The organism is Ruegeria halocynthiae, from assembly GCF_900106805.1.
Lineage (GTDB): Bacteria > Pseudomonadota > Alphaproteobacteria > Rhodobacterales > Rhodobacteraceae > Ruegeria > Ruegeria halocynthiae.
The window spans coordinates 1,076,102-1,131,484 of the sequence record NZ_FNNP01000001.1 but is presented as its reverse complement, the minus strand read 5'-3'; the positions used below and the strand labels follow the sequence as shown (position 1 = coordinate 1,131,484).

Sequence of the window (55,383 nt, the reverse complement as noted above, 5' to 3'; positions counted from 1 at the left end):
GGCCACATATAAGGTTCAGGCCATGGGACCACGAAGAGGGCGAAGGGCATGGCCATCAGACAATAACAGGCGTCGATGGCCCCGCGTGACATCCACGGGTCGTGGCGGCCCTTTTGCAGCGCGCCGAAGACCGCGTGCAGGAAGGCCGCCATCAGCGCAAGGCCGAGGGCGAGGTGATGGCCTGCTTCGGTGCCTTCGAGGGAGATTAGCCAGGCGCTCAAATCGGAACTCTTTATTGGGGCGAGAGGCCGGGGGTTTTCCACCCCCGGACCCCCGGAAGGTATTTATAGCCAGACGAAGTTTCGGATCAGGTTTCGAGACCTGTGAGGGCGGCGGCGAATTCTTCCGGATCGAAGGGGGCGAGGTCGTCGATCTGTTCTCCGACGCCGATGGCGTGGATGGGCAGCCCGAACTTGTCGGCGAGCGCGACCAGCACGCCGCCTTTGGCGGTGCCGTCCAGTTTCGTCATCACGAGGCCCGAAACGTCAGCAAGATTGCGGAAGGTTTCGACCTGGCTGAGGGCGTTCTGACCGGTGGTGGCGTCCAGCACCAGCAGCGTGTTGTGCGGCGCGGTATCGTCGACCTTGCGGATCACGCGGACGATTTTGGCCAGTTCCTCCATCAGGTCGGTGCGGTTTTGAAGGCGGCCTGCGGTGTCGATCATCAGCAGGTCGGCACCATCGTTCTGCGCTTTGGTCAAGGCGTCGAAGGCGAGGCTGGCAGGGTCGGATCCTTCTGGCGCGGTGAGAACGGGTACGCCTGCGCGGTCGCCCCAGACTTGCAGTTGTTCGACGGCTGCGGCGCGGAAGGTATCTCCGGCGGCGATGACGACCTTTTTGCCTGCGGCTTTGAACTGACTGGCGAGCTTGCCGATGGTAGTGGTTTTGCCCGAGCCATTCACGCCCACGACCAGCACCACTTGCGGGCGTTTGGGATAGATAGGCATCGGATTGGTCACGGGTTCCATCACGCGCGCGATTTCCTGCGCCAGCAATTGCTTGATTTCCTGGGTCGAAAGTTTGCGGCCATAGCGCCCCTCGGCCATGTTGGCGGTGACGCGCAGTGCGGTGTCGACGCCCATGTCGGAGGCGATCAGAAGCTCTTCGAGCTGTTCCAGCATGTCGTCGTCCAGCGTGCGACGAACAACGGTTTTGGACTCGTTGCGGCTGAACAAGCGGCCCAGCACACCCTTGGATTCGGGGATTTCCGGGGGCGGAGGGGTCGGAGTGGGATCAGCCGGGATCGGCGCGGGGGGCTCGACCGGTTGTGGCTCGGGCGTGGGCTCTGGCACTTCGGGAACCGGTTGCGGTTCGGGCTCTGGTTCGGGGATCACCGGGTCAGGGTTTTGGGTTTCCTCGCCGCCATCCTCGACAATCGCATCCAGCCCCTCTTCGAGGCGCGATGAGGATTTGAACAACTTGTCCTTGAGCTTAGAGAAAAACGCCATTTTTGGTCTCCGCAGGTGTTCCCCTCACCTAATGCGGATTGACGGCAGTTGCAAAGGGTCAGGTGAAGGCGATCAGGAACCCGGCTTGTGCCCCCCAGTAGAGCGGCCAAACCATGAAAGGTGTGAGTTTCCGGGCCGGGTGATTGGCGGGGAGCAGGAACTTTTCCGTCGCCAGGATCAGGTCCGAGGCGATGAAGGCCATCGCAGCGGGTAGGGCCCAGCGTAGTGCGCCAATGTCAGGGAGGGCAAGAACGGCAATACCCATACCGAGGATGATCGGGATATAAGCAAGAACAGGACCTTTGAGGTCTCCGGCGCGGGGGGTGAGCAGGGTGGTCATGATGATGCCCAGCACGATGAGGGACCAGAAGATCGCGGGTTGGTTGAAGATCAGGCCGGGGTCACTGCCGGGGTTAGTCAGGAACAGCGCGATATAGGCCAGGTGCCCTGCGGCGAATGCACCAATGCCGGCCATGAATGTGGCATCGGTCTCGCGCGACAGAAGGGCGTCGCCGATTGCGCAGAGGGTGAGGGCAAGGATCAGCAGCCATGGGGCGGCTCCCAATACCGCGATAACGGCAAGCAAGGCGACCGAAGCTGTTTTCAGCACGCTGCGTAAGGTGCTGGCCGGGCGCGCGGTAAGCGGGAGGTACGCCAGCGCGCAAGCCGCTGCTGTCCAGAAAAGGAGTGTCGTCATGCTTTGTCCCTGAAGTTCCCGCGGTGTTTATTCGCAATGTCGACATGATCGCGGCCATGCATCAAGCCGTGACGTTGAGTTACTTTGCGGATGCTTGCGATGCAGAAAGGTTGAATGGCGCATGGGGGCTGCATCTGACAGGATATGGACATGTTCCGGACTTTCATGATTCTACTGATGCTCGTCGTACGGCCCGTTGCCGCGCAATCGCCTCTGACCGGTGTTGAATTCGATGATTATACGCGCGGCAAAACCTTGTTTTACGGGATCGGCGGGCAAGCCTATGGAGTCGAACGGTATCTTTCCAACCGGCGTGTAATCTGGTCGTTTCTGGATGGGAACTGCATGGAGGGGATCTGGTACGAGCGTGAGGGCCAGATTTGTTTCCTGTACGAGGACCGGCTGGACCCGCAATGCTGGGTGTTCACGCAGTCAGGTGGCGGGCTGATCGCTCAGTTCGAGGGTGATCCGACGGAAACCGAGTTGTACGAGGCCGAGGATATCGGGGAAGAAATGCTCTGCTATGGGCCGGATGTCGGGGTTTGATCAGGTCGTAGCTCGTCATAGCCGATCATGACATGGCATTGATACGCGGGTCGTTCGGTCAGCGCGTCGTAGTAACGGCGGAGATGGGGCAACGTGGCACGTTCGATGTCGATATCGTAATAGCGGTACAGGATGTGGCCCAACTGAATGTCAGCCAACGTAAGTGCATTGCCCGAGAGATATTTGGTTTGGGCAAGCTGCGCGTCTGCGATGGCCAGACTGATCTCAAGCTCGGCGACAGCCTGCCGGATCAAAGTTTCGTCCCGTTGGGCGGCGGGCGTTCGAACCATGCGCCAGAACACCGGAACGGTAAATGCCATGGCGATGTTGAGTTTCGCCCACTCGGCCCATTTGTCGATCTCGGCGCGTTGAACAGGGTCCGAAGGCCAGAAGGCATCATCACCATAGCGCGCACCCAGATAGCGCAGGATTGCGCCGGTTTCCCAAAGTGGGGCGTTGTTGCCATCCTGCAGGACGGGGATGGTTCGGTTTGGGTTCAGAGCCTGAAAATCTGCGCTGTCCAGACCGCCGAACCGGTGACCCAGATCGTGGCGTTGGTATTCAAGCTCAAGCTCACCCACGCACCACATAAGGGCTTGCACATTGGATGATGTTTTGCGGCCCCAAATCGTCAGCATCGGTCAGAACAACGATCCTTGATCAGGTGGTGCTTGTTTGGTTTTTTTGGATGGTGCTTTGCCCTGCGCTCCGGTTAGTAGTCGGCCATCGGCAAACTCAATCTCAAGAGCCGTATGACCGGAGGCTTGGGATTTGGTTGTGATGACTTCTCCCTCGGCGCGGACGACGGTGTAACCGCGCCCAAGGGTTGCTTTGTAGCTAAGTGTTTCGCGCAGGCGGTCCGTGGCCTCGATCTGCTGATGCAGGCGGTCCAGCCTTGTTGTTTGCGCGACGTTCAGGCGTTCGGTCAGGCGGTTCAGGGACTCGCGGCGTGTTTCCAACTCGCGCTGGATCGGGCGCAGAGACAGGCGCGAGGACAGGTTGCGCCAGCGGTCGCGGCGGGTTTCGACAAGGCTGCGCAGGGTCGAGGGGCGCAGGCGGGCCGCGCTGTCCAGCAATTTCACGCGGCGATTCTGGACGCCCCGGATCAGCGCGTTGGGCAGGCGTTCAGAGATTTGATCGAGCCTCTGACGCGGGTTCTCTAGCAATGTATCGGGGCGTGGCAGGGCGCGGGTCAAATCACGCAGGCGCTGGCTGCGGCGCTCAACGGCATCGGTGGCGGCACGGGACAGGCGAGCGCCTTGCTCTGCGGTCCACGCCAACAGTTCCATACGAACAGGCACAGCGAGCTCGGCAGCGGCAGTTGGAGTAGGCGCGCGGCGGTCCGAAACATAGTCAATCAGAGTGGTGTCGGTCTCGTGCCCCACTGCCGAGATCAGCGGGATTTGCGAACCTGCCGCCGCGCGGGCGACGCTTTCTTCGTTGAAGCCCCACAGATCTTCGATCGAGCCACCTCCGCGCGCGACGATGATCAGGTCAGGGCGCGGCAGTGCACCGCCAGAAGTAAACTGGTTGAATCCTTCGATGGCGCGGCTGACCTCGGGGGCGCAGTTCGCGCCCTGAACTGCGACGGGCCAGATCAGCACTTTGCGCGGGAAGCGGTCCCGCAACCGGTGCAGAATGTCCCGGATGACGGCGCCAGAAGGCGAAGTCACAACTCCGATAATCTGCGGCAAGTAGGGTAGTGGTTTCTTGCGTTCCTGTGCAAACAGACCTTCGGATTCAAGCTGTTTCTTGCGCTTCTCCAGCAACGCCATCAGCGCGCCTTGTCCGGCGACGGCAACCTCATCAACGTTCAGATTGTATTTTGATTGTGCGCCAAAGGCGGTGAGGCGACCGGTTACCACAACCTCAAGACCTTCTTCGGGGACTACCGAGAGGCCTGAAACCTGACCCTTCCACGTGGTGCAGGCCAATACGTTTCGATCATCCTTGATGTCGTAATACAGATGACCCGAGCGCGCCTTGAACACCCGCCCGACCTCACCGCGCACACGGATTCGGCCGAAACTGCCTTCCAGCGTGCGCTTCACCTCACCCGAGATGTCCGAGACGGTGTATTCGGGTGTATTTTGGCCGGGGATCGGGTCGTCGAGCAGGTCGGACATTTCAGCGCCTTGTGTCAAATGTCTGCGCAGCTTAGAACGCCGCGAAGGCGAGGCCAAGCAGATCGGAGCGTTTCATGAATATCCTCATTCTCGGCAGCGGAGGGCGCGAGCACAGCCTGGCCTGGGCAGTGATGCAGAACCCCAAATGTGATCGGCTGATCGTGGCACCGGGGAATGCCGGGATCGCACAGATTGCAGAGTGCGCGGCGCTGGATATCGAGAATGGCGGCGCAGTGGTCAGCTTTGCCGAGGAAAACGCGATTGATTTCGTGATCGTTGGCCCCGAGGCGCCTTTGGCGGCTGGAGTCGCAGATCGGTTGCGCGAAGCGGGCGTTCTTGTCTTTGGTCCGTCCGCAGAAGCGGCGCAGCTGGAGGCGTCAAAAAGCTTTACCAAAGAAATCTGTGACGCATCTGGTGCGCCGACGGCGGGTTATGCCCGGTTCACGGAAGCCGAACCTGCCAGGGATTACATCCGAGCGCAGGGGGCTCCGATCGTGGTCAAGGCCGATGGGTTGGCAGCCGGTAAGGGCGTGATCGTTGCGATGGATGAGCAAACGGCTCTGGATGCGATTGACGATATGTTCGGCGGTGCCTTTGGCGGCGCGGGGGCTGAGGTTGTGATCGAGGAGTTCATGGAAGGTGAAGAGGCCTCGCTGTTCGTGCTTTGTGACGGTGAGGATATTCTGTCGATCGGCACCGCTCAGGACCACAAGCGCGTGGGCGAGGGCGATACCGGTCTGAACACCGGTGGCATGGGGGCCTATTCCCCGGCTCCAGTGCTGAGCGCCGATGTTGAGGCCCGCGCGATGGACCAGATCGTGCGTCCGACCGTGGTCGAAATGAAGCGGCGCGGGACTCCATTTCAGGGAGTGCTGTATGCTGGGTTGATGATCAAGGATGGTCAGCCAAGGCTGGTAGAGTACAACGTGCGCTTCGGTGATCCGGAATGTCAGGTGTTGATGATGCGGTTGGGAGCGCAGGCCATGGACCTGATGCACGCCACGGCAGAGGGACGACTGGGCGAGACACGCGTGAATTGGGCTGATGACCACGCGATTACGGTTGTTATGGCTGCGAAAGGTTATCCGGGCTCCTATGAAAAAGGAAGCGATATCAAGGGTCTGAGTGATTTGCCCGAGGATAGCAGCAATATGGTGTTCCATGCGGGGACAAAATCGGCTGAGGGGCAGATACAGGCCTCGGGCGGTCGGGTTCTTAATGTGACCGCGCGGGGGGACACGTTGCAGGAGGCACGCGGCCGGGCGTATGCGATGGTCGAAGGGGTTGATTGGCCCGAGGGTTTCTATCGTCGTGATATCGGATGGCGCGCGCTGTAATCCGGCGGCCGGGCAGTGCCCGTCTCGATTGTTTGGGGCAAGGGGCTTTGCCCCCTCGGCCTTCGGCCTCACCCCCAAGAGTATTTTCAGCCAGATGAAGAGCGGATCAGCATTCTGATGCTGCGGTGAGATCCTCGCGGCTGTGGAGCGGTCCGAGGTCTTTCTGCTGCCAGCCCTTGTTGTAGGTGATGCTGATGATCCGGGACCAATCAGCACTGGCGAGAATGAGTTCGGGGGTGGAATTGCACAGGCGCAGACCGCCAGAGATGAAATCCTCTCCGATCCGGTGATTGGTCAGGCCGGGTAGCGTGGCGATTTCGGTCAGAGAGGTGTTCTGGTAGCGCCAAATACGCAGCGTCTTGGCGAGGTGCGGGCGGTCGACATAGGCAATTTCGACATGGCCGTCACCATCAAGATCGGCGGCGCCGATAGGCGCGAGCCAGCGAAAGCGTGTGCCGATATGCGGCGTGGCGGCTATTTTGTGGCCTTTGGCGTTGTAGATGGCGAGTTGGGCGCCAGCGTGTTGGTGCGACTCTACCACGATGATCTCGGGCACCCCATCCTGATCCACGTCCATCAAACGGGGTGCGAGATCTTCGAATACGCGGTCTTGGGGCAACCGGATTGTGACGGAAAAACGATCCGAGGCCGCCTGCGATGTTTTGTTCATGGTGCGCGCTTTGAGGTTGATCTCAAGCGCCCCGAATTCGATTGCATCGCCCAGAACGCCATGTGCATAGCGCGTCGTCGGTTCGATGAAACGGGCGGAAACAACGGTGTCGTCGCTGAGTGCGGGCGATATCCCCGACAACTACGCGCACAACATTAGAACTGCGCCGCGTGTCAGGTTTTGCCACTGGCGAACCGGTGGACGCGGCGCATGGGGATGCATCAGATCTGTTTTTCGGGCATCTGCACAACCAGACCGTCAAGGTCGTCTGTGATCTTGATCTGGCAGGTCAGGCGCGAGCGGGCCGGGTCGGGCTCAAAGGCGAAGTCCAGCATATCTTCTTCCATGTCATCCTTGGCGGGGATTTTCTCAACCCAGTCGGGATGGATATAGACATGGCAAGTGGAGCAGGCGCAGGCACCGCCGCAATCGGCCTCGATGCCGGGAATGTTGTTGTCACGGGCCCCTTCCATGACAGTCAGTCCATTGGCGACCTCGACTGTATGTTCGGTACCGCCATGCTCGACATAGGTGATCTTTGCCATTGCGTGCGTCTTCCTTTTGCGATTGTCGCATTCTTCCTTAGTGAAGGGAGTTGGGTGTTTCCAGTCTCATTTGCGACTCAACGCATACTGCATAGACTTTCCTGGCGTGAATTCCTTTTTTGTTCTCCTTGCATCTGCACTCGCGAACTTGGGCGTTATGAATTTTCGTCTCTCTTGCGATGGATCTGTTCCAGTGCGGCGTTAACTTTAAGGAGAATCATAGCCTTGCCGATCGCTTGAGTCGCGAGGTCAGGTCGGCCATCGAAACCTGCTCTCCAACCCGAAGGTACCGGGGTTTCCGAGCGACCAACCTCACCCGCTTTGACATACAAAAGCTCGGACGTGTCACGCAGCGCGGCATGGTTTCCTATTTGCTCGACGCTGAAGCCCTGAGCTTTCAGAAACGCGATCTGGCCATTGCTCTCATAATAGTCGGAGACGTGCTGAACGGTAACACCGGTATTCGCGAACTCAAGGTTCATTGCAGTGGCGGCACGGGATTGAGCTGCTTGATTTCCTCCGCTGTCGCCGATCAGCAGAATTTCATCGAACCCGTGAGAGGCCAGGCTTCGGATCGTTGCCTCGAGCAACTGTTGAAAGACAGGATCGGGCAATGAAATCGTTCCCGGCCAGAGCATGTGACCTGTGGGGTTGGGAGCTGCTTCGCCCTCGGGTACATATCGGATCACCGGTGCGATCAGTGTATTCCCCAGTTTTTTGGCAATTTCCCGACTTGTATGTTCGACAACGACATTGTGTTTTCCCAATGTAACATGAGGGCCATTCTGTTCGGTTCCGCCGGTCGGTATGATGACCGTTTTATAGCCGCCTTCAAGCGCTGCATGCACCTCGGGCCAAGTCATACGTTCCAGAAACAGCTTGTTGGCCCAACTGGGTCCGCGCTGGGTCCACATCAAGCCGGCGGCGGTGAGCGCGATACCGACAATGCAGACGGCCCAAATCCATCTGCTCAAACCCGGCTGGAGCATGTTCAATCCCTTTTCGAATGATGGCCCTACCCAAAGGAGGGGCAAAACAGAGCCGGAGTAGCTATCGATTGAACAAAACGCCTTGCGATTTCTGGTCCCGATGATCTCCACGCAACTCGGCGTATAAAGCTCGACCTGCCTGAACGCCGGGGCGGGCGCTCATCATGTCTATCCACCGGGCGAAATGGGGTTTGTCCTCCAACACCTGCTGTTGCCCTTCCCACAGGCTGGCCCAGCCCCAGATTGACATGTCAGCGATGGAATAGAAATCGCCCGCGACGTATTCGTTCTTGGCCAACCTCCGATCGAGGACGCCGTATAGGCGCCCGACCTCAGAGCGGTAGCGATCTTTTGGATAGGGCAGGTCCTGTGGCGGGTCTAGTTGGGGGGCGTATTTCAGGAAGTGATGTGCCTGTCCAGCCATGGGGCCAACGCCGCCCATTTGCCACATCAGCCACTCTTCGACTGCGATCCGGTCACGCTCGGATTTGCCGTAGAAGCGCCCGGTCTTGCGGGCAAGGTACATCAGGATTGCACCGCTTTCAAAAACCGATACCGGTGCGCCGTCCGGGCCGTTTGGATCAACGATGGCAGGCACCCGGTTATTAGGAGATATCTTCAGAAATTCAGGGTCGAACTGGTCGCCCTTGCCGATATTGATCAGGTGGGTCTTGTAGGGCAGGCCCATCTCTTCCAAAGCGATGGACACTTTCCAGCCGTTGGGTGTGGGCCAGAAATACAGCTCAATCATGGTACCTCCTCAGCTTGGCAGCGATCATGAGAGTTTCGGCGCGTTCGGCAAGGGGGCGCGCAGGTCTGTTACGAAAGCGTGACTTTGGGCGTGTCGGGCTTGACGTGTTCCGGGCCTGGGCGTAAAGGCAACCCCATAAAGTGGCGATTTGTTACCGGATTGCGGGCCACGTTAAACAACACCGCTAAAAGGTCAGGATGAAAGACCCCTTTCGCTTGGCCGCGTCTGGGGTTTTTTGTTTGCCTCCTGCCGGGGGCTGAAAGGATTGACATGAGCGAGAGCTGGAACAAACGCACCCAAGCTGTCCATGGCGGCATCCGTCGCAGCCAGTACAACGAAGTCAGTGAGGCGATCTTTCTGACCCAGGGTTTTGTCTATGACAACGCCGAGCAGGCCGAGGCGCGGTTCATCGAAAGTGGCCCGGATGAGTTCATCTATGCCCGGTATGGGAACCCGACCGTCTCGATGTTTGAGCAGCGTATTGCCGCGCTGGAAGGGGGCGAAGACGCGTTTGCGGCCGCCTCAGGCATGGCGGCTGTCAATGGTGCGCTAAGCTCGATGCTGAAGGCGGGTGATCATGTGGTCTCGGCCAAGGCGCTGTTCGGATCGTGTTTGTATATCCTTGAGAACATCCTGTGCCGTTATGGCGTTGAAGTGACCTTTGTGGATGGCACCGATCTTGCAGCGTGGGAGGCCGCAATCCGGCCGGACACCAAGGCAGTGTTCTTCGAATCCATGTCGAACCCGACGCTTGAGGTGATCGATATCGCTGCCGTGTCGAAACTGGCCCATGCGGTGGATGCGGTTGTGATCGTGGACAATGTGTTCTCGACTCCAGTGTTCTCGCGCGCGATCGAACAGGGCGCGGATGTGGTCGTTTATTCAGCGACCAAGCATATCGACGGGCAGGGGCGTGCACTGGGTGGGGTGATCATCGGCACCAAGGACTTCATTCGTGGCACGGTTGAGCCGTATATGAAGCATACCGGCGGCGCGCTGAGCCCGTTCAGCGCCTGGATCATGGTCAAGGGGCTTGAGACCATGGCGCTGCGCGTCAACGCACAGACCGAGACCGCACAGAAGATCGCGGAAGCCCTGGAAAATCATCCGGCGCTAGAGCGGATGTTGTATCCCGGCCTGAAAACCCATGCTCAAAATGCCCTGGTGCAATCTCAGCTGGGCGGTAAGGGTGGCACGGTTCTGTCACTGGATATCAAGGGCGGCAAGGCGGGGGCGTTTGCGTTCCTGAATGCGCTGACAATCCCCGTGATCTCGAACAATCTGGGTGATGCCAAGTCGATTGCGACGCACCCGGCCACAACCACGCATCAACGCCTGAGCGATGAACAGCGCGACGCGTTGGGCATCACTCCGGGTCTGATACGCCTGTCGCTGGGGCTTGAGGATGCGGACGACCTGCTAGCCGATCTGAAACAGGCGCTGGCGGCATCACAGGGCTAGTTCAGCCATAACAAGTTTTGGTCAGGCGGCGCTGATCCGCCTGATCGCGGCGCTTTTGGTTGAAAAGTGACGGTTTTCCGCCTCTGATTTCAACTCGAGATGCTATTGCGCGTGTACCGTTCCGGACTGGTTAATTAGACCTCGGTCGTATATAAAGGACGACCTAGCAAGGGGCCCGTGCCAATGAACATTCATCCGCGCGACATTGACGAAACACCCGATGGCGATCAGGCTGCTGCTGCCCTGAACGTTCTGCGCGAGTGGGCGAAAACGGCCTCGGCTGCCGAGATTAACCAGCTTGACCCGGCTGTGGCCCAGCTCGTGCCAGGTCTGATGCCGTCGAACTATCCGGCGCTGTCGCGCGTATATCCCGAAGGATTTGAGGTCGACGAAGCCTACAAGTCGACTTTGCCCGATCTGCAAAATGGCCCGTCCAGCTTGATCCGAGGGGCGAAACAGCAGATTCAGCATGTAGGCATTTCGAATTTCCGCCTGCCGATCAGGTTTCATCGCAAGAAGGGCGATGACCTGACGCTGGAAACTTCGGTGACCGGTTCGGTCAGTCTAGAGGCCGAGAAAAAGGGCATCAACATGTCCCGGATCATGCGGTCCTTTTACAAACATGCCGAGCGCACGTTCAGCTTCGAAGTGATGGAAGCCGCGCTTGACGACTATATGACTGATCTTGACAGCTTTGACGCGCGGATTCAGATGCGGTTTTCCTATCCGGATCGGATCGAAAGTCTGCGTTCAGGCCTGCACGGGTATCAGTATTACGACATCGCACTGGAACTGGTCGAGCGGGGCGGAGAGCGTCTGAAGATTATGCATCTGGACTATGTGTATTCGTCGACCTGCCCGTGTTCTTTGGAGCTGAGCGAACATGCAAGATCGATGCGCGGGCAACTTGCGACACCGCACTCGCAGCGCTCGGTCGCGCGGATTTCCGTGGTGGTGGATTGCAACGCGGATTGCCTGTGGTTCGAGGACATGATCGCGCTGTGCCGCCGCGCGGTGCCGACCGAGACGCAGGTGATGGTCAAGCGCGAGGATGAACAGGCCTTTGCCGAGTTGAATGCCGCCAATCCAATCTTTGTCGAGGATGCAGCGCGTCTGTTCTGTGCCGAGTTGCAGGCCGATCATCATGTTGGCGACTTCCGCGTGATCGCGAGCCATCAGGAAAGCTTGCACAGCCATGACGCGGTATCGATTCTAACCGAAGGTCCGACGTTCGAATCCGCCAGCCTGGACCCACGTTTGTTTACAACACTGTTCCATGTGGGCTGATTGAGCCTGCGGAAGCTGTTGGAAAAACAATCAAAAATCCCGCATGGGCGCTTTTTTGCCGCATTGCAGCAGGAAATGCTGCATCTGCGCTGTAAATTGCGATAGTCTGCCCCTGAATGCAGCTGCTGCGCATCCGATAATTCCGGGGGGCGCCGCCTGAAAGGAAGTCGGGACGTGCAACGCCTTGCACCGCGAACCTGCAAATCCGCCCAGACGATTGGGGCGGGCAGGGTCCTTTACCCGATTTCCGGCTGCATCAGTTTTATCAGGAGAGACATGCAATGAATCCGATTTCCCAACCACTTGAGTTTCAGGCTGCAGCCATCCGTATCGCCGGTTATGCAGTGGTCAGCCAGATGGAGATCATGCAGATCATGACCCGTGCCGCGTTCGAATTGCCGATGGCGCAGCTGCAGGGGGTGACCATGACCCAGGCACCAGCGCCCGCCGCCCGCAAGGCGGCCCCGGTAAAACCCGCTGTCCGGAAGCGCGCAAAACCGGCGGCCAAGCCCAAAGCGGCCGCCCCGCAACCCAAAGCGGCCCCAGAGGTGAAACCTGTTGCAGCCAAGCCCGCGCCCAAGGCGGAGCCGGCTAATGCGGGTATTGCTTTTAAATCAGTTGCCGCGAACAAGGCGAAGCCTGCAGTGGGCAAACCAGAAGCGGCGTCCGCTGCCAAGCCCGTCGCAAAAGCTGCAGAAACTGCCACGGCCAAGCCTGCGATGGCAAAGGTAACCCCGCCCAAGACAGAGGCTGTAAAAGTGGTTTCGGCAAAACCTGCTCCGGCAAAGGCTTCTGCGCCAAAACCGGTTGCTGCCAAACCGGTTGCTGCCAAAGCGGTCCCGATCAAGCCTGCGCCGCAAACGGCTGCCTCAACTGCAGCCGCCGGACAAACCAAACCTGCAACGCGGCGTGCCAGAGCGCCTGCCAAACCGCCAGCGATGCCCACGACCGGAACAAAATCCGACACCTAACCCGGATCATCGGCTTGACACCGTAGTGCTGGCGCGCCAACGCTGCCCGTCATGATGGATCTTCGCCCGGTTGGATATGTAATTGGTCTGCTGGTCGCCATTCTTGGGGCGACCATGCTGCTGCCGATGCTTGCCGACTTGATCGAAGGCCGGGGCGAATGGCACGTTTTCTTTGAGAGCGCGGTCATCACTCTTTTGACGGGCAGTGTTCTTGCGATGAGTTGCTCGAACGGAGTGGGTGAAGGGCTGACCATCCGTCAGACCTTTTTGTTGACCTCGGGCGTCTGGGTGGCGCTGCCGATCTTCGGTGCCATCCCGTTCCTGTTAGGCGAGACGGAGTTGCGCTTTGTCGACGCCTACTTTGAGGCGATGTCGGGCCTGACGACCACCGGGTCGACGGTGATTTCCGGCCTCGATGAGTTGCCTCAGGGCCTGCTTTTATGGCGCGGTGTCCTGCAATGGCTGGGCGGCATCGGTATCATCGTCGTCGCCATGGTCTTCCTGCCTGAGCTGCGTGTCGGAGGGATGCAGATCTTCCGCTCGGAAGGGTTTGAGACCATGGGGAAAATCCTGCCGCGCGCGCAGGAGATTGCCGGGCAGATATCGCTTATCTACGTGTTTCTCACGGTGGTATGTGCGTTGGTCTATGCCGGTTTCGGCATGAGCTTTTTCGACGCGATCGTTCATTCCATGACCACGATCGCAACTGGTGGGTTTTCGAACTACGACAGCTCATTTGCACGCTTCTCGGGACCTATGGAATACGCTTCGGCGGTGTTCATGATCCTCGCCGCGCTGCCATTTGTACGTTATGTGCAGCTGGCAAATGGCCACACAAGCTCGTTGTGGCAAGACAGCCAAATCCGGGCGTTTCTGGCCACCATCATTGTTCTGGTCCTGGTCATGTCGGTGTTTCTGACGTCGGTTTTCCCGCACCATTGGGAACAGGCCTTTCGCGAGTCGCTGTTCAACATCACATCAATCATTTCGGGCACTGGCTATGCCAGTGTCGATTACATGGGATGGGGCAGCTTTCCCATCATGCTGTTCTTTCTGATCGGCCTGATCGGAGGTTGCGCCGGTTCGACCGCTTGTTCGATAAAGGTGTTCCGTTATCAGTTGCTGTTCGCCTCGATCAAAACGCAGATCCGTCGCATTCGGTCCCCACATGGGGTGTTCATGCCACGCTATGACGGGCGGCCCATCAGTCGGGATGTTCTGACCTCGGTCATGAGTTTCTTCATGTTCTTCGTGCTCTCAATGGGGGTACTGTCATGGGCGCTGGCCTTGACCGGATTGGATTTCATAACGTCCGTGTCAGGCGCCGCGACCGCGCTGGCCAATGTGGGGCCAGGGCTGGGTGATCAGATCGGGCCTGCGGGCAACTTCGGCGCGCTAAATGACGGCGCCAAGTGGCTGCTGACCATTGGGATGCTGGTCGGCCGGCTTGAACTGCTTGCCGTCTACGCAATCTTTACCGTTCAATTCTGGAGAGGCTGATGAAACGACCCCTTGGGGCGCAAATCTCGCACATGCTGAGGGATCGCGGCGTCGATGTGATCTTTGGTATTCCGGGTGTTCATAATCAGGAAATGTATCGCGGCATCGAAGAGGCGGGGATCACGCATGTACTGGCCCGGCATGAACAGGGGGCCGGGTTCATGGCCGACGGCTATGCGCGCGCTTCGGGCAAGCCGGGGGTGGCCTATGTGATCACCGGGCCGGGGTTGTGCAATATCATGACACCGATGGGGCAGGCCTATTCGGATTCGGTGCCGATGCTCGTGCTGTCATCATGCCTGGATGACACGCAGACGCGGCGGGGGCAGTTGCACCAGATGAAGGATCAGCGCGCGGCGGCCGAGACAGTGGCCGACTGGTCCTGTCAGGCAAGTGATGCGCAGGCGGCTTACGGTCTGATCGAACGCGCCTTTGAAGAGTTTGCGCTGTCGCGCCCGCGGCCAAAACACATTCAGGTCCCTATTGCGCAGTTGGAAACCGAGGCAGAACCCGCGCCATTTCCGAACCAAGCTGCCTTGCGCAACAAATCGCTACCGCCGGATGTGGCACCGGTTCTGTCACTGCTCAATATCGCGCGGCGGCCGTTGTTTATCCTCGGTGGCGGGTGCCGGTCAAACTTATGGCGCCAGATCCTTACCCAACTGGGCGCGGCTTGTTTCACGACCTCGGCCGGGCGGGGGCTTGTCGGGGTCGGCTATCCGCTGGACTTCGGATCGATGCTGACCCGTCCGGGCAGCGCCGAGGTGATTGCCTCGGCCGATCTGGTGGTGGTTGTGGGCGCGGAACTGGGTGAAGTTGATATGTGGCGGCATGATCTGGGCCATTCCGCCCAGCTTGTGCGCATCGATCTGGACCCCGAGGTGCTGTCGGATCGCCAGAGGGCGACGGTCAAGTTGCAGGCGGATGGTGAGAGTTTTGCTCAGGCCCTGTGGCATGTTGCCGAAGAGATCAAACCGGCAACCGGTTGGTCCAAAGATGAAGTGTGTGCCGCGCGTACGCGCTGGCGGGCCGAAGTGGATGCGGTGCGCCCCGGTATTGTTCCGGTGGCCGATGCGCTAAGGCAGGCGATGCCCGCCGAGACGATGATCTACTCGGACATGACGCAATTCGCCTATGTCTCGAAAGAGGTCTGGGACATGCATTACCCCTATCACTGGCACCACCCGACCGGATTTGGCACCTTGGGTTATGCCCTGCCTGCTGGGATCGGTGGAGCGATCGCGCGGCGCGGCAAGCCCACGGCGGTGATCGCAGGCGATTACGGGTTTCAATATACCATGCAAGAGCTTGCGGTCGCGGTGGAACTTGGCGTGTCGCTGCCCGTAATCCTGTGGGACAACGGCAAGCTGAAAGAGATCGAGGACAGCATGGTACGCGGACAGATCGCGCCCAACGCTGTAACCGCGCGCAACCCGGATTTTTGCAAACTGGCCGAGGCGTTCGGGGCCCTGTCGACCCAACCGGGTACCCTGGCTGAGATGCACGATGCCGTGCGTATGGCGTTCAAGGCCAACGGGCCAACGCTGATCCGGGTCACGCCGGATATTCTGTAAGGTCATGGAAAAAGGCGCCACACCTGTGTGTAGCGCCTTTTCGTTGATCCCGGTGATTTAGTCCCAGCAGTGAACCAGAACCGTCATCCCGTTGGCCCGGCGGCTCAGCTCATTTGGAGAGATTTGGGCCGAGGCCTGTGCTGGCTGACCCGAGACGCCTGCCTTGGTTAGAACTTCGGTCAGGCGTTCGACATTGGCGGCGAGGCTGACCGAACCGGGCAGGGCGCGCCCGTCAGACGGGGCGGGTAGCAACATGCCGATCACACTGCCGCTGTCATCAAAGACCGGCCCACCCGCGTCTCCGGGTTGTGCTGCCAGTGCGAGGCGTTTGACGCCATCTTCGCCGTTCAGGCCGCGAATGTCGGCGATCTCGCCAAAGGTCAGAGTGGGGGCACCCAGTGCGCCTTCATAGGAAAAGCCTGACACGGCGACCTGAGACTGTATGCGCGGTTGGTCGGTGTTGAATTCAGCGACGCTGATCGGAACCAGGGTTTGGCTGGGGCGCAGAACGGCAACACCGAGGGCGGCATCCTGCCATGCCACCTGAACTTCCTGATCGTTGTCCAGTGTGATGCGCGTACAGCTGTCGGCGGCTTCGGCCACCGTCAGGACGGCTCCACTGGCATCGGCAAAGAAGCCCGACCGCGACAGGCGCGGTTTGCGGATTTGCAGACCAGACATAAGATCAATGCGCTGTTCGGCGTCCGCTCCGGCACCAGCATCCAGCACAGCATCGGTGGTGGTAAAGCTGACCCGCATCGCAGCGAGAACGCGCGCGCGGCGGGCGTCGTCGCCTTCGGGCCAGACCAGCGTGAAGCCTTTGATCTGACCATCCTTCAGCGCAGCTTGCGTGAACGAGACAATCCCGTTGCCACGCCCTTCAATGGTGAAGCTGTTGCCACGCAGGTCGCGCTCGCCCTCAAGTGGGATGATCTCAAGCGATTGCATCACCTGATAGAGCGCGCGCAGGGTGGCGGGCGAGCCCTCTTGAGAGATCAACAGCGCCTTGGCGTCCAGATCGGAGGTGGGTTTGAAATGGGCAAAAGGGGCCTCATAACGGTCAAGGCCCAACACCCCTAGCGGCATGTCCAGTGTGATTCCGGCCTGCGGGTCGGAATACCGTACCATCCCGACGCTGATCAACGGGGCGTTATAGTCATCCAGTAGGGTTTTGCGCTGCAGCGTGGTCAGAACGCCGGTCGCCTCGAACCCGTTAAAGCGCTGCCAATCGCCCATCGATCGGCGGGTGCCCTGGCCGAATGCGCCGTCGATGGTTGAATCGTAAAACCCGGCCGCCTGCAGCGCGGTTTGCAGATCCTTGCGTTCTTGCGCGGTCAGCAGGCGTTCGCCCTGCAATGCCTGTGCCCGGCTTTCGTCCGAGGCCTGTGGGGTCAAGCCGGCTTGTGGTTGTTCCTGTTGCGGCTCTGGCTGGACGGGCGCATTGATCACACCCCGGTCGAGGATATTGGCACCAACAGGCCAGAACTGCTGCCCCAGAGCGTTGGAGAAGGCGATAAAGCTGTCCGATGGAATCTGACGCTCGGCTCTGTAGACGCGCAAGACCTGCTCGGCGTCATCGCGCAAGTATGGCCCGATAACAATGGCATACCAGCCGGAGTTCAGGCGAAACCCGTTCACGTCGGGCAAGGCATTGGCGTAGGCCTGCGCGCGCTCTTGGGCCTCGCGTAGCGAGGGTTGTGCCTCGATCTGAACCCAGACGCCAGCGTCCTGCTGGGCAAAGGCGGCGCGCAGGCCAAAGAGGAAGAAGAATGTAATAACTGTAAATACGCGTGTCATTGTCTGCCCGTGTTATGCAGTGTTTTCACTTTCGCGCAGATTACGCGGAATTGCCGCATGATTGCCATGCCCGGATTACGGGGAATTCTGGGTGTGGCTGCTCAGCGACAGACTGTTCCCATTGGCCCGTTGACGCCCCTTGGTGGCTTGCATAGGAAGGGCCGAACCCACCGGAACCCGCCCAAAGGGATTGATATGACCGAACCCAACAACGCACCACGTTCGTTTCAGGAGATCATCCTGCGGCTTCAGACCTATTGGGCCTCAAAAGGCTGCGCGATCCTGCAGCCCTATGACATGGAAGTCGGGGCGGGGACGTTCCACCCGGCGACTACGCTGCGCGCCTTGGGGTCCAAGGCCTGGGCAGCGGCTTATGTTCAGCCATCGCGCCGCCCAACGGACGGGCGGTATGGTGAAAACCCGAACCGGTTACAGCACTACTATCAGTACCAAGTTCTGATCAAACCAAGCCCGCCGAACTTGCAAGAGCTGTATCTTGGCTCGCTCGAGGCTATCGGTGTCGACATGAACCTGCACGACATCCGGTTCGTTGAGGATGACTGGGAAAGCCCAACGCTTGGCGCATGGGGTCTGGGCTGGGAGGTCTGGTGTGACGGCATGGAAGTCAGCCAGTTCACCTATTTCCAACAGGTCGGGGGCCATGATTGTTCGCCGGTGTCAGGTGAGCTGACATACGGGTTGGAGCGGCTGGCCATGTATGTGCTGGGCATCGATCATGTGATGGATATGCCGTTCAATGATCCGCAGTCACCCAGTCCGATGACCTATGGCGATATCTTCAAGCAAACCGAAGAAGAATACGCCCGCTGGAACTTTGACGTGGCCAATACCGAAGTTCTGTTGCGCCATTTTGAAGAGGCCGAAGTTGAATGTGCCAACATTCTGGCACAGGACCATGACGACCCGAAAACCGGCAAACGCATTGTTATGGCGCATCCCGCCTATGATCAGTGCATCAAGGCCAGCCATATCTTCAACCTGCTGGACGCGCGTGGGGTGATCTCGGTCACCGAACGGCAGGCCTATATCGGACGTGTCCGTGCTCTGGCCAAGCAATGCGCCGATGCGTTCATGCAGACCGAGGCCGCCGGGTTCGAGGTTTGATGGCGCGCTCAGGCCAGTCCTGGCAACAATGCCTTAAGGCCGTCCGCGATCATGCTGATGGCAATGGCCGCAAGGATCATGCCCATGAAGCGACTCATGATCACGCGAGCGTTGTCGGAAAGCCGTTTGGCCAAGGCGGACGCGTTCCAGAAAGTGATCAACAACAGGCTTACGACGAACAGAAAAACCCCGGCGTAGACAATGGCTTCGACCGGAGTTTTAATGTGATGAGCGTAGAGGATCAACGTTGTGATCGTTCCCGGGCCGACCAGAATAGGAAAGGCCAACGGATAAAACGCCACCGTCTCGGGCGCCGGGTAGGATTTCTTTTCTCCGTCGGTCCCATGGTGCGAGCTGCTTTCGTTTCCGTTCAGCATGTTCAGACCAATCATCAAAACGACCAATCCACCGGCGACACGCAGATCATCGACACTGATACCAAACAACCCAAGCGCTTGGCTGCCGATCGCGGCGAACGCGCTACCCAGGATCACACAATACAGCGCGGTCTTCACAGCAACCTTGCGCTGATCAGAGGTGGGCAGGTCTTGCGTAACGCTCAGAAACACAGGCAAGTTTGTGATTGGATTCATAATCGCAAACAACGCGCCGAAGAATCCGACGGCAAGGGTGGTTTCCATTTTGCTAGCCTCATGTTTGCCTGTGCTGGTTTGGAAACTGTCTTATATTCTGCAAACATGAAAGAGGCGTCGTAAAAGATGACCGGAAAACTGTTGGCTTTGATCTTGTTGTTTTCTGCGGTGCTGGCAGGCGCTGGGATGTACTATTTGCAGGTATATGGGTTCTACTACGATGTTGAACCGCGCGCAGGGCAGGACGTTGTACTGCTGGCGCAGGGCGCTGAAGAATCTGAGCCGATTGCCTATTCCGGGTTTCAGGGGATCGATGCTGATAGCTCTCCGATCCGATACAGGGCTTGCTTTGAAACCAACCTGACCCCCGATCAGATGAGCGGATTTGTCTTTGTTGAAAACCCTGAACCTCTGACGGCGCCGGGGTGGTTTGACTGCTACGATGCTGTTGCCTTGGCTGACGCGTTGAAATCGGGGCGTGCGCAGGCATTCATGGGCACCAAGAACATCCATTACGGCGTCGACCGTATCATAGCCGTAACGCAGGACGGCAAAGGGTTCGTTTGGCATGAGCTGAACAATTGCGGCGAAAAAGCCTATGACGGAACAGTTGTGGGCGAGGAGTGCCCGCCAAGGCCGCAGGATTGACGCAGATGGGGCTGGTCGTCGAGATCCCGGATTTCCTGACCGCAACGCTGGGCTTTGCGGTGTATCTGCTGGGGGCCGAGATCAATGCCCGCGTCGCAGCTTTGCGCAGCTTTAATATCCCCGAACCGGTGACCGGCGGGTTACTGGCCTCTTTGCTGGTGCTGCTGTTGTATCTGGTGTTCGGCGTTGAATTGTCGTTCGAACTGAACACACGTGACTTTCTGTTGGTTCTCTTCTTTGCGGGGATCGGTCTGAACGCGCGGCTTTCGGATTTGATTGCAGGCGGTAAGCCTTTGTTGATCCTGCTGGTTTTGACACTTCTGACGATCGTTGCGCAGAACGTGATCGGTGCTGTCGGTGCTGCGTTGTTCGGCTATCCGGCGCAAGCTGGTGTGCTATTTGGTTCAGCGGCCTTAATCGGTGGGCACGGCACCGCGATTGCCTGGGCACCTGAAGTAAGCGAGGCCACAGGGCTGGCTGGCGCGACCGAGTTGGGAGTGGCGGTCGCCACCTTGGGCCTTGTGCTGGCGGCACTTGTCGGCGGTCCAATTGCACGGTTGCTGATCGAGGGACGAAACCTGAGCCCCAGCCGCCCGGAAGAAGAGCATACGGTTGGTCTGCCCGACGGGGGCGATCAAAAGTCCGGGATCGACCACCTGACGGTTATGCGGGTGCTTCTGTTTCTGAACCTCGCGATCATCTCGGGCTATGTTCTGAGCGAGGCAATCAGTGCTGCAGGACTGAAACTGCCCTTGTTCGTACCCTGCCTGATCATGGGGATCGTGATTGCCAACCTGCGCGCAGCGATTGCCCCGAAAGCACCACCTGTGTCGCGTACACCGTCACTGGCACTAATCTCGGAATTCGCGCTGGGGGCGTTTCTGGCGATGTCTCTGATGAGTCTTCAGCTTTGGACAATCGCAGAACTGGGCCTTGCTATCGCTGTGATCATGACTGCGCAAACCCTATTCACGGTCGTGTTCGTGTTGTGGGTCCTGTTCCCGCTGATGGGGTCGAACTACCGCGGTGCCGTTCTGGCTGCCGGGTTCGGGGGCTTCGCTTTGGGCGCAACCCCGACCGCAATTGCGAATATGACCGCCGTAACCAAGCGATATGGCCCGTCGCCTATTGCCTTTATCGTGCTGCCCCTTGTATCCGCCTTCTTTGTGGATATCGCCAATGCCATCGTCATCCAGACGATTGTGAATTTCTAAGGACCGACTATGCCCGACCTGCTGATCGAACTGTTTTCCGAAGAAATCCCCGCGCGGATGCAAGCCCGTGCCGGTGAAGACCTGAAAAAGCGGATCACGGACGGTCTGGTTGAGGCTGGTCTGACCTATGTCTCTGCCGCTGCACTGACGACGCCGCGTCGCCTGACGCTGGCGGTTGAGGGCCTGCTGGCGGAAAGCCCCACGATCCGCGAAGAGCGCAAAGGCCCCAAGGTCGGCGCGCCTGACAAAGCCATCGAAGGGTTTCTGCGCGGCGCGGGTCTGACCCGAGATCAATTGGAAGAGCGCGACACGCCCAAAGGCGCAGTCTATTTCGCTACCATCGAGAAGGCGGGTCGCCCGGCAGCCGAGATCGTGGCCGAGGTGCTTGAGGAGGCGATCCGCAACTTCCCATGGCCCAAGTCGATGCGCTGGGGTGCCGGATCAATGCGCTGGGTGCGGCCTTTGCATTCAATCCTGTGCATCCTGACGGATGAAACCGGAGCGCAGGTCGTGCCGCTTGCGGTCGAAGGGATCGCATCCGGCGACACGACTGAGGGCCATCGTTTCATGGCCCCGAACCGGTTTGCCGTGACCTCGTTCGAGGATTACGCCGCCAAGCTGAAACGCGCCTTTGTGGTGCTGTCGCCCCAGGAACGCGCCGAGCATATCTGGAACGACGCCCAGAACATGGCCTTTGCCGCCGGTCTGGAAGTGGTCGACGATCAGGGCCTGCTGGCCGAGGTCGCTGGCTTGGTCGAATGGCCCGTTGTGCTGATGGGGCAGATCGACGAGGAATTCCTCGAACTGCCGCCCGAGGTGCTGCAAACCTCGATGAAAGAGCACCAGAAGTTCTTTTCTGTGAAGAACCCCAAAACGGGGCGGATCGAGCGCTTCATCACCGTGGCCAACCGCGAAACCGCCGACAACGGCGCGACCATTCTGGCGGGGAACCAGAAGGTGCTTTCCGCCCGTCTGGCAGATGCGAAATTCTTCTGGGAGAATGACCTGCGCGTCGCCAAGTCGGATATGACCCAGTGGACTCGCGCGCTGGAGAATGTGACCTTCCACAACAAGTTGGGCACGCAGGCAGAACGGATCGACCGCATCGCAGCACTTGCCCGCGAACTGGCCCCGGTGGTCGGAGCAGATGCCGATCAGGCCGAAAATGCCGCGCGTCTGGCCAAGGCTGATCTGAACTCGGAAATGGTCTATGAATTCCCCGAACTTCAGGGGCTTATGGGGCGCTACTACATCGAGGCTGCTGGCGAAGATGCCGCCGTCGCGGCTGTGGCGCAGGAGCATTACTCGCCGCTTGGGCCGTCGGATGACGTGCCGACCGCGCCGCTGTCGGTGACCGTGGCGCTGGCTGATAAGCTGGATACACTGACCGGGTTCTGGGCGATTGATGAGAAGCCGACCGGATCGAAAGACCCGTTTGCGCTGCGCCGTGCGGCCTTGGGGGTTATTCGGTTGGTTTTGGAGAGCGATTTGCGTCTACGCCTCAGCAGCGTGGTAGACCGACAGTTGTTGCGACTCGAACTTACGGGACTACGTGAAAGTGGAGATGAACAAGATTTGTTCACGCTCGAAAGCACTCTGAAAGAGATTGCACAGCACGGTGTTTTTGGAGCAGCTTTCAAATCTGTGGTGAAGAAAATCTCCGAAAGCGATGATTATCCGTTCGAGCCAGACGTGAAAGTCGGCTCTACGCTCAGTGTCGTATCGGCCAAGATTGACGGAGCTTCTTCCAGCCTCCTCTCCTTCTTCCACGACCGCCTCAAGGTCTTCCTCCGCGACGAGGGCATTCGTCATGACATCATCGACGCCTGCATCGCGATGGACGGCAATGACGACCTCAACCTGCTGGTCAAGCGCGCCCGCGCACTGAATGCGGTGATTGCAACCGAGGATGGCGAGAATCTCGTGCAGGGGTTCAAGCGGGCCAATAACATCCTGTCTCAGGCGGAAGAGAAGGATGGAGTGGAATACTCCTACGGTGCGGATGTGAAATTTGCCGAGACCGACAGCGAAAAGGCGTTGTTTGCGGCACTTGATGCGGCAGAGGCCAAGATCGATCCGGCGCTGAAGGCAGAGGATTTCCCAACAGCAATGGCCGCCATGGCCGCGCTGCGCGGGCCGGTGGATGCGTTCTTTGAGGACGTGCAGGTCAACACCGACAATGACATCCTTCGCCGCAACCGTCTGAACCTGCTGAGCCAGATCCGCAAGGTCTGCTCCAGCGTTGCCGATCTGACCCGTATCGAGGGATAACGCCCTTGCGCCATGGGCGCAGGGGCTTATGCTGCGGTGAAACCAAAAGGTGCCGCAGTGCAGAATAATCCGCATACAACGCTTATTACTTCGAAAGCGCCCATGCACGCCAATACCCATGGCGGCAGGGCGAAGTGTCTGCAACGTCTGGTCCGGCTGGATATGCCAGTGCCGCGCACGGTGGCGCTGTCTTTTGACGCGGTGCAGCAAATTGCCAAGGGCGACATTCCCGATATTGCGGCGATTATGGAACAGTTCGATGCCGAGACGCTGTTGTGTGTACGGCCCAGTTCGGAAGACCCCGATTGGGGCGGGCCGGGGGCGGTGCTGAATATCGGTATGAACGATGCCCGCTATCTGGATCGGTCGGCGGATATGGGGCGGGATGCGGCAGCGGCGCTCTATCGGCGATTTGTGCAGAGCTATGCGCTGCATGTTGCACGGCTGGACCCGGATGTGTTCGATGATATCGAGGCGGACGGGCGCGAAGGATTGAGCCTGTCCTTGCGGGCCTATGAGGATGAAACCGACGAGGCGTTTCCCCAGGATCGGGGTGATCAGCTGATTGGCGTGCTGCGGTCGATGGCGCGGGCGTGGGATGGCACCTCGGCGCGGCTGTTGCGCCAGGCCAAGGGCGCACCTGCGGATGCCGGACTTGGGCTGGTGGTTCAGGAGATGATTCCGGGTGTCGGGCAAGGCGAATGCGGCTCGGGCGTGTTGCAACTGATTGATCCGGCAACGGGTTTGCCTCAGATCACGGGCCGGTACCTGAGCCAGAGTCAGGGGCGAGATGCGCTGGGCGAAGGCGTTGCCGCACTGTATCTTGAAAAGGATGATCGCGGACCATCGCTAGAGGATGTGGCGCCCGAGGCTTTCGCAGACCTCAAGGCCAACGCCGCGCTGATGCGCGAAAAGCTGCGCGAAGAGATGCAGGTTGAGTTCGTGGTACAGAATGGGCAGGTGCATATTCTGGACGGTGTGCGGGTGCCGCGCGGGTCGCGGGCAGGGATGCGGATCGCGGTGCGGCTGGCCGAAGACGGCATCATCCCACCGCAAGAGGCCGTTATGCGCATTGATCCGCATTCGCTGAATGAACTCCTGCACCGGCAGGTCCACCCCGAGGCCGAGCGTGATGTGCTGACCGCCGGTATCGCTGCCAGCCCTGGCGCCGCCACGGGCCGGATCGTCTTTACCGCCGCCGAGGCGCAGGCCAGCGCCGCGCGGGGCGAGCCATGTATTCTTGTGCGCCGCGAGACCTCGCCCGAGGACGTGCGGGGGATGCACGCTGCTGTAGCGGTGTTGACCGAAAAGGGCGGGATCACCAGCCATGCGGCGGTGATTGGCCGGGGTCTGGGCTTGCCCTGTATTGTTGGCGCGTCCGAGATGCGGTTTCAGACCAAGAAAAAGATGCTGAATGCACCTGACGGACGGGTATTCAAGACAGGTGATATCCTGACCATTGATGGCACGTCCGGGCAGGTTCTGGCCGGGCAACCCGAGATGCTTGAGGCCGCGCTGGATGATTGCTTTCAAACCCTGATGGGTTGGGCCGATGCCGAGCGGGACATCGCCATTCGGGCCAATGCTGACACGCCTGCCGATGCGCAAACAGCGCGGAACTTTCAGGCGCAGGGCATTGGTCTGTGCCGGACCGAGCACATGTTCTTTGATCCAGGTCGCCTGACCGTAATGCGTGAGATGATCTTTGCGCAAACGCCCTCGGGTCGGGCCGCTGTTCTGGAACGCCTGCTGCCGATGCAGCGGCAGGATTTCGTTCAATTGTTTCGGATCATGGAGGGGCAGCCGGTTTGTATTCGTCTGTTTGATCCACCTCTGCACGAATTCCTGCCCACCACCCGCACCGGACAGCGAGAACTGGCCGAGGCGCTGGATCTGCCGGTTTCGGATGTCGAGCGCCGGGTCGAGGCGATGAGCGAATACAATCCGATGCTGGGTTTGCGCGGGGTGCGTTTGGGCGTGACCGTGCCGGAAATCTACGACATGCAAGCCCGCGCCATCTTTGAAGCGACGCTGGAGGCCAGTAAGGAAGGTGCGCCGGTGGTGCCCGAGGTGATGATCCCGCTGGTCTCGGCCAAGCGCGAGGTTGAATTGGTCAAAACCCGGATTGATACGGTCGCGGCCGAAGTTGCCTCAGAACAGGGGCAGGAGTTCGATTATCGGCTGGGCGTGATGGTGGAAACGCCCCGGGCCTGTCTGCGCGCGAATGAGATTGCCCCTCATTCCGCCTTTCTCAGCTTTGGGACCAACGATTTGACACAAATGACCTATGGATTGTCGCGAGACGATGCGGGGCGGTTCATGTCGGCTTACGTGAATTTGGGGGTCTTCAACGAAGATCCGTTTCACGTGCTGGATGCGGATGGTGTGGGTGAGTTGTTGAAACTAGGGGCTGAACGCGGGCGCGAGGCACAACCTGACGTTACGCTATCTGTCTGTGGTGAACATGGTGGCAACCCCGAATCAATCGCCCTCTGCAGGGACCTCGGGTTCGACTATGTGTCCTGTTCGCCGTTCCGTGTGCCTGTCGCTCGGCTGTCTGCCGCTCAACTGGCAATTTCGTCCAAACTTGGGGGTTGACTTGACCCCTTAACCCTAGAAATAGTGGGTTTGGGATGGACCTGTGGCCGAAAAAATACGGTCCGACGGGCAAGAATCCACTTGCATTTTTATCAGAACTGGACGTCTCGCTGCGTCTGGGGTATTAGCCTCGTCGCGCCCGCCGGGGGAGGGTTTGGCGCGTATGTGCCTGTGCGAGGTTATCTGATGAGACGCTACATAGTGGCTGTTGCCGTAATGGCAGCAACCGTGCTGCCTGGTTTGTCCATTGCTGAAAGGCGGGGCGAAGATAAGTCTGTTGAGTTGGTTACACGGAATGAGTTGCCAGCACAAAATTTCCGCGACTACCTGAAGCTGTTCAAGCCACGTAAAACGCCGGAAAAAGTCGAAGTTTCTTATACCAAGGGCTGGTTGGACCAACAGCCAAAGGCGAATGGTGACGAACATTTCCGCTGCCTTGCCGAAGCGCTGTACTTCGAAGCCCGTGGTGAAAGCGTGCGCGGCCAATTCGCCGTTGCCGAAGTGATCCTGAATCGCGTTGATAGCGGCCGTTTTCCAAGCTCGCTCTGCGGTGTGATCAAGCAGGGGACAGGCAAGCGGTACCAGTGCCAGTTCACCTATACTTGCGATGGCCACAAAGAGGTCATTAACGAAAAACGAGCGTATGAGCGTGTGGCCAAGGTGGCGCGTGCCGCAATCGACGGTGTGGCCGAAGAGATGACGGCAGGTGCTACGCACTATCACACCAGGGCGGTTCGCCCGTCTTGGTCGCGGGTTTACAAGGAAACTGCACGCATTGGAGTGCACATCTTCTACAAGCACAATTATCGCACCGCGAGCAACTGATTGACGAAAAGCGAGGGGGCGCGCAGCAATTTGTGCCGCCCGCCAGTGGCTCAAGAATTGACTCTTCGCTGAGAATCCTGCGATTTCCGGTTCAACTGACGCCGCAATCAAATGCTGGAATGGCGTTTGTTGCGGTGCTACACGCCCGCGAAGCTAATAAATTGGTCTGATCAGTCCACCGAGCCCGAAAAGGTCCGTCGCATGAGTTCCGAAATCCGCCTTGCCTTTGCGCATCCGTCCGAACGGTCCGAGGCAACTGCGCCTCGCGGTCCGCTGGATCGAATCTCGTTGCGGGATCATATCGTCGAGGTCGAGATCGGTGCGTTTCAGGCTGAACGAGGAACGACTCAGCGGATCTGTTTCAACATCGTTGTCGAGGTGCGCCCGCTGAGCGATCCGATTGACGATGATGTGGACCGCATCCTGTCCTATGACCGGGTGACCGAGGCCATTGCGTTTGAGCTGGCGGCGGAGCGGTTGAACCTTTTGGAAACGTTGGCTGACCGCGTAGCAGAACGGATTTTGCTTGAACCTCAGGCCGTAAGGGCCTTTGTTCGCATAGAGAAACTGGACCGTGGCCCGGGGGCTTTGGGCGTCGAGATCGTGCGTGGCAAAGACAACGTGCATCACGATGTGACCGAGGAAGAACGCCCACACCCTCGGCTTGTGTTTCTGTCGAACAGCGCGATCGCCTCGGACAACCTGGCTGGTTGGATCGACCAGCTTGAGAGCCGACAGCGCCCGTTGATCCTGTGCGCCGGTGCCTCTGATCTGGTGGTGCCGCAGACCGGTCATGTGATGACTCAGCGCCGGATTGATTTATTGGCGATCGAACAGAACGCCTGGGTTCTGGCGGCGCGGGATCACCGCTGTGTGGTCGTGTCAACACGAACCGAGCTGGATTGGGCGATGAAAAACGGCCAAATCTGCGTCTGGGCACCGTCCAAGATCGTGCTGGATGCAGTGGATGGCCCATCGGCAGCGCCGTCGGATGCCGTCGCACTTGCGGCTTGGTTTGCGGCAACCTTTGAGGCCAGCGAGTTGTTGGTGATCGGCGCAGACCTGCCCGCGGCCCCAAAAACGCCGCTGCGCGCGGTTCCGGTGGAACAGGCGCAATTGTGACTGCTTACTACCGACCATTGGTCCAGCACGGGCGATTGCGGCCTGATGCGGCAATGACTCTGGCGGGGCAGAATCTGTGGTTTACTCAGGCCGAACGGTTGCAGCGCGGGCGAATTTCGCAGATCGTTGAAGCCGTTGATATACCCGTGGAACAACTGGACCGCCTGACCCAGCCGCGCCCGCCAATTGCCGGGTTGGATATGGCACAGCCTCAGATCATGGGCATCCTGAACGCAACACCAGACAGTTTCTCGGATGGCGGGCGGCACAATTCTGTTGATGCCGCGCGCGCCGCTGCCGTCGATATGGTGGCGCATGGGGCAAGCATTCTGGACATCGGCGGCGAATCCACGCGCCCGGGTGCTGATTTCGTGCCCGAAGACAAAGAAATTTCCCGCACGCAGCCTCTGATCGAAGCGATCCGTGCCGCGTCGGATACGCTGATCTCAATCGACACACGCAAGGCCCGCGTAGCAAAGGCGGCACAGGAGGCGGGTGCTGGTCTGATCAATGATGTTTCCGGCTTCACCTTTGACCCTCAGCTGGCGCCGTTTTGTGCGCAGGTTAAGGCTCCGGTCTGTGTGATGCACATGCAGGGTGATCCGGCCACGATGCAGGATGAGCCGTATTATGATGACGTATTGCTGGACGTTTATGATTTTCTCGATGGGCAAATCGCGCATCTGGAAGGGCTTGGGCTGAGCCGTGATCTGATTGTCGTCGATCCCGGCATCGGGTTCGGCAAGAACACGGATCATAACCTTAGGCTTCTACAAAATCTCAGCCTGTTTCATGGGTTGGGTTGCCCGATCTTGCTGGGTGTTTCGCGCAAGGGGTTCATCGGCCAGATCGGCAAAGAGCCGCGCAAGGATGCGCGCGCGCCGGGTTCAATTGCCGTTGCTCTGGCGGGATTGTCTCAGGGCGTGCAGATTATCCGCGTACATGACGTGGCTGAAACCGCTCAGGCCTTGCGTCTTTGGGCCGCCGTCCGGTAATCCGGGCATAAGGAATTTTCAGGAGAACGACTTATGCGCAAGCTGTTTGGTACCGACGGGGTGCGGGGGACCGCAAATACGCACCCGATGACGGCAGAGATGGCATTGCGCATGGGCGCGGCAGTTGGCCGGTATTTCCGCCGTGATGCCTCGGGTGTGCACCGGGTCGTCATCGGCAAGGATACCCGGCTTTCGGGTTATATGTTGGAAAATGCTCTGACGGCCGGCCTGACTTCGACCGGGATGAACGTGCTGCTTCTGGGCCCGGTGCCGACACCAGCGGTTGGGCTGATGACCCGCTCGATGCGGGCTGATCTGGGGGTGATGATCTCGGCCAGCCACAACCCGGCCGAGGATAACGGAATCAAGTTCTTTGGACCGGACGGGTTCAAGCTGTCAGATCAGGCCGAAATTGACATTGAACGGTTGATCGAAGAGGGCGTGCAACCGGCGCAGGCGAAGAACATTGGCCGGGCCCGTCGAGTCGATGATGCGCGGTTTCGCTATGGCGAGCGGGTAAAATCGTCTCTGCCGCGCAATCTGCGACTGGATGGACTGAAGGTAGTGGTCGACTGTGCCAATGGCGCGGCGCACCGGACCGCGCCCGAGGTCCTATGGGAGTTGGGCGCGGATGTGATCCCAATCGGCATCGCGCCTGACGGCAAGAATATCAACCTTGGTTGCGGTTCCACACAGCCGCGCATTGCTGCTGAGACCGTTGTCGCGCATGGCGCGGATGTGGGCATTTGTCTGGATGGGGATGCCGATCGTGTCGTGGTGATTGACGAAACCGGCAAGGTCGCCGACGGGGATCAGTTGATGGCGCTGCTGGCAAGCGCCTGGTCGCGGGACGATCAGCTTAAAGGTGGGGCGTTGGTGGCGACGGTGATGTCGAACCTTGGGCTCGAACGGCATTTGGCCGGGCAAGGGCTGCGGCTGGAACGAACCGCGGTTGGTGATCGCTATGTGGTTGAACGGATGCGCGAGGGCGGGTTTAACCTTGGTGGTGAACAGTCTGGCCATATCGTGATGAGCGACTATGCCACGACCGGCGACGGGCTGATGGCCGGGCTGCATTTTTTGGCCGAGATGGTCCAATCCGAAAAGAAGGCCTCGGAGTTGTCGCGCCAGTTCGAAACGGTGCCGCAATTGCTAAAGAATGTGCGGTTCACAGCTGGGCAGGCTCCGTTAGATGCCGCCACGGTCAAGACCGCCATCTCCGAGGCCGAGGCGCAGTTGAACGGGCAGGGGCGATTGTTGATCCGTAAGTCGGGGACTGAACCCCTGATCCGTGTCATGGCCGAATGCGAGGATGCCGCCCTGCTGAACCAAGTGGTCGACGGGATCGTCGCTGAGGTCGAGGCGGTAGCCGGTTAGCGCCTTAGAAGCATTTTCTGCAGGGTGAACCACTGGCTGATGGCCAACCCGGTCAGGATCATGGCCAGCGCGATGTAAAATCGCAGCGGCAAGGCCTCGGACAGTACCAACGCCCCGAAGACCATCGACCAGATAGGCACTTGGTAGTTTACCAGCGTCAGAAAAACCGACCCGGCGCTGCGGGTGATGGAAACGCGCAGCAGGTTGGCAAAGGCCGTGGGAACAAGGCCCAGAACGATCAATGCCACGCTGGGTCGCGTACCCTGCCAGGATGGCAGGCCCTCGGTCAGCAGCATGATCGGAATCAACAGTACCGCACCAACCAGCAACGTCAGGGCGGCCAATGCCATCGGGTCAATCGGCGGGCACCGACGGGTCAGGATTGACGAGCAGGCATAGCAAAGTGCTGCCGTTACGCAGGCAAGTTGCGACAGCGGTTGGGTACCTTGACCCAGCTGCGCCAAACCGGGCCCAATCAACACAAGCGCGCCAGAGAATCCAAGGCAGACGCCGATCAGACGCCGCAGGTTCATCGGTTCGTCCGAGAATAAATGCGCCAGTGGCAACACCATCAGCGGAATCGCGGCCATAGACAGGCCCGCAAAGGCTGATGGGACATATTGTTGGCCCCAGCTGAGCAACATAAAGGGCACTGCTGTCGACAGAATGCCGATCGAGAAGATTGAACCAATCAGAGGTGGCGTCAACGCAGGGATGCGCCGCCCGGTGAGGCGCATTAATATCAGGAGCATTACGGCCCCTAATGTTGTTCGCGAAGTTGCAACTGTGACCGGCCCATACCCTTCAAGCGCCATGGCAACCACCATGAACGTACCACCCCAAATGAGGCCGAGCGTAAATACACCGCTCCAATCTTGTTTCGTCGGTTGTTGAACCATTCCATCCCCTTATCGCGCGAATTTAATGGTGTCACGCACTGATCTTGACCTAACGTTAGCTTTTACTTACCGTAAGTAATGGCTTACGATAATATGTTCTCAGCGCTTGGCGATTCCACCCGCCGTCAGGTCTTTGAGGCCGTCGCCGAATGCCCTCGGGCCGTTGGCGATCTGGCCGCAGACTTACCTGTGAGCCGCCCGGCGGTCTCACAACATCTGAAGGTCCTATCTGATGCTGGACTGGTGGTTTGCCGGGCCGAGGGTACGCGGCGGATCTATGCCGCACGGCCCGAAGGGCTGGCGGATTTGCGCGCCTGGCTTGAGCGGTACTGGTCGGACGCCTTGGAGAGCTTCGCCGCCGAGGTAAACAAAGGACGAGACGCATGATCGACCCAATCATCAAAACAATTGTCGTGAACGCGGTGCCAGAGCGCGCTTTTGATATCTTCGTAAACCGGATCGCCAAATGGTGGCCCTTGTACGGGCATGCCGTGTCTGCCTCACAAGGTCAGCCTGCGCTGGCGGTTGTGATCGAACCTCGGGTCGGCGGCGCGGTGTATGAAAAAATGTTCGACGGCGCGCGCGCAGATTGGGGTACAGTGTTGGTCTTTGAAGAGGGTGCCCGGCTGACTTTTAGCTGGCACCCCGGCACAAACAAAGACCGCCCAACGCAGGTCGAAATCAGGTTTGAGACCTATGGAGACGGGCAGACCAAAGTGACATTAACGCATTCGGGCTGGGAAGTTTGGGCAACGGAGGCAACAGGTAAGCGCACCGGTTACGATAGCGGCTGGGATTATGTTCTGGGCGAATGCTACGCAAATGCTGTTGCGAAATGAAAAGGGCGGCCACTGGGGCCGCCCTTTCGCTGACAAATGTCAGGCTTAGTTCTTTTCTTTGTCGACCATTTTTCCGGCCGAGATCCAGGGCATCATGGCGCGCAGTTTCGCACCGGTTTCCTCGATCATGTGTTCGTCATTGGCACGACGCGACGCTTTGATGGTCGGCTGACCAACAGCGTTTTCCAGCATGAAGTCACGAACGAATTTACCCTGCTGGATGTCGTCCAGAACCGCTTTCATACGCGCTTTGGTCTCGTCGTATTTCAGGATACGCGGGCCGGTGACGTACTGGCCGTACTCGGCAGTGTTCGAGATCGAGTAATCCATGTTGGCAATGCCGCCTTCATAGATCAGGTCAACGATCAGCTTCACCTCGTGCAGACACTCGAAATAGGCCATCTCTGGCGCGTAGCCCGCTTCGACCAGAGTTTCAAAGCCACAGCGGATCAGTTCGACCAGACCGCCGCACAGTACGGCCTGCTCACCGAACAGGTCGGTTTCGCATTCTTCGCGGAAGTTGGTTTCGATGATGCCCGAGCGCCCGCCACCAATGGCCGAGCAATAGGACAGGCCAATTTCCAGCGCTTTGCCGGTTGCGTCGTTGTTAACAGCTACAAGGCAAGGAACGCCGCCGCCTTTGGTGTATTCACCGCGCACGGTGTGGCCGGGGCCTTTGGGGGCCATCATGATGACGTCAACGCCTTCTTTCGGCTCGATCAAGCCGAAATGCACGTTCAGGCCGTGGGCGAATGCGATGGCAGCGCCCGGCTTGATGTTGTCATGCACGTATTTCTTATAGGTTTCGGCCTGCAATTCGTCGGGCATGGTGAACATGATGACGTCGCACCAGGCTGCGGCCTCGGCGATACCCATCACCTGCAGGCCTTCACCTTCGGCCTTTTTGGCCGATGCGGATCCTTCGCGGAGGGCGACGACAAGGTTTTTCGCGCCCGAGTCGCGCAGGTTCAGCGCATGTGCGTGACCTTGGCTGCCATAGCCCAGAATCGCCACTTTTTTGTCTTTGATCAGGTTGATGTCGCAATCGCGATCGTAATAGACGCGCATTTCGCCGGTCCTTTCAGTTTCGATTGCGGTGGTTCTATCCCGAGATTGTGCTATTGGCGATAGGGTTAGGCTTGAGTATTTGGTCGATTAGTGAAGAATAATTCTTCAAAACGAGAAAAGATGAAATAATCATGCTTGATGATATCGACCGGCGTATCCTGCGCCATTTTCAATCCGAACCCAGTCTGACAATGGCAGAACTGGCCGAGCGCTGCAGGATCGGCCAGGGCGTGTGCTGGCGACGGATCGAAAAGATGCAGGCTGCAGGAGTTATCGAAGGGCAGGAAGCCGTGATCGACTGGGCGGCGCTTGGATATGCGGTCGAAGTATCGCTGCGGGTGACGCTGGACAAGACGCAGGCGAGGGCCTTTGACGACTTTACCGCTGCAGCACGTGAAGTGGCCGAGGTGATCGAAATTCAGACTTTTCTGGGGCGCGTGGATGTGCGCCTATCCGTTCTGGCGCGAGACATGGGCCATTATCAACAGGTGTATCGTGACCGCATCCTAACACTGCCTCATATCGCGGACATTGAGGCGCTGATGCATATCGCGAGGGTTAAGCGGGATGAGGTGTTGCCGATATGATTGAATTAGATGAGATCGACCGGAAAATTTTGCGTGCTCTGACACAGGACGCGACCCAAAGTGCAGGTGCGTTGGGCCGCAAGTTTGGGTTGTCTCAGCCTGCCACATGGCGTCGAATCCGGCGGCTGGAAGAGGTGGGGGTGATCAAGGGACGCCGGTTGCGGTTGAATGCCGAGGCGCTTGGATTTGGGGTGACTGTTTTTCTGGGGGTGAAACTGGCACGCAAAGGGCAGGTCAGTCTTGAGGATTTCGAACGCGCGGTCAGTGCCATCCCCGAGGTGCAGACGGTCGAGCATGTGCTGGGGCTCTATGATTATCGCCTGCGCGTCGTCGCACGCGATCTGTCCGATTTCGAACGGGTCCTACGGCGGCGAATCATGACCTTGCCGGGGGCTGGAGACGTCGAGGCCAACGTGCTGCTCAGCGAAGAACGTCTGCCTGGGCCGATCGGTTGACCTGCGTCAGTATCTGGTGCGAATGCGGAATCCCGGGTGATGGGTCATGCGGGCAAAGGTCATCGGTTGCCCGTTTTTCCACGTGGTCCGTTCAAGTTGAATCATCGACGTTCCGGTGGTGGTTCCCATGAACTCGGCCAGGCGACTATCGGCGGATATGGCGCAAAACGCGATTTCGGCCTCGGTAAATGGTGCGGCATTCAGCAACCATTCATGCGGGCCGCTTTTGTCGAGGTCGGCATGTTCCACTTCGGGCACGGCGTCGATGTTGATCCAGCGTTCCTCAAGCTGGAAGGGACGGTTATCGGCGTAGTGCATACAGATGATATGTAGCACACGGGCGTCGGGTTCGACGTCCAGTTGCGAGGTAAGCCAGCCGGGGCTGTAGACCACTTTTCGTTCAACCAGAGCGTAACGATAGGCAGAGTTCTGGCTTTCAACTATCTGACGCGCCAGAGAAATTTCAAGTTTGGCCTGTTTGCGAGGTTCTTTTTTGACCCGCGTCCCGCTTTTGCGTTTGCGTTCGACAAAGCCCTGTTCAGCCAGCTCTCTGAGCGCACGGTTTACTGTGGCGCGGGCGCAATTGAACTCATCCGCCAGTTGCGTTTCGGTGGGCAGAAGCGAGCCCTGGGGCCAGATGCGGGATTCGATCCGTCTTTTAACTTCGTCCCGGACGACCTGAAAACTAATCCGAGTTTGCATTGTCACGAGCTGAAATATCCATTCATGTTCTAAGTGTGTGCATCTGTTCAGAAACACCTTTGAGTGTAAAGCTCAGCTGACACTATTTGGCGTCATTTCTTCTATTTGTTGCATGGAGCAGTTCAAAACAAAACCGAAGGTTGCAGATTACCTTAGGTCAATTGGCGGCGCTTGATGAGTACTTTACCCAAGCCGGGCGAAAGTGCAGAAACAGAAGAGCCACAGGAAAGGATGTAGGATGCCCGCATTGCTGGAAACTATCGACCCGGACGGTCTGGAAGAATTCTCGGTTGTATTCACGGATCGATCTCTGAATCACATGTCTGCAAGCTTTCAACAAGTCATGCGGGACATCTCTGAGATGCTGCGTGAAGTGTATAACGCGGATGGCGTTGCAGTTATTCCCGGTGGCGGCACCTACGGGATGGAAGCTGTCGCCCGTCAGTTCGCGCGCGGGGCCGATGTACTTGTGGTGCGCAATGGGTGGTTTTCCTATCGGTGGAGCCAGATTATCGAATCCGGAGATCTGACTTCCTCGACCATGGTTCTCAAGGCGCGTGAAACTGGCAATGCCAGCCCGTCGCCCTTTGCACCTGCGCCGATTGATGAGGTTGTGGCGACAATTCGTGAAAACCGTCCGGGTGTTGTCTTTGCACCTCATGTTGAGACATCGGCAGGAGTGATTCTGCCCGATGATTACGTGACAGCGATGGCTGCGGCAGCGCATGAGGTGGGCGCGCTGATGGTGCTGGATTGCATTGCCTCGGGCTGTGCGTGGGTCGACATGAAGGCGACCGGCGTCGACGTTCTGATCTCGGCCCCGCAAAAGGGGTGGAGCGCGACGCCTTGTGCTGGCCTGGTGATGCTGTCCGAACGGGCCGAGGGTCGGTTGTCCGAGACCACATCCGACAGCTTTGCGATCGATCTCAAGAAATGGCGCCAGATCATGCAGGCCTATGAGAATGGCGGTCATGCCTATCATGCCACCTTGCCCACGGATTCGCTGCGCGCCTTTCGCGATACGATGGCCGAGACCCGGGACTACGGGTTCGACAAGCTGCGTGTGGCTCAGTGGGCGTTGGGCGATGGTGTACGGGCGTATTTGAAGGGCACGGGCGTCATGTCGGTTGCCGCAGATGGTTTCGGCGCGCCGGGCGTAGTGGTCAGCTACACAGCAGACCCCGAGGTCCAGAACGGCAAGAAGTTCGCGGCCCTTGGAATGCAGATTGCAGCGGGTGTGCCGCTGCAATGTGATGAACCCGAGGGCTTTAGCACATTTCGATTGGGCTTGTTCGGTCTCGATAAACTCTACGATGTGGACGGGACCATCGCGCGGTTGCGGCGCGTGCTGGAACAGGTGCTTTGATCGAGTGGCGGGCAGAAGCCCGTCCTACGATTTATCGTACTCCAAGACCCATCTGCATCAGCGTCTTACGCACGGGTGGCAACGAATAGAGCGCGTTCAAGCCCATCGCCCGTGCATCCCGCAGCGGACGCGCCTCGATCATCGAGGCGCGGTTCAGCAGGTCGATCCCTTTGACGCGCAGTTCGATCTCGGAATGGCGGGCCTTGTGATAGGCCTCGAGCATTTGTGCATCGCCTAAACCCTCGGGGCGGGATTGCGCCAATTCCAGTAGACTGCTCAGATCGCCCAGCGACATGTTCAACCCCTGCGCCCCAATGGGGGGCACCACATGTGCAGCTTCGGCCATCAGCGCGATACGTTCGCCCGAAAGGCGTTCTGCCGACTGGCTGATGATTGGCCAGACCGTTCGGCGCGATGCCAGTTTCAGCGGCCCGAACAACCCGCATGAACGTTCGGTCATCGCAGCTTCGAACGCGTCGTTGTCAAGGTTGAGCAACTCGACCGCGCGCGGCCCGCGCTCCATCCAGACGATCGCCGATGACGGTTGACCCTGCCAGTCGGGCAGAGGGACCAGAGTGAACGGCCCGCCGGAACGGTGGATTTCGGTTGAGACATTCTCGTGCGGAATCGGGTGCGTGACCGCGAAGGCCAGTGCCTTTTGGCCATAGCGTGTGGTGTGAACGTTGATCCCGGCCGCCTCGCGCATCGGAGAAGAGCGGCCATCGGCGGCAACCACTAGTTTGCAGCGGATACGACTGCCGTCGCTCAGACCAACACGCGCCTCGGCGGTGCGGGTGAAAAGGCTGACGGTACCGGTGCCCGGGCGGAAATCGACATTGGGCAACTCTGCAAGGCGTGCCACCATCTCGCGCCGCAACAGCCAGTTGGGCAGGTTCCACCCAAACGGATGGTCCGAGATATCAGCAGCATTGAAATCACGCACCACGCGGGGTTCAGGCACATCGCCGCCCGCATCAACGATACGCATGATCTGGAGGGGCGCTGCATGCACAGCCAGCAGGGCCCAGAGGCCGCATTGTTCAAGCAAGCCGCGCGCAGGTTGCAGAAACGCTGTTGTGCGCAAGTCCGATCCATCCACGTCACGCTGTGTGATCGGCGGAGTGGGATCGACGCAAACCACATCGAACCCGGCAGTTCCGAAGGCGGCGGCGGCAGTCAATCCGGCGATGCCGCCACCGGAAATCAGGATGTCACAGCTGTCAGTCATTGGTCGATCATGGGCATGTCTCCGTTGCGGCGGACCCTAGTGCTGTTACCTGGCAGGCGCCAAGTGACATCCTGTCTCGTTCCTTATCCGCGAGAGATCAGGATGAGGATCAGGAACATCACCGGCACCATCATGACAGCGGGGATATAAAGACCGGGCAGACCGAACAGCAGCGTTGAGCAGCCCCACATGCTGATGATGGCCGCTGCGGTATAATACCAATCCTGAGCCGTGCCATTGGCCGCGTCTCGGGCCATCCAGCCAAACAGCGGAACTGCAAAAAATAGACGCTGCCATAGGGGCAGGCGCCGTGGCATCTCAAGCGCGGTCATTGGGATCTCCGATTCTGTTCGTCGCTGGGGCGCATATAGGTGAGATGCGGCCGTGTGCGCAGGTGCAGATCGTCGCAGTGCGACATTCAGACCAAGCGCGATAGAAAGGCGGTCAGATCGTCGGTGTGGTGGTGAATGTGATCTGCCATGTGCGGATCAGGCGCGACGTGAACAGTGCGCATTCCCATTTCATGCGGGGCAGCAAGATTGCGCGGATCGTCTTCGAACATGGCGGCCTTTTCTGCGGTGATCCCGTCTTGCGCAAAGATCGCCTCGAACGCGGCTTTTTCGGGCTTGGGGCGATAGCCTGCATGTTCCACGCCGTAGATCGCATCGAACACCCCGGAAAGCCCGCGTGCAGCCAGCACCCGTTCGGCATAGGGCGCGCTGCCATTGGTATAAACAATGCGCCGGCCGGGCAGAGCGTTGATATAGTCGGCAAGTTCGGTATCCGGTTCCATATGGCTCATGTCAACCTGATGCACCGCGTGCAGATAGGGATCGGGGTCCAGATCATGTTCAGCCATCAACCCGGCCAGCGTGGTCCCGTATTGGCGCCAATAGTGCGAGCGTAACCGGTCGGCTTCGGAGCGATCCACACCGATGGCCTGCACCACGTAATCCGTCATCAGCACTTCGATCTGATCGAACAGGCGCATATGCGGCGGGTAGAGCGTATTGTCGAGGTCGAACACCCATTGGGTGACGTGAGCAAAGGCTGGTTTAATCATGCCTTGGGTGTAGGGCGATAGGCCCGTGTTTTCAATGCTGCACTTGATCGTGGGGGCGTGTGGCGGCTAGACAGGTCCGAACGAGGAGATCAGACAGCCGATGCCCCAATTCAAACAGTCCAATACAGATGCCTATAGCCTGATACTCGAAGCGATAGATGTGGGTGTCTACAAGCCGGGCGACCGGCTGGTGGAAAGTGAACTGGCCGAGCGTTTTGGCGTGTCACGCACCCCGATCCGCGAGGCGTTGCAGCGGCTTGAGACGCAGTCTCTGTTGGAACGTGATGGGCGGTCGCTGATTGTGGCGTCTCTGGATCACAACCAGATGGCCGAACTGTATATTGTCCGACGCGAGCTGGAAGGGCTCGCCGCGCGGTTGGCCGCCAAACATGCCACCGAAGAGGAAATCCGTGTTCTGCAAGAAATGGTGACAGCCGATGATGCACTGGTGAATGACCCACTTGCATTGTCGCGCGCCAACCGGCGGTTTCACGAGCAGATCCATCTAGCCTCGCATAATCGCTATCTGGTGCAGCAACTGGATCTGGTGCATCGGACCATGGCACTAATGGCAACTACATCCCTGGCGGCCGAGGGGCGGGGTGAGATCGCGCAGAGTGAACACAAGGGCATTGTTGAAGCCGTCGCCGCGCGCGATGAAGACGGCGCGGCGCGAGCCTTGCAGGACCACATCTCGGTCGCGTTCATGACCCGTTTGAAACAGGACGCAGTGCGGCGCGAGAAATAGTGGCATCACATTCTTCGACCGCATGGCCGTGCTGGGTTTTATCCCAGAAGAAGGGCTTGACCGCCAGTTCCCACAACCCTTTGTAGGCCGCCAGAACGCCCAGTGGGAAATAAAGGATCATGGTCGGAACCCAGGGCAGCAGGAACCGTCTGTTGCCCGCGATGACCCCCAACACGCCGACCAGAAGATTTGCGGCTTCTGCAGTGAGAAACAGGTAAACACATCCGCGCAGAAACTCGGGCGTCATAATGTGTTGAAACGGGTGCGACAGGTTGAGGAATATCAGCCAGAATACCCACAAAACAGGAGCTAGCAGAAACTGCCCGAGCGTTCCGAGAAAAAACGCTTGAAGCCCGAGAAATCTAAGCGGCCCTAGATCGCGCAGCAGCTGCAGCGGTGCGCGCATATGCACCAGATAGGTGACCATGAAGCCCTTTAGCCAGCGTGAGCGTTGCTTGATCCATGGCCAGGCGCGAAAATTGGCCTCTTCATAGGTGGCGGTGTTCACAATCTCAGTTCTGTACCCGGCCCGGCACAGGCGAACACCCAGATCGGCATCTTCGGTGACGTTATGGGCGTCCCACCCGCCAAGCTCTACCAGCTTGTCGCGGCGGAAAAAGAAGGTGGTCCCCCCCAGTGGCACCACAAGACCCAATCGCGCTATGCCTTTCAGAATCACCCGGAACCAGCCGCTGTATTCGATTGTGAAACACCGTGACCGCCAGTTGGTGCGGGGGTTGTAATAGTCCAGTACGCCTTGCAGGCACACCACATCCCCGGGGGCGGTTGCAAAATGACGGGCGACGGTTTCGATCTGATCGGGCAGGGGGGCATCTTCGGCATCCCAGACGCCGAGGATTTCCCCTCGGCAGAAATCCAGCGCATAGTTCATGGCGCGGGGCTTGGTGGTCAGATTTCCGAGCTTTGGCACCTCAAGCGCACGTATCCAGCTAGGCAGCTGGACGTCACGTAGCGCTGCCTTGGTGACATCATCCTGTTCCTCAAGCACCAGAATGACATCCAGCAGCGCCTTGGGGTAGGTCAGCCGCTGCAGGCGCGCAATCAGGGCATCGGCGATCTCTTTTTCTTTATACAGCGGCACCAGTATTGACACGCACGGCAAGCGAAAGGGGTCTTCGGCAACAGGGCGGGACCTGCGTGGGATCAGATAGGCCATCAGCCCCGAAATGCGAAGGAGCAGGAAGAGTGCCAGTGTCACGAGCGTTGCCCAGAGCAGCACGGTCAGTCCTTGTGCCGGAAATGCCGCAAACAACGTAATCAGCAGCATTGTCGTTGCAAGGGGCCTGATCCGTGCCACTGCCTTCCAGTTGCGGCAGCTTTGTCGTGCTTCGACCCGCGTCTCAGCGGCCTGTGCCAGTTCGGCGGCAAAGTGGCGTGCGATGGCGGCATCAATTTGCTCGGCCCCGGCCAGAACCGGCAAGACGGTATAGCCCGTATCGCCGAGCGCGGCTGCGACCTCTTCAAACCGGTCAGGCCGTGATGTCGCGATGAGCAGGATCGGCCCGACCCGCATCCATGGCAGAACGTTATGCGCCAACCAGAACGCGACCGGCCTGAGCGCGCAGAGGTCAGCAGCAGGAGGATTGTGTTCCAAATCGGCGATCTGCAGGCCGGTCTGTTCGGAGAGGGCAGACAGCACTTCGGCCCGGCTGGCCCAGCCTTCACCAACCAGGATTTCCCCCAAAGGCGCATTCTGGCGCGCCTGCATTCGCAATGCCTGCTGCAATTGAGAACTAGAAATCACGCCCTGATCCCGCAGGCAGGTGCCCAAAGGTTTGCGTGAATGGGGGCCGGGTACCGGTTTTGCCGGTATCTGGCGCTGGAGATTCAGTTCAACCATTTGCAAGCCCTGCCACAAGTAACGACCGGCAGGGTTGCTTAAACAGGGTTAACGCCCGGTTAACGCTGAATTATCAGAGTTATGCTTGCGTTTTTTGATCGGTCATAGCCGCCGCAAAGCGTTCGAACAGGTAGAAACTGTCCTGCGGGCCGGGCGAGGCTTCGGGGTGGTGCTGTACCGAATAAACTGGGCGACCCGTCATTCGGATGCCGCAGTTTGAACCATCAAACAAGGACCGGTGTGTTTCGATCACGCCTTCGGGCAAAGATTGTGTGTCCACCGCAAAGCCGTGGTTCATTGAGGTGATCTCGACCTTGCCGGTTTCCATATCCTTGACCGGGTGGTTTGCACCATGATGGCCATGGTTCATTTTGACGGTCTGACCGCCCAGAGCCAGCGCGAGCATCTGGTGACCCAGGCAAATGCCAAAGACAGGCAGGTCAGTCGTATCCAGAACTTCTTTGATCATCGGCACTGCGTACTCACCCGTGGCCGTCGGATCACCGGGTCCGTTCGATAGGAACACGCCGTCTGGATTGTGTGCAAGAATTTCTGCGGCGGTCGCGGTCGCAGGCAATACGGTCACATCGCAACCAGCCGATGCGAGGCAGCGCAGAATGTTACGCTTGGCACCGTAGTCGATAGCAACCACCTTATGCGCAGGGGCGACCTGCCGCTCATAGCCGTCAGGCCATGCCCAACGCATCTCATCCCAACGATAGCTCTGGGCGCAAGTCACTTCCTTGGCCAGATCCATCCCCTCAAGCCCGGTAAACCCACGCGCTGCGGCGATCAGAGCTTCGATGTCGAAATTGCCGTCGGGGTCATGAGCCAGCGCCACATGCGGCGCGCCCTGCTGACGGATGGCGCGGGTGAGGCGGCGGGTGTCGACGCCTCCGATGGCGATACGTCCGCGACGGGTCAACCAGCTTTTCAATTCTTCGGCAGAGCGCCAATTGGACGACTCGGTCGGGTCCCATTTGACGACCATGCCGGCAGCAACCGGATCGCCGGTTTCGTCATCCTCGGGGTTCACGCCGACATTGCCGATATGAGGGAAGGTGAAGGTCACGATCTGGCCCGCATAAGAAGGGTCAGTCATGATTTCCTGATATCCGGTCATCGCAGTATTAAAGCAAAGTTCCGCAACCGTTTGACCGGTTGCGCCGAAGCCAACACCGTAAAACAGAGTTCCATCGGCCAATGCCAGACATGCGGTGGGCTTGGACGGGGCGTTCTGTGCCATGGCGCGACTCTCCTGCAAGGTAAACCGGCGCATACCTAAGGGGGTTGGGGCGCTGGGTCAAGCCTGTTCAAATTTTGCACTATTGTTATAAATCAATAACTTAGCTTTATTTTCCTCTGTTGTGCCCGCCTTTTTGTTTCGATATGGTCAGGGTTCCTTTGCCATGGGGATGGACAGACCATATGGATATGCGATCACGGGTGAATTCTGCCCTGAAGCAAGCGATGAAAGACAAAGAGGCCGAGCGCCTGTCGACATTGCGACTGATCAATGCAGCGATCAAAGACCGGGATATCGCGACGCGCGGCTCTGGCAACGAAGAGGCCAAAGGATGCGGCGACGCCGAGGTTCTTGAAATTCTTGGAAAAATGACCAAGCAACGCAAGGAAAGCGCGCGCGCCTATGAAGAGGGTGGGCGGCTTGATCTGGCCGAGCGCGAGCTGCGCGAGGTCGCTGTGATCGAGGAATTCCTGCCCAAGCAGCTGGATGACAGCGAAGTCAGTAAGGCGATTCAGACGGCGATCACCGCAACTGGTGCGGGCTCGATCCGCGATATGGGCAAAGTTATGGGCGAGTTGAAGACACGCTATACCGGCCAGATGGATTTCGGCAAGGTTGGCCCGATGGTGAAGGATCACCTCTGCGCCGGGTCGAACGGCGGCTGATTACGCAGGATCGTGCAGCTTGCGGGTCAGATCATCAAACAGGGTGATCCGCTCTTCCTCGGACAGAAATGAACCGATCTCGACCTCGCGCCCGTCACCGATCAGGGTGACGTAGTGCGGCACCGGCCCGCCGTGCGTATGCATCTCGGGGCGGGCCCAATAGCGGTTGCAGGACCATTCCTGATCGCCGCTGCGTGGGTCGTGATGGATCAGACGGGCCCGTGTTTTGTCCAGGGTCAGAACTTCGAATACGCTGCGCGCGCGATAGTTCATTTCGAGCGCCAGCCATAGACCCAGCACAGTAATCAGAAGGAATGGCAGCAATCCCCACAACAAAGCGGATCCCAGGACCGTGACCAGGGGAATGAGGCCAGCCAGGAATAACGCCAGAATAACGCCCATCGCAGCGCGGGGCGATAGGGAGTTATGCGGCCATAGGCGCAACTCCTGCTTGGAATCCGATGTTTGTTTCCAGCGATAGGGCATAATCAAAAGCTAGCGCAGGGGCGGACAAAATCGAAGCAATTTTTGTCAGACTACGTGACCCACACGGACCCATGACAGGGCATCATCCAGCCGGTCGTCGCCCCAGAATACTTCGTCCCGGACAACAAAGCTGGGAGCGCCGAACACACCCTTTCGGATCGCGGCGTTTGTCTCTGCCTCAAGCGCATTGCTGACGTCTGGGCTGTTGGCACGTGCGAGGATCAGGCGCGCGTCCTGCTGACAGCGATTCAGAGCTTCGGATATAGCGTTTTCGTTGCCGGCCTCGATCCCGTCCTCGAACCAGATCCGATAGAGGTTTTGCGTGAACGCCTTGCCCCAACCATCCTGCATTCCAAGCAAAGCCACTTGATTTGCGAGCGCCAGGTTCGAGATCGGATAGGGTGCGGGTAACTTGGCGTGGATATGATACTTTGCGGCGCGCCGTTCGATGTCGCGCCACATATAGGCTGATTTGACCGGTTTTCCCGCAAAAGGAATGTTCTGCTGCTCGGACATTACAGTGCGTACGTTGAACGGGCGCCACGTCACCGTCGCGTCGTTTTCTTCGCACCAGTCATCCAGACGCATGATCGTCAGAAAGCTGTAAGTGCTGCCAATTGAGTACCAAAAATTGATTTCGGGCATTGCAACGCTCCTGTTAAAAGGGGCTCTGCCATCCAGAATACCGCAAAACGGATGATTTTTCGATCTTTGCCCGATTCCGCCAGCTACAGCAGCGTTTTGTCTATGGGTTCAGCGGCGTGCGGGATGGCGCCGCAAGCGGTCATCTGACGCAGGTCAATCTCGATCATGCGGCAGATGGCCGAGATCGGAACATCCGTGACATCGCCTTCGAACGGGTCCTCCATCGAGGCGCTGACCCGTTCCGTGACGAAGAATATCCAGCATACCAGCGCGCCTACTGGGGCAAAGACCAGCCAGTCGAGCAGCACCGATTGTATCAGCGGAAGCTCCAGTCCGATCGTGATTGAGCGTTCGTCGTTGAAGGCCAGCGGCAGCATGAAAATAAAGATATAGCTGAAGATACGACCAACCTCGGCCACCTGTCGGGGGAAGGGAGTGTTCTTGATGCGCTCGCTCTGACCCTGATCGTCCGCGAGACGTGCCAGCCTGTTCGTCAGCGCGACGTGCCAGTAAGGATCGATCCTGCCTGCTTGTGCCAGCTTTGACAGGCGTTCACCCTGAAGAAACAGAAGAAACGCTGCTTGGTTAGATTTCCCTTCAAGCCGCGGCAGATCGATCTCAAGCTGGCTTGTGCGCCAGCACTCGGGGTCCTGATGCAATGCGGTTTTGTCTGAAACCGGTTTATGTCCGAACATCCACGGCCGACGGGACCGTCCGTTGGTATTGGGTTGACGCAGTTGAAACACCAGCATGTTCACCCAAGCGATATGACGTTCCAGCAATTCACGACGTATCTCGGGGTCTATGGGGGTGCCGTCGGTCTGGACCAGATTGCCGATCGTGTTGCCCCAGTCTCGGCTGGCATTGACCAGATCGCCCCATACCTTGCGCGCTTCGACCCAACGGCCATAAGCCGAGGTATTCTTGAAGCCCAGAAAGAACGCCACTGCAAGACCCAGCATCGTGACCGGTGGACTGGAGTTGGAGAAAAGAGCCATCGGTGTGATTTTGTCAACCAGTTCCAGCAGGAAAATCCAGGCCATGACGATGCAGATAAAGCCCGCAGAGCCTTTGATCAATTGCCGAAGCGTGATGCCGTTATGGAGTATCATGGGATGTGGGTCCGTCGCGCGTCAGGGGGATTTGTGGTGGATACTAGCGGCTCGGTATTTGGCAAGTCCACGCGCGACGCGCAGCAAATTCTGAACTGCAGAGATTAATACACAAAGCCCCGCGCTGGGCGGGGCTTTGCTGTCGTTTGGTTAGATCGCGGGATCAGTGGGCGTGGCCCTTGTCCCAGTCTTCCTGCTTGGGCAGCTGCTCGAACGTGTGTTCGGGCGGCGGAGTGGGCAGGGTCCATTCCAGCGTATCCGCGTATTCGTTCCACGGATTGTTCCGGGTCTCACGTGCGCCACGCAGCAGGGCGTAGATCACGATGCCGAAGAACAGCAGGAACGAAGCGAAGGAGATGAACGCACCGATCGACGACACCAGGTTCCACTGCGCGAACGCTTCGGGATAGTCGATATAGCGGCGCGGCATGCCCTGACGGCCCAGGAAGTGCTGCGGGAAGAAGGTCAGGTTGGCGCCGATGAAGAACAGCCAGAAGTGAACCTTGCCCCAGAACTCGGAATACTGACGGCCTGTCATCTTCGAGAAGTAGAAGTACACGCCCGCGAAGATCGCAAAGACAGCGCCAAGCGACATCACATAGTGGAAGTGCGCAACCACGTAATAGGTGTCGTGATAGGCACGGTCTACACCTGCCTGCGACAGCACAACGCCGGTCACACCACCAACGGTGAACAGGAACAGAAAGCCGAAGGCAAACAGCATCGGCGTCTTGAACTCGATCGAGCCACCCCACATGGTTGCAATCCACGAGAATACTTTGACGCCTGTAGGGACCGCGATGACCATCGTGGCAAGCATGAAGTAAGCCTGCTGACGCAGTGATAGGCCAACGGTGTACATATGGTGCGCCCACACGACGAAGCCCAGTACACCGATCGCGATGATCGCCCAAACCATCGGCAGGTAACCGAAGATTGGCTTGCGTGCGAAAGTTGCGATCACGTGGCTGATGATGCCGAAACCGGGCAGGATCACGATGTACACTTCGGGGTGACCGAAGAACCACAGGATGTGCTGATACAGGATCGGATCACCGCCACCGGCCGGATCAAAGAAGGTAAAGCCAAAGTTACGGTCCATCAACAACATGGTGATCGCGCCCGCCAGAACCGGCAGCGACAGCAGAATCAGCCACGAAGTGACAAAGATCGACCAGCTGAACAGCGGCACCTTGAACAGGGTCATGCCCGGGGCACGCATGTTCAGGAAGGTGGTGATCATGTTGATCGCGCCGAGGATCGAGGAGGCGCCTGATACGTGCACGGCGAAAATCGCAAGGTCCATGGACATGCCGCCTTCGGTCGTCGACAGCGGTGGGTAGAGAACCCAGCCGACGCCCGAACCGAGCTGGTCGTTACCCCCTGGGCTGAGCAATGAAGCCACACCCAGCGAGGTACCAGCGACATACAGCCAGAAGGACAAGTTGTTCATCCGTGGGAACGCCATATCCGGCGCACCGATCTGCAACGGCATGAAATAGTTGCCAAATCCGCCGAACAGGGCCGGGATGACCACAAAGAACATCATCAGAACACCGTGATAGGTGATCATGACGTTCCAAAGGTGCCCGTTGGGGGTACATGGATCGGCCATGAAACCTTCGAGGCACATGTACTGAACACCGGGGTGCATCAGTTCGAGCCGCATGTAAACGGTCATCAATACCGAGATCAGACCGACAATAGCCGAAACGACCAGGTACAGAATCCCGATATCCTTGTGGTTGGTCGACATGAACCAGCGGGTAAAGAACCCACGTTGGTCTTCATGGTCGTGACCATGAATGGCTGCGTCTGCCATTAGGTGCCTCCTGTTGCAACTACACCGCGCAGTCGGACCTCTCCAACGCACGGGATTCCTGCTGGTTTTAGATTGCGTTGGGGCGACCTTCAATGGTCGAGTTTGATCTAGATCAAGATAAATGGCCGCACCCCCTTGCATCGGAGGCCGGGAAAACCGCTCATTCGTGTTAGGTTCGGACGTGAAACGGCCTTCGGCGCGGCGTGAAAGAGTTGAGAATTCCACCGGTTTCTGTATGCTGATCAGCATTATTATTGAATTTATTTGACAGGTAACGGATGCGGAAATTGATTTTTGCATTGTTTGTTGCAGCCGGTTTGATAGGCGCGGCGCTGCCGGATACGGCACTGGCCGAGGCGACCCGGGCTCAATGCTCGTGCGATCATGAGGCAAAAGGCGATAAGCAGCATGGCGCAACGGTAGCGAATGCCAGCGCCTGTTTTCTGACAGAAAACGAGAACAATCATTGGTGTTCCTTCGATGTGGATGCCTTGGAGGGATCCAGCAGACAGCAAGAATTTTTGCTGGTCTTGCGTGGTCAGGTTGGCACTGGCGCGGCTGAAGACGTGATCCTGTCCCGCCTGACCGAGTATCGGACGGCCCCCGACGTCTCTGAACGATTGAAGGCCCGGGGTTTTGATACAGCCTCAGCAGTAGATAGGACCCAAAGCATTCTTAAGGACAACAATGATCTGCTGAATAAATGCCTCGGTGCGTTTGTTGATCTTGATCCGGGTGAATTCGCAAAGATGGCCGAGGGCGACGGTTTGGCCTGTGGCGTAAATGCTGAAACCGGTTGGCTGAATCTGGAGTTCCGGTTCGATGGTTGGAAACTGCTTTATTTGACGGAGCCTCCTGTTGGCTGATCCCGCGCGCAATATTTGGGCTGTTCTGGGACGCGTTGCGACAATTGGCGGTGTCTGCGGGCTTATCATTCTGGCGGTGCAGGGGGCGCGGTGGGCTCATGACAGGTATATTGCCGATCCGGAACCTGTCACCATAAGCTTTAATCAACTCAACACGTGCGCGCGTGGGAAGCTTTCTAACCTACGGGATGAGGGTTTTCTGAGCGAAGGGACCAGATTGGAGGGGGCTGCCGCCCAGCTGGCAATCTGTGACACCGAGGTTCTGAACGCGGCTCCTGACTTGCTGACACGTGAGATCGCCAAGCGATACCGGGGATGCCTGTCCCACACCGAACATAACGATACTCTTGAGTTGCTGGCGTATGCAGAGGCCGTCTGCCGAGTCGATTATAATGGCCAGACCCGTTATTTCTGCAGGGGAAATCTGCCTGCGGCCCGACAGAAACCGGCACTGAACCAGATCGTCGATCTTAGCGAACTCGCAACGTGCCCCGGGGCTTTTCTTACCGAAATCGGATTTAAGGACCAGAATTAGGTTTGCGCCAGCTTGACGGTTTCCGGGTTGGAGATCAAAACAGCGACTGACCTGAACCTCCGGAGACCCAAGATGACCGCATATGATTCCGAGAATATCTTTGCCAAGATCCTGCGCGGGGAAATCCCGTCGAACCGCGTTTACGAAGATGAGGATACCATGGCCCTGATGGATATCATGCCACGGTCGGATGGGCATTTGCTGGTCATTCCCAAAACGCCGTGCCGGAACATGCTGGATGCCTCGCCCGCGCAGTTGGCCGCTGTGATGGCAACGGTGCAGAAAATGGCACAAGCGGTCAAACTGGCTTTCGAGGCCGACGGTGTGACAGTCCAGCAATTCAACGAGGCCGCCGGCGGGCAGGAAGTGTTCCATCTGCACGTCCATGTCCTGCCGCGTCACGAAGGTGTTTCGATGCGTCCGCCTGGTGCCATGGGTGATTTCGACCAGATCGCGGAACATGCCGATAAAATCCGGGCTGTTCTGGCCCAATCCTAATGTGATTCTTCACAGGTGCCGTGATCACCAAAAGCATGCAGCACGGCGCAAACGTGATCGTGCTTCCCGTCGCAGGCCTTGGTGATACGGGCCAGTTCCTTCTCTAGCCTCCCGAGTCGCGCGATCCGGTCTCGCAGATCCGAGAGTTGTCGTTCGGCAATGTCGTGGGCCCTGTTCAGATCTTCACCGCGTGCGCCTTCCAGCGTCAGCAGCGCCTCGATATCTGCGAGCGGCAAACCCAGGTCGCGCGTATGGCGAATGAACTGCAGGCACCTCAATGCAGCATCGTCATAGCGGCGCTGATTCCCGCTGGTACGTTCAGGCTCAGGTAGCAGTCCCTTGTCTTCGTAAAACCTGATGGTGGGGACTTTGACTCCGGTCTCGCGTGAGAGTTCTCCGATTGAGTACATTATTTCGCAATTTCCTCTTGAACCTCTAGTGGCTAGAGGAACTACATAACATGCTGAACCGGAACAAGGGACGCTAATTAAATGGCACATCAGCACTCACATTCAGGGCATGGCCACAGTCACAGTCACATTGATCCTGAGGCCGGGGATGCCCGCGTCGCGTGGGCCATTGTGGTCAACATTTTCCTGACGCTGGCGCAGTTGGTTGGAGGGGTTCTGTCGGGCTCGCTTGCTCTGATCGCGGACGCGCTGCACAACCTGTCGGATGCGGTTTCGCTGGTCATCGCGTTCTTTGCCCGCAAAATCGCGCGCCGGCCCGCTGATCCGCGGATGAGTTTCGGCTATGGCCGGGCCGAGGTCGTCGCGGCGCTGGTCAACTACACCACGCTGATCGTGCTGTCGGTTTACCTGATGTACGAAGGTGTGATGCGGTTTTTTGAACCCGAGACGGTCAACGGCTGGATCGTTGTATGGATTGCAGGGATCGCTTTGGTGGTTGATCTGATTACCGCCGCGCTGACCTATTCGATGGCGAAGGACAGCATGAACATCCGGGCTGCCTTTTTGCACAATCTGGCCGATGCTCTGGGATCCGTCGCAGTAATCATCGCAGGCACTGCCGTGATCCTGTTCGAATGGACCTGGGTCGATCCTGCCGTAACCATCTTGATCTCAATTTACATCCTCTGGCATGTCAAATCCGAGATTGGCGAAACCATCCGCGTCCTTATGCTGGGCGCTCCGCCGGAACTGGACCCGGAAGAGGTGGCATCAGCCATCGAGGGCATCGCTGGCGTTGCCGAGGCGCACCACATACATCTGTGGAGTATGCAGGAGCGTGAGCCTGCGTTGACGGCGCATTTGGTAATTGTAGCGGATGCCTGGGACAGGGCCGAGGAAATCCGCGCCGAGGTCAAGCAGATGCTGCGGAACCGGTTCGGCCTTGGACATGTTACGCTGGAAATCGAAGGCGATGGATACGCCTGTTCCGGATCGGTCCGGTTTGGGCATCAACAGGGATAAGGGTGCTCTAAAACGAGAATTGCCGTTCCGATTATGGGGTCGGAACGGCAGACTCGTAACCAAACAAAATCACGGATTTCGCGGGGCAGCCCTGCGATCACCGGTTAACACACCACTCACTCATGAACGGTCATTACATACTACGTGGTTAGATTGCGTTTGTATTGGGTTGAGATGAAGAATCTCTGAATTTGCCGAGAATTGGCACGATTGCTGGGAAACACCGGGGGCGTTTGCGAAACAGAGCGCATCAATCTTGGAGATTGTCGTTCTATTTTGGACACTAGCCGATTCGAATTGCGGGGTCGGTACGAGATACCTCTGCGTGTCCAGCAAAAACATCTTCAAATGTCTTTTTCAACGCAACATCCACATCAGCCATGGTGACCGGCAGTCCCAGATCGACCAGTGAGGTCACGCCGTGATCCTGAATCCCGCAGGGCACGATGCCGGTGAAATGGGACAGATCAGGTTCGACATTGATCGAAATGCCGTGGAAGCTGACCCATTTCCGCAGACGAACTCCGATGGCCGCAATCTTGTCCTCGGCGGTTTGCCCCGTTGCTGTCAGAGGCTTGTCGTTGCGTTGTACCCAGACGCCGACCCGACCCTCGCGAATTTCGCCGGTGACGTTGAACTCGGCAAGTGCTGCGATCACCCATTCCTCGAGCTGCTGCACAAAGCGGCGCACATCATGTCCACGCTTTCCAACGTTCAGCATGACATAGACCACACGCTGCCCCGGCCCGTGATAGGTGTACTGGCCACCGCGTTTACTTTCATAAACCGGGAAACGGTCGGGATCGGTCAGATCTTCGCGCTTTGCCGAGGTGCCGGCAGTATAAAGGGGCGGATGTTCAAGCAGCCAGATGCACTCATCCGCGTCACCTGAGGCAATCGCCGCAACGCGTGCCTCCATAAAAGCGGTGGCTTCCTGGTAATCTGTCAGCCCGTCGGTCGTCTTCCATTCCATGTTGTTCCCTTAGACCGTCTAAGCGAAAGGGGGAAGGGGTCATGCCGCTTCGGTCAGGCAGCGTTGCAAAATCTGCGTATAGGCATCCGTTCCCTGCGCCCCAGTCAGCAGGTACTTGCCTCCGAAAACCATGGATGGCACGCCCGAAATACCCCGGCTGGTCCAGAAGGTCTGTTTCTCACGCACTGTTCCAGCATGGGCGCCCGACAACAGCGCTTCCTGTGCTTTTGCAGTGTCCAACCCCGCAGCTTCGATGGCAGCCATCAGCACCTCAATTTCCGAGACATCACGCTGTTGCGTAAAATAGGCATCAAATAGCGCGAGCTTGAGTGGATGTTGGCGTTCCTGGGTTTCCGCCCAGTGCAGGAGTTGATGCGCAGCAAATGTATTCACAATTCGGCTGTCATCGTCGAAATTGAAGGCAAAGCCTAGCTCGGCCCCGAGGGAGGTCAGCTTTTCCCGTGCTTGTTTACTTTGCTCCGGCGTCGAACCGTATTTCTCGACGATATGTTCACGAAGGTTTTGTCCTTCTGGCCCCATGGCCGGGTTCAGTTCAAAAGGGTGCCACCGCAAGCGCGCAAGTATGTTTTCCTGCTTCAGAGCAGCATCCAGCTGCCGAAAACCGATAACGCACCACGGGCAGACAACATCCGAGACGACATCGATCTGTACTATAGGAGGAGGATCAGAGGTTGCCATGTGCTGCTCCTGGGACGTTGCGCTGCTGTATAAATATGAACGAGTTGTTCAAAATCAAACCGTCGTGTTTTTGCCTCTTCACATCGCGTAATTCTGCGTCTATACGCGCCTCTACCAAGTCACTGGCAGTGCGGTCGTGGCGGAATTGGTAGACGCGCAGCGTTGAGGTCGCTGTGGGGTAACACCCGTGGAAGTTCGAGTCTTCTCGACCGCACCAAAATCATGAAAATGGAAAAAATCTTCGTCAGATGAGGCGAGCGCCCTGGGGATCGAAGCGATAAGTGCGGTCCTGGGTGTAGCCAAAGCGGACCGGCTCACCCGCGTTTACCTGATGCTGACCGAACAGGCGTGCGGTGATCTGGTGGTTCTGCATCATTGCGATTACGTTGGTGTCTCCGCCCAGATGCTCAACATGGGTTACGTTCGCGGTTAGTGGGCCGTCGTCGGTCAGGTAGAGGTCTTCGGGTCGGATGCCCAGTGTCGTGCCCGCGCTGTCTCCGATCAGACTGGCGGGGATAAAGTTCATTGAGGGCGCGCCGAGGAAGCCTGCGACGAACTGGTTGGCGGGGTTGTTGTACAGCTCCATAGGGCTGCCGACTTGTTCAACGTGCCCGTCGCGCAGGACGACAATCTTGTCGGCCAGAGTCATCGCCTCGGTCTGGTCGTGGGTGACGTAGATCATCGAGGCATCAAGCTGCTGGTGCAGGTTGGCAATTTCCAACCGTGTGTTCATGCGCAGGGCGGCGTCCAGATTGGACAAGGGCTCGTCGAACAGGAACAGTTTGGGCTCGCGCACTATGGCGCGTCCGATGGCGACGCGTTGACGCTGACCGCCCGACAGCTCCGAGGGGAAGCGGTCGATATACGGCTCAAGGTTCAGCATCTTGCTGGCCTTGGCGACGCGTTGTTCGATGACCTGTTTGCTCTGACCTTCCTGTTTCAACGCCAGCGACATGTTTTTGCGCACGTTCAGGTGAGGGTAGAGCGCGTAGCTTTGGAACACCATTGCGATGCCACGTTTGGAGGGCGGGGTGAGGTTCATCAGCTCTCCGCCGATGCGCACTTCGCCCGAGGTCACGTCCTCCAACCCCGCGATCACGCGCAGAAGGGTGGATTTACCGCAACCCGATGGGCCGACGAAAACGACGAATTCGCCGTCTTCGACTTCGATATTGATATCCTTCAGCACCTCGACGGTGCCGAAGGACTTGTTCACGTTCGTAAGCGTCAGGGCGGTCATGTGCGTGCCTCTTTCAGCGAAATGGGTTGGCCGGTGCGGATGCTTTCATCTGCAGCGAGACAGATGGCCAGCGATTGAACGGCGTCGTTCATGTGTCGGGTCAGGTCGATGTCTTCGGCTATGGCGCGCAGCATATAGGCTTGCTCGGCGTCGCAGAGCTCTTGATGGCCGGGCTCACCCGGCATGTCGATTAGCTGGTCGCCCTCGGGGCGATGGACCAGAAGGCCGCCGACTTTTGTGTGGCCGTCGATATTTGCGGACGCGCCTTTGTTGCCGTCGGTGATCGAGACCGAGCCATTGGGCGACACGATGTCTTTCACGAAAAACGCGGTTTCCGACATCATCGGGCCCCAACCGGCTTCGTACCAGCCGACCGAGCCGTCCTCAAAGATCACCTGAAACTGGCCGTAATTGTACATGTCTTCGGCGATCTCATCGCTCAGGCGAAGGCCCATGCCATGCACGCGCACCGGGTCAGAGTCGGTGATCTGACACATCACGTCGACATAATGCACGCCGCAATCAACAATGGGCGAGGTGGTTTGCATCAGCGCCTTGTGGGTTTCCCACTCAGCACCGCTGCTTTGCTGGTTGAGGTTCAGACGGAAGACATACGGCCCGCCGAGGTCGCGCGCCTCGGAAATCAGGCGCATCCATGAGGGGTGGTGGCGCAGGATGTAGCCGATCACCAGTTTACGATTGGTCTCGATGGCTTTCGCAACGACTCGTTTGGCGTCTGCCGCAGTCGTGGCGAGTGGTTTTTCGACGAAGACATGAGCCCCGGCCTCCATTGCGGCGCAGGCAAAATCGGCATGGCTGTCGGAATAGGTGGCGACCACGACCAGATCGGGGTTTGTCTCGGCCAGAGCGGCCTGAAAATCCGAGTAAGCCGGATAGCCTGACAGATCTGGATGGTCCACTTGGCCGGAGCGGTTCACCAACCCCACGATCTGCGCGTCCGGGTGGTGGTGGTGGGCCAGCGCGTGGCTCAGGCCCATATTGCCAAGGCCAGCGATCAGAACCTTGATCATTTGACTGCTCCTGACGTGATGCCGCGGATCAGCTGGCGCGAGAAGATGACGTAGAGCACGAGCACCGGCAGGATCGCCATGCTAAGCGCCGACAGAACCGCGTTCCAGTCGGTGACGAATTGGCCAATGAAGACCTGGCTACCCAGCGTCAGGGTTTTGGTTTCCTCAGCCGGGGCAAGGATAAGCGGGAACCAGAGGTCGTTCCAGATCGGGATCATGTTGAACACGGCGACGGTCGCCATGGCGGGGCGAACGAGGGGTAAGACCAGCCGGAAGAAGATTGTGTATTCAGTCAGGCCATCGACGCGACCCGCGTTTTTCAAATCGTCCGAGACCTGCCGCATGAACTCGGACAGAATGAAAACGGCCAATGGCAAGCCTTGCGCCGTGTAAACGAGGATCAAGGCCCAGAGAGTGTTTACCAACCCTGTGGCGACCATCATATCCAGAATAGCCACGGTGCCGATGCGAATTGGGATCATGATGCCGAGTGCCAGATACAGGCCCATCAATGTGTTGCCTTTGAACTTGTATTCGCTCAGCGCAAAGGCGGCCATGGCGCCAAACAACAGGACAAGGGCCAGCGACACCACGGTGACGATTAGCGAGTTCTGGAAATACAGGAAGAAATCCCCCTGTTTCATCACCGTCTGGTAACCAATCAGCGAAAAGCTTTCGGCATCGGGCAGGGCGAGCGGTTCGCGAAAGATGGCGCGGCGGGATTTGAAGCTGTTGATGATGATCACGAAGACCGGGAACAGTGCGATCAAAGTATAAAGGATCAGTGCCCCGTGCATGGCGGCGGTGTTCAGCGGGTTTTGGCGTGCTTTGTTCATATCATTACCCTCAC

General features: G+C 58.4%; 57 protein-coding genes, 1 tRNA gene and 1 riboswitch (2 of these 59 only partly in view). Of the genes, 28 read left to right on the top strand and 30 right to left on the bottom strand.

Going from position 1 to position 55,383, the window contains the following annotated elements; translation table 11 throughout:
• The 3 genes from BLU89_RS05710 to BLU89_RS05700 all read right to left on the bottom strand — a co-directional run.
• Positions 1-221, bottom strand: the 5' end (the start) of a protein-coding gene (locus BLU89_RS05710; protein WP_074735161.1) for an EamA family transporter. The gene continues 682 nt to the left of window position 1, outside the view; 221 of the gene's 903 nt are visible here — the first part of the coding sequence; it begins with the start codon at positions 219-221; its stop codon lies beyond the left edge, outside the window.
• A gap of 86 nt (positions 222-307) precedes the next feature.
• A complete protein-coding gene (gene ftsY / locus BLU89_RS05705) occupies positions 308-1,447 on the bottom strand; it encodes a signal recognition particle-docking protein FtsY (RefSeq protein ID WP_074735159.1) in 1,140 nt (379 codons plus the stop codon).
• Positions 1,448-1,505: 58 nt separating this feature from the next.
• A complete protein-coding gene (locus BLU89_RS05700) occupies positions 1,506-2,144 on the bottom strand; it encodes a lysoplasmalogenase (protein ID WP_074735157.1) in 639 nt (212 codons plus the stop codon).
• 150 nt (positions 2,145-2,294) lie between these two features.
• On the opposite strand from BLU89_RS05700, the gene BLU89_RS05695 reads away from it, so the two are divergent.
• Positions 2,295-2,690, top strand: a complete 396-nt coding sequence (locus tag BLU89_RS05695; protein WP_074736421.1) for a hypothetical protein — start codon at positions 2,295-2,297, stop codon at positions 2,688-2,690.
• On the opposite strand, the gene BLU89_RS05690 is transcribed toward BLU89_RS05695, so the two are convergent.
• Together BLU89_RS05690 and xseA are read right to left on the bottom strand one after the other, a co-directional pair.
• Positions 2,666-3,328 (bottom strand): glutathione S-transferase family protein, encoded by a 663-nt coding sequence (locus tag BLU89_RS05690; RefSeq protein WP_074735155.1) that lies wholly within the window; start codon positions 3,326-3,328, stop codon positions 2,666-2,668. The genes BLU89_RS05695 and BLU89_RS05690 overlap by 25 nt on opposite strands.
• Before the next feature lie 3 nt (positions 3,329-3,331).
• Positions 3,332-4,816 carry an exodeoxyribonuclease VII large subunit gene (gene xseA / locus BLU89_RS05685; RefSeq protein WP_074735154.1) on the bottom strand — a complete coding sequence of 495 codons (1,485 nt, stop codon included), beginning with the start codon at positions 4,814-4,816 and terminating at the stop codon, positions 3,332-3,334.
• A gap of 74 nt (positions 4,817-4,890) precedes the next feature.
• Here xseA and purD point away from each other — a divergent pair, with 74 nt between their 5' ends.
• On the top strand, positions 4,891-6,153 hold the full coding sequence (purD, locus tag BLU89_RS05680) for a phosphoribosylamine--glycine ligase (RefSeq protein ID WP_074735152.1): 1,263 nt from the start codon (positions 4,891-4,893) through the stop codon (positions 6,151-6,153).
• A 106-nt stretch (positions 6,154-6,259) separates the two neighbouring features.
• On the opposite strand, the gene BLU89_RS05675 is transcribed toward purD, so the two are convergent.
• From BLU89_RS05675 to BLU89_RS05660, 4 genes are all read right to left on the bottom strand, one after another.
• A complete protein-coding gene (locus BLU89_RS05675; protein WP_176797660.1) occupies positions 6,260-6,964 on the bottom strand; it encodes an FG-GAP repeat domain-containing protein in 705 nt (234 codons plus the stop codon).
• Between the two features lie 80 nt (positions 6,965-7,044).
• Entirely contained in the window at positions 7,045-7,368 is a 324-nt protein-coding gene (locus tag BLU89_RS05670) for a 2Fe-2S iron-sulfur cluster-binding protein (protein ID WP_074735150.1), read from the bottom strand.
• A gap of 155 nt (positions 7,369-7,523) precedes the next feature.
• A complete protein-coding gene (locus BLU89_RS05665; protein ID WP_074735148.1) occupies positions 7,524-8,357 on the bottom strand; it encodes a creatininase family protein in 834 nt (277 codons plus the stop codon).
• A gap of 61 nt (positions 8,358-8,418) precedes the next feature.
• Positions 8,419-9,108: a glutathione S-transferase N-terminal domain-containing protein gene (locus tag BLU89_RS05660; RefSeq protein WP_074735146.1), complete on the bottom strand. Its 690-nt coding sequence runs from the start codon at positions 9,106-9,108 to the stop codon at positions 8,419-8,421.
• A 130-nt stretch (positions 9,109-9,238) separates the two neighbouring features.
• Positions 9,239-9,316, top strand: a riboswitch (SAM riboswitch).
• A gap of 62 nt (positions 9,317-9,378) precedes the next feature.
• Here BLU89_RS05660 and metZ point away from each other — a divergent pair.
• From metZ to BLU89_RS05630, 5 genes are all read left to right on the top strand, one after another.
• Complete coding sequence (metZ, locus tag BLU89_RS05655; RefSeq protein WP_074735145.1) at positions 9,379-10,569, top strand: O-succinylhomoserine sulfhydrylase; 1,191 nt, start codon at positions 9,379-9,381, stop codon at positions 10,567-10,569.
• Positions 10,570-10,752: 183 nt separating this feature from the next.
• Complete coding sequence (gene folE2 / locus BLU89_RS05650) at positions 10,753-11,856, top strand: GTP cyclohydrolase FolE2 (protein ID WP_074735143.1); 1,104 nt, start codon at positions 10,753-10,755, stop codon at positions 11,854-11,856.
• A 281-nt stretch (positions 11,857-12,137) separates the two neighbouring features.
• Positions 12,138-12,827 (top strand): hypothetical protein, encoded by a 690-nt coding sequence (locus tag BLU89_RS21500; protein WP_176797659.1) that lies wholly within the window; start codon positions 12,138-12,140, stop codon positions 12,825-12,827.
• A 51-nt stretch (positions 12,828-12,878) separates the two neighbouring features.
• A complete protein-coding gene (locus BLU89_RS05635) occupies positions 12,879-14,327 on the top strand; it encodes a TrkH family potassium uptake protein (RefSeq protein WP_074735137.1) in 1,449 nt (482 codons plus the stop codon).
• Entirely contained in the window at positions 14,327-15,901 is a 1,575-nt protein-coding gene (locus BLU89_RS05630) for a thiamine pyrophosphate-binding protein (protein ID WP_074735135.1), read from the top strand. Before BLU89_RS05635 ends, BLU89_RS05630 begins: the two co-directional genes overlap by 1 nt.
• Before the next feature lie 57 nt (positions 15,902-15,958).
• Here the strand turns inward: BLU89_RS05630 and BLU89_RS05625 are convergent, their stop codons facing one another.
• Positions 15,959-17,698: a serine protease gene (locus BLU89_RS05625; RefSeq protein ID WP_074735133.1), complete on the bottom strand. Its 1,740-nt coding sequence runs from the start codon at positions 17,696-17,698 to the stop codon at positions 15,959-15,961.
• A gap of 195 nt (positions 17,699-17,893) precedes the next feature.
• On the opposite strand from BLU89_RS05625, the gene BLU89_RS05620 reads away from it, so the two are divergent.
• On the top strand, positions 17,894-18,823 hold the full coding sequence (locus tag BLU89_RS05620) for a glycine--tRNA ligase subunit alpha (RefSeq protein ID WP_074736417.1): 930 nt from the start codon (positions 17,894-17,896) through the stop codon (positions 18,821-18,823).
• A gap of 8 nt (positions 18,824-18,831) precedes the next feature.
• Here the strand turns inward: BLU89_RS05620 and BLU89_RS05615 are convergent, their stop codons facing one another.
• Positions 18,832-19,464 carry a MarC family protein gene (locus tag BLU89_RS05615; protein ID WP_074735132.1) on the bottom strand — a complete coding sequence of 211 codons (633 nt, stop codon included), beginning with the start codon at positions 19,462-19,464 and terminating at the stop codon, positions 18,832-18,834.
• A 78-nt stretch (positions 19,465-19,542) separates the two neighbouring features.
• Between BLU89_RS05615 and BLU89_RS05610 the strand changes: the two genes are divergently transcribed.
• The 8 genes from BLU89_RS05610 (at position 19,543) to glmM (ending at position 30,466) form a co-directional block, all read left to right on the top strand.
• Positions 19,543-20,064: a DUF6446 family protein gene (locus tag BLU89_RS05610; RefSeq protein ID WP_074735130.1), complete on the top strand. Its 522-nt coding sequence runs from the start codon at positions 19,543-19,545 to the stop codon at positions 20,062-20,064.
• A gap of 5 nt (positions 20,065-20,069) precedes the next feature.
• Positions 20,070-21,278 carry a sodium/glutamate symporter gene (gene gltS / locus BLU89_RS05605; RefSeq protein WP_074736416.1) on the top strand — a complete coding sequence of 403 codons (1,209 nt, stop codon included), beginning with the start codon at positions 20,070-20,072 and terminating at the stop codon, positions 21,276-21,278.
• Between the two features lie 9 nt (positions 21,279-21,287).
• Entirely contained in the window at positions 21,288-23,549 is a 2,262-nt protein-coding gene (gene glyS / locus BLU89_RS05600; RefSeq protein ID WP_074735129.1) for a glycine--tRNA ligase subunit beta, read from the top strand.
• Between the two features lie 102 nt (positions 23,550-23,651).
• Positions 23,652-26,147, top strand: a complete 2,496-nt coding sequence (locus tag BLU89_RS05595) for a putative PEP-binding protein (protein ID WP_074736414.1) — start codon at positions 23,652-23,654, stop codon at positions 26,145-26,147.
• A gap of 186 nt (positions 26,148-26,333) precedes the next feature.
• Positions 26,334-26,972, top strand: a complete 639-nt coding sequence (locus tag BLU89_RS05590) for a cell wall hydrolase (RefSeq protein WP_074735127.1) — start codon at positions 26,334-26,336, stop codon at positions 26,970-26,972.
• 201 nt (positions 26,973-27,173) lie between these two features.
• A complete protein-coding gene (locus BLU89_RS05585; RefSeq protein ID WP_074736412.1) occupies positions 27,174-28,094 on the top strand; it encodes a dihydroneopterin aldolase in 921 nt (306 codons plus the stop codon).
• Positions 28,091-29,089: a dihydropteroate synthase gene (gene folP / locus BLU89_RS05580; protein ID WP_245709661.1), complete on the top strand. Its 999-nt coding sequence runs from the start codon at positions 28,091-28,093 to the stop codon at positions 29,087-29,089. The genes BLU89_RS05585 and folP overlap by 4 nt, the downstream gene beginning before the upstream one ends.
• Before the next feature lie 33 nt (positions 29,090-29,122).
• Entirely contained in the window at positions 29,123-30,466 is a 1,344-nt protein-coding gene (gene glmM / locus BLU89_RS05575; RefSeq protein ID WP_074735124.1) for a phosphoglucosamine mutase, read from the top strand.
• Here glmM and BLU89_RS05570 read toward each other — a convergent pair.
• Positions 30,463-31,365, bottom strand: coding sequence for a DMT family transporter (locus BLU89_RS05570; protein ID WP_074735122.1), 903 nt, complete (start codon positions 31,363-31,365; stop codon positions 30,463-30,465). The two genes, glmM and BLU89_RS05570, sit on opposite strands and share 4 nt — an antisense overlap.
• A 78-nt stretch (positions 31,366-31,443) precedes the next feature.
• On the opposite strand from BLU89_RS05570, the gene BLU89_RS05565 reads away from it, so the two are divergent.
• Entirely contained in the window at positions 31,444-31,752 is a 309-nt protein-coding gene (locus tag BLU89_RS05565) for an ArsR/SmtB family transcription factor (RefSeq protein ID WP_074735121.1), read from the top strand.
• Positions 31,749-32,204 carry an SRPBCC domain-containing protein gene (locus BLU89_RS05560; RefSeq protein WP_083347677.1) on the top strand — a complete coding sequence of 152 codons (456 nt, stop codon included), beginning with the start codon at positions 31,749-31,751 and terminating at the stop codon, positions 32,202-32,204. Before BLU89_RS05565 ends, BLU89_RS05560 begins: the two co-directional genes overlap by 4 nt.
• Positions 32,205-32,249: 45 nt before the next feature.
• Here the strand turns inward: BLU89_RS05560 and ilvC are convergent, their stop codons facing one another.
• The gene (gene ilvC, locus BLU89_RS05555) at positions 32,250-33,296 is read right to left on the bottom strand and encodes a ketol-acid reductoisomerase (RefSeq protein ID WP_342721951.1); all 1,047 of its coding nucleotides are present in this window, start codon (positions 33,294-33,296) and stop codon (positions 32,250-32,252) included.
• 107 nt (positions 33,297-33,403) lie between these two features.
• On the opposite strand from ilvC, the gene BLU89_RS05550 reads away from it, so the two are divergent.
• Positions 33,404-33,859, top strand: coding sequence for an Lrp/AsnC family transcriptional regulator (locus BLU89_RS05550; protein WP_074735117.1), 456 nt, complete (start codon positions 33,404-33,406; stop codon positions 33,857-33,859).
• Positions 33,856-34,314: an Lrp/AsnC family transcriptional regulator gene (locus BLU89_RS05545; RefSeq protein WP_074735115.1), complete on the top strand. Its 459-nt coding sequence runs from the start codon at positions 33,856-33,858 to the stop codon at positions 34,312-34,314. Before BLU89_RS05550 ends, BLU89_RS05545 begins: the two co-directional genes overlap by 4 nt.
• Positions 34,315-34,320: 6 nt before the next feature.
• Here BLU89_RS05545 and BLU89_RS05540 read toward each other — a convergent pair whose 3' ends face one another.
• Entirely contained in the window at positions 34,321-35,016 is a 696-nt protein-coding gene (locus BLU89_RS05540) for a histidine utilization transcriptional repressor HutC (RefSeq protein WP_074735113.1), read from the bottom strand.
• A 238-nt stretch (positions 35,017-35,254) separates the two neighbouring features.
• Between BLU89_RS05540 and BLU89_RS05535 the strand changes: the two genes are divergently transcribed.
• Positions 35,255-36,382: an aminotransferase class V-fold PLP-dependent enzyme gene (locus BLU89_RS05535; RefSeq protein ID WP_074735111.1), complete on the top strand. Its 1,128-nt coding sequence runs from the start codon at positions 35,255-35,257 to the stop codon at positions 36,380-36,382.
• A gap of 31 nt (positions 36,383-36,413) precedes the next feature.
• On the opposite strand, the gene BLU89_RS05530 is transcribed toward BLU89_RS05535, so the two are convergent.
• The 3 genes from BLU89_RS05530 to BLU89_RS05520 all read right to left on the bottom strand — a co-directional run bounded on the left by BLU89_RS05530 (position 36,414) and on the right by BLU89_RS05520 (position 38,673).
• Positions 36,414-37,610: a UbiH/UbiF family hydroxylase gene (locus tag BLU89_RS05530; RefSeq protein ID WP_074735109.1), complete on the bottom strand. Its 1,197-nt coding sequence runs from the start codon at positions 37,608-37,610 to the stop codon at positions 36,414-36,416.
• Between the two features lie 83 nt (positions 37,611-37,693).
• On the bottom strand, positions 37,694-37,942 hold the full coding sequence (locus BLU89_RS05525) for a hypothetical protein (protein ID WP_074735107.1): 249 nt from the start codon (positions 37,940-37,942) through the stop codon (positions 37,694-37,696).
• An 86-nt stretch (positions 37,943-38,028) separates the two neighbouring features.
• Positions 38,029-38,673, bottom strand: coding sequence for a pyrimidine 5'-nucleotidase (locus BLU89_RS05520; protein WP_074735105.1), 645 nt, complete (start codon positions 38,671-38,673; stop codon positions 38,029-38,031).
• A 100-nt stretch (positions 38,674-38,773) separates the two neighbouring features.
• On the opposite strand from BLU89_RS05520, the gene BLU89_RS05515 reads away from it, so the two are divergent.
• Positions 38,774-39,421 carry a GntR family transcriptional regulator gene (locus BLU89_RS05515; RefSeq protein WP_074735103.1) on the top strand — a complete coding sequence of 216 codons (648 nt, stop codon included), beginning with the start codon at positions 38,774-38,776 and terminating at the stop codon, positions 39,419-39,421.
• Here the strand turns inward: BLU89_RS05515 and BLU89_RS05510 are convergent.
• Both BLU89_RS05510 and carA read right to left on the bottom strand, forming a co-directional pair.
• Positions 39,378-41,282 (bottom strand): glycosyltransferase family 2 protein, encoded by a 1,905-nt coding sequence (locus tag BLU89_RS05510; RefSeq protein ID WP_074735101.1) that lies wholly within the window; start codon positions 41,280-41,282, stop codon positions 39,378-39,380. The genes BLU89_RS05515 and BLU89_RS05510 overlap by 44 nt on opposite strands.
• A 79-nt stretch (positions 41,283-41,361) precedes the next feature.
• Positions 41,362-42,528, bottom strand: coding sequence for a glutamine-hydrolyzing carbamoyl-phosphate synthase small subunit (carA, locus tag BLU89_RS05505; protein WP_074735099.1), 1,167 nt, complete (start codon positions 42,526-42,528; stop codon positions 41,362-41,364).
• Positions 42,529-42,710: 182 nt separating this feature from the next.
• On the opposite strand from carA, the gene BLU89_RS05500 reads away from it, so the two are divergent.
• Positions 42,711-43,193 (top strand): GatB/YqeY domain-containing protein, encoded by a 483-nt coding sequence (locus BLU89_RS05500; RefSeq protein WP_074735097.1) that lies wholly within the window; start codon positions 42,711-42,713, stop codon positions 43,191-43,193.
• Here the strand turns inward: BLU89_RS05500 and BLU89_RS05495 are convergent, their stop codons facing one another.
• From BLU89_RS05495 to ctaD, 4 genes are all read right to left on the bottom strand, one after another.
• The gene (locus BLU89_RS05495) at positions 43,194-43,679 is read right to left on the bottom strand and encodes a DUF2244 domain-containing protein (RefSeq protein ID WP_074735095.1); all 486 of its coding nucleotides are present in this window, start codon (positions 43,677-43,679) and stop codon (positions 43,194-43,196) included. It lies immediately after the preceding gene.
• Between the two features lie 45 nt (positions 43,680-43,724).
• A complete protein-coding gene (locus BLU89_RS05490; protein ID WP_074735093.1) occupies positions 43,725-44,324 on the bottom strand; it encodes a 2-hydroxychromene-2-carboxylate isomerase in 600 nt (199 codons plus the stop codon).
• 83 nt (positions 44,325-44,407) lie between these two features.
• A complete protein-coding gene (locus BLU89_RS05485; protein WP_074735091.1) occupies positions 44,408-45,436 on the bottom strand; it encodes a bestrophin family protein in 1,029 nt (342 codons plus the stop codon).
• A 163-nt stretch (positions 45,437-45,599) separates the two neighbouring features.
• A complete protein-coding gene (gene ctaD, locus BLU89_RS05480) occupies positions 45,600-47,258 on the bottom strand; it encodes a cytochrome c oxidase subunit I (protein ID WP_074735089.1) in 1,659 nt (552 codons plus the stop codon).
• Between the two features lie 278 nt (positions 47,259-47,536).
• On the opposite strand from ctaD, the gene BLU89_RS05475 reads away from it, so the two are divergent.
• The 3 genes from BLU89_RS05475 to BLU89_RS05465 all read left to right on the top strand — a co-directional run bounded on the left by BLU89_RS05475 (position 47,537) and on the right by BLU89_RS05465 (position 49,157).
• The gene (locus BLU89_RS05475; protein ID WP_074735087.1) at positions 47,537-48,124 is read left to right on the top strand and encodes a hypothetical protein; all 588 of its coding nucleotides are present in this window, start codon (positions 47,537-47,539) and stop codon (positions 48,122-48,124) included.
• The gene (locus BLU89_RS05470; RefSeq protein ID WP_074735085.1) at positions 48,117-48,659 is read left to right on the top strand and encodes a hypothetical protein; all 543 of its coding nucleotides are present in this window, start codon (positions 48,117-48,119) and stop codon (positions 48,657-48,659) included. Before BLU89_RS05475 ends, BLU89_RS05470 begins: the two co-directional genes overlap by 8 nt.
• 72 nt (positions 48,660-48,731) lie before the next feature.
• Positions 48,732-49,157, top strand: a complete 426-nt coding sequence (locus BLU89_RS05465) for an HIT family protein (RefSeq protein ID WP_074735084.1) — start codon at positions 48,732-48,734, stop codon at positions 49,155-49,157.
• On the opposite strand, the gene BLU89_RS05460 is transcribed toward BLU89_RS05465, so the two are convergent.
• Positions 49,154-49,567, bottom strand: coding sequence for a MerR family transcriptional regulator (locus tag BLU89_RS05460; RefSeq protein ID WP_074735082.1), 414 nt, complete (start codon positions 49,565-49,567; stop codon positions 49,154-49,156). The genes BLU89_RS05465 and BLU89_RS05460 overlap by 4 nt on opposite strands.
• A gap of 81 nt (positions 49,568-49,648) precedes the next feature.
• Here BLU89_RS05460 and BLU89_RS05455 point away from each other — a divergent pair, with 81 nt between their 5' ends.
• A complete protein-coding gene (locus tag BLU89_RS05455) occupies positions 49,649-50,590 on the top strand; it encodes a cation diffusion facilitator family transporter (RefSeq protein WP_074735081.1) in 942 nt (313 codons plus the stop codon).
• A gap of 283 nt (positions 50,591-50,873) precedes the next feature.
• On the opposite strand, the gene lipB is transcribed toward BLU89_RS05455, so the two are convergent.
• Positions 50,874-51,563 carry a lipoyl(octanoyl) transferase LipB gene (gene lipB / locus BLU89_RS05450; protein ID WP_074735080.1) on the bottom strand — a complete coding sequence of 230 codons (690 nt, stop codon included), beginning with the start codon at positions 51,561-51,563 and terminating at the stop codon, positions 50,874-50,876.
• 39 nt (positions 51,564-51,602) lie between these two features.
• Positions 51,603-52,262 (bottom strand): DsbA family oxidoreductase, encoded by a 660-nt coding sequence (locus BLU89_RS05445; protein ID WP_074735079.1) that lies wholly within the window; start codon positions 52,260-52,262, stop codon positions 51,603-51,605.
• A gap of 130 nt (positions 52,263-52,392) precedes the next feature.
• Here BLU89_RS05445 and BLU89_RS05440 point away from each other — a divergent pair.
• Positions 52,393-52,479: transfer RNA gene (locus BLU89_RS05440), tRNA-Leu, on the top strand.
• Positions 52,480-52,506: 27 nt separating this feature from the next.
• Here BLU89_RS05440 and BLU89_RS05435 read toward each other — a convergent pair.
• The 4 genes in view from BLU89_RS05435 to BLU89_RS05420 are tightly spaced (at most 10 nt apart) and all read right to left on the bottom strand, a layout consistent with a single transcriptional unit that may run on beyond the window.
• A complete protein-coding gene (locus BLU89_RS05435) occupies positions 52,507-53,502 on the bottom strand; it encodes an ABC transporter ATP-binding protein (RefSeq protein WP_074735078.1) in 996 nt (331 codons plus the stop codon).
• Complete coding sequence (locus BLU89_RS05430; RefSeq protein WP_176797657.1) at positions 53,499-54,533, bottom strand: Gfo/Idh/MocA family protein; 1,035 nt, start codon at positions 54,531-54,533, stop codon at positions 53,499-53,501. The genes BLU89_RS05435 and BLU89_RS05430 overlap by 4 nt, the downstream gene beginning before the upstream one ends.
• Positions 54,530-55,369 carry a carbohydrate ABC transporter permease gene (locus tag BLU89_RS05425; RefSeq protein ID WP_074735076.1) on the bottom strand — a complete coding sequence of 280 codons (840 nt, stop codon included), beginning with the start codon at positions 55,367-55,369 and terminating at the stop codon, positions 54,530-54,532. Before BLU89_RS05425 ends, BLU89_RS05430 begins: the two co-directional genes overlap by 4 nt.
• A 10-nt stretch (positions 55,370-55,379) precedes the next feature.
• Positions 55,380-55,383: the 3' end of a carbohydrate ABC transporter permease gene (locus tag BLU89_RS05420; protein ID WP_074735074.1), read on the bottom strand. The gene runs 911 nt beyond the window's last position; only the last 4 of its 915 coding nucleotides appear in the window; its start codon lies off the right edge, out of view; its stop codon occupies positions 55,380-55,382.

Coding starts and splice junctions, on each gene's coding strand:
- ftsY (WP_074735159.1), bottom strand. CDS start 1,447: ATGGCGTTTTTCTCTAAGCTCAAGGACAAGTTGTTCAAATCCTCATCG.
- BLU89_RS05700 (WP_074735157.1), bottom strand. CDS start 2,144: ATGACGACACTCCTTTTCTGGACAGCAGCGGCTTGCGCGCTGGCGTAC.
- BLU89_RS05695 (WP_074736421.1), top strand. CDS start 2,295: ATGTTCCGGACTTTCATGATTCTACTGATGCTCGTCGTACGGCCCGTT.
- BLU89_RS05690 (WP_074735155.1), bottom strand. CDS start 3,328: ATGCTGACGATTTGGGGCCGCAAAACATCATCCAATGTGCAAGCCCTT.
- xseA (WP_074735154.1), bottom strand. CDS start 4,816: ATGTCCGACCTGCTCGACGACCCGATCCCCGGCCAAAATACACCCGAA.
- purD (WP_074735152.1), top strand. CDS start 4,891: ATGAATATCCTCATTCTCGGCAGCGGAGGGCGCGAGCACAGCCTGGCC.
- BLU89_RS05670 (WP_074735150.1), bottom strand. CDS start 7,368: ATGGCAAAGATCACCTATGTCGAGCATGGCGGTACCGAACATACAGTC.
- BLU89_RS05665 (WP_074735148.1), bottom strand. CDS start 8,357: ATGCTCCAGCCGGGTTTGAGCAGATGGATTTGGGCCGTCTGCATTGTC.
- BLU89_RS05660 (WP_074735146.1), bottom strand. CDS start 9,108: ATGATTGAGCTGTATTTCTGGCCCACACCCAACGGCTGGAAAGTGTCC.
- metZ (WP_074735145.1), top strand. CDS start 9,379: ATGAGCGAGAGCTGGAACAAACGCACCCAAGCTGTCCATGGCGGCATC.
- folE2 (WP_074735143.1), top strand. CDS start 10,753: ATGAACATTCATCCGCGCGACATTGACGAAACACCCGATGGCGATCAG.
- BLU89_RS21500 (WP_176797659.1), top strand. CDS start 12,138: ATGAATCCGATTTCCCAACCACTTGAGTTTCAGGCTGCAGCCATCCGT.
- BLU89_RS05635 (WP_074735137.1), top strand. CDS start 12,879: ATGATGGATCTTCGCCCGGTTGGATATGTAATTGGTCTGCTGGTCGCC.
- BLU89_RS05630 (WP_074735135.1), top strand. CDS start 14,327: ATGAAACGACCCCTTGGGGCGCAAATCTCGCACATGCTGAGGGATCGC.
- BLU89_RS05625 (WP_074735133.1), bottom strand. CDS start 17,698: ATGACACGCGTATTTACAGTTATTACATTCTTCTTCCTCTTTGGCCTG.
- BLU89_RS05620 (WP_074736417.1), top strand. CDS start 17,894: ATGACCGAACCCAACAACGCACCACGTTCGTTTCAGGAGATCATCCTG.
- BLU89_RS05615 (WP_074735132.1), bottom strand. CDS start 19,464: ATGGAAACCACCCTTGCCGTCGGATTCTTCGGCGCGTTGTTTGCGATT.
- BLU89_RS05610 (WP_074735130.1), top strand. CDS start 19,543: ATGACCGGAAAACTGTTGGCTTTGATCTTGTTGTTTTCTGCGGTGCTG.
- gltS (WP_074736416.1), top strand. CDS start 20,070: ATGGGGCTGGTCGTCGAGATCCCGGATTTCCTGACCGCAACGCTGGGC.
- glyS (WP_074735129.1), top strand. CDS start 21,288: ATGCCCGACCTGCTGATCGAACTGTTTTCCGAAGAAATCCCCGCGCGG.
- BLU89_RS05595 (WP_074736414.1), top strand. CDS start 23,652: ATGCACGCCAATACCCATGGCGGCAGGGCGAAGTGTCTGCAACGTCTG.
- BLU89_RS05590 (WP_074735127.1), top strand. CDS start 26,334: ATGAGACGCTACATAGTGGCTGTTGCCGTAATGGCAGCAACCGTGCTG.
- BLU89_RS05585 (WP_074736412.1), top strand. CDS start 27,174: ATGAGTTCCGAAATCCGCCTTGCCTTTGCGCATCCGTCCGAACGGTCC.
- glmM (WP_074735124.1), top strand. CDS start 29,123: ATGCGCAAGCTGTTTGGTACCGACGGGGTGCGGGGGACCGCAAATACG.
- BLU89_RS05570 (WP_074735122.1), bottom strand. CDS start 31,365: ATGGTTCAACAACCGACGAAACAAGATTGGAGCGGTGTATTTACGCTC.
- BLU89_RS05565 (WP_074735121.1), top strand. CDS start 31,444: ATGGCTTACGATAATATGTTCTCAGCGCTTGGCGATTCCACCCGCCGT.
- BLU89_RS05560 (WP_083347677.1), top strand. CDS start 31,749: ATGATCGACCCAATCATCAAAACAATTGTCGTGAACGCGGTGCCAGAG.
- BLU89_RS05550 (WP_074735117.1), top strand. CDS start 33,404: ATGCTTGATGATATCGACCGGCGTATCCTGCGCCATTTTCAATCCGAA.
- BLU89_RS05545 (WP_074735115.1), top strand. CDS start 33,856: ATGATTGAATTAGATGAGATCGACCGGAAAATTTTGCGTGCTCTGACA.
- BLU89_RS05540 (WP_074735113.1), bottom strand. CDS start 35,016: ATGCAAACTCGGATTAGTTTTCAGGTCGTCCGGGACGAAGTTAAAAGA.
- BLU89_RS05535 (WP_074735111.1), top strand. CDS start 35,255: ATGCCCGCATTGCTGGAAACTATCGACCCGGACGGTCTGGAAGAATTC.
- BLU89_RS05530 (WP_074735109.1), bottom strand. CDS start 37,610: ATGACTGACAGCTGTGACATCCTGATTTCCGGTGGCGGCATCGCCGGA.
- BLU89_RS05525 (WP_074735107.1), bottom strand. CDS start 37,942: ATGACCGCGCTTGAGATGCCACGGCGCCTGCCCCTATGGCAGCGTCTA.
- BLU89_RS05520 (WP_074735105.1), bottom strand. CDS start 38,673: ATGATTAAACCAGCCTTTGCTCACGTCACCCAATGGGTGTTCGACCTC.
- BLU89_RS05515 (WP_074735103.1), top strand. CDS start 38,774: ATGCCCCAATTCAAACAGTCCAATACAGATGCCTATAGCCTGATACTC.
- BLU89_RS05510 (WP_074735101.1), bottom strand. CDS start 41,282: ATGGTTGAACTGAATCTCCAGCGCCAGATACCGGCAAAACCGGTACCC.
- carA (WP_074735099.1), bottom strand. CDS start 42,528: ATGGCACAGAACGCCCCGTCCAAGCCCACCGCATGTCTGGCATTGGCC.
- BLU89_RS05500 (WP_074735097.1), top strand. CDS start 42,711: ATGGATATGCGATCACGGGTGAATTCTGCCCTGAAGCAAGCGATGAAA.
- BLU89_RS05495 (WP_074735095.1), bottom strand. CDS start 43,679: ATGCCCTATCGCTGGAAACAAACATCGGATTCCAAGCAGGAGTTGCGC.
- BLU89_RS05490 (WP_074735093.1), bottom strand. CDS start 44,324: ATGCCCGAAATCAATTTTTGGTACTCAATTGGCAGCACTTACAGCTTT.
- BLU89_RS05485 (WP_074735091.1), bottom strand. CDS start 45,436: ATGATACTCCATAACGGCATCACGCTTCGGCAATTGATCAAAGGCTCT.
- ctaD (WP_074735089.1), bottom strand. CDS start 47,258: ATGGCAGACGCAGCCATTCATGGTCACGACCATGAAGACCAACGTGGG.
- BLU89_RS05475 (WP_074735087.1), top strand. CDS start 47,537: ATGCGGAAATTGATTTTTGCATTGTTTGTTGCAGCCGGTTTGATAGGC.
- BLU89_RS05465 (WP_074735084.1), top strand. CDS start 48,732: ATGACCGCATATGATTCCGAGAATATCTTTGCCAAGATCCTGCGCGGG.
- BLU89_RS05460 (WP_074735082.1), bottom strand. CDS start 49,567: ATGTACTCAATCGGAGAACTCTCACGCGAGACCGGAGTCAAAGTCCCC.
- BLU89_RS05455 (WP_074735081.1), top strand. CDS start 49,649: ATGGCACATCAGCACTCACATTCAGGGCATGGCCACAGTCACAGTCAC.
- lipB (WP_074735080.1), bottom strand. CDS start 51,563: ATGGAATGGAAGACGACCGACGGGCTGACAGATTACCAGGAAGCCACC.
- BLU89_RS05445 (WP_074735079.1), bottom strand. CDS start 52,262: ATGGCAACCTCTGATCCTCCTCCTATAGTACAGATCGATGTCGTCTCG.
- BLU89_RS05435 (WP_074735078.1), bottom strand. CDS start 53,502: ATGACCGCCCTGACGCTTACGAACGTGAACAAGTCCTTCGGCACCGTC.
- BLU89_RS05430 (WP_176797657.1), bottom strand. CDS start 54,533: ATGATCAAGGTTCTGATCGCTGGCCTTGGCAATATGGGCCTGAGCCAC.
- BLU89_RS05425 (WP_074735076.1), bottom strand. CDS start 55,369: ATGAACAAAGCACGCCAAAACCCGCTGAACACCGCCGCCATGCACGGG.